Annotated in this window: 51 protein-coding genes (2 of these 51 running past the window's edge); 30 read left to right on the plus strand and 21 right to left on the minus strand. The window is 71.4% G+C overall.

Translation table 11 applies throughout. The features are described 5' to 3' along the window. Positions 1–1523, minus strand: the 5' portion of a protein-coding gene (locus tag ACIA8K_RS33075; RefSeq protein WP_396066439.1) for a hypothetical protein. The gene continues 682 nt to the left of window position 1, outside the view; only the first 1523 of its 2205 coding nucleotides appear in the window; it begins with the start codon at positions 1521–1523; the stop codon falls past the left edge of the window. Positions 1524–1564: 41 nt separating this feature from the next. Next, a complete protein-coding gene (locus tag ACIA8K_RS33080) occupies positions 1565–2242 on the minus strand; it encodes a thymidine kinase (RefSeq protein WP_396066441.1) in 678 nt (225 codons plus the stop codon). Between the two features lie 53 nt (positions 2243–2295). On the opposite strand from ACIA8K_RS33080, the gene ACIA8K_RS33085 reads away from it, so the two are divergent. Further along, a complete protein-coding gene (locus ACIA8K_RS33085; RefSeq protein WP_396066443.1) occupies positions 2296–2841 on the plus strand; it encodes an RNA polymerase sigma factor in 546 nt (181 codons plus the stop codon). Next, positions 2838–4268, plus strand: a complete 1431-nt coding sequence (locus ACIA8K_RS33090) for a hypothetical protein (protein ID WP_396066445.1) — start codon at positions 2838–2840, stop codon at positions 4266–4268. The genes ACIA8K_RS33085 and ACIA8K_RS33090 overlap by 4 nt, the downstream gene beginning before the upstream one ends. Positions 4269–4316: 48 nt before the next feature. Here the strand turns inward: ACIA8K_RS33090 and ACIA8K_RS33095 are convergent, their stop codons facing one another. Beyond that, entirely contained in the window at positions 4317–5666 is a 1350-nt protein-coding gene (locus ACIA8K_RS33095) for a GH1 family beta-glucosidase (RefSeq protein WP_396066447.1), read from the minus strand. A 167-nt stretch (positions 5667–5833) separates the two neighbouring features. Between ACIA8K_RS33095 and ACIA8K_RS33100 the strand changes: the two genes are divergently transcribed. The 4 genes from ACIA8K_RS33100 to ACIA8K_RS33115 all read left to right on the plus strand — a co-directional run bounded on the left by ACIA8K_RS33100 (position 5834) and on the right by ACIA8K_RS33115 (position 12041). Continuing rightward, the gene (locus tag ACIA8K_RS33100) at positions 5834–7072 is read left to right on the plus strand and encodes an ROK family transcriptional regulator (protein WP_396066449.1); all 1239 of its coding nucleotides are present in this window, start codon (positions 5834–5836) and stop codon (positions 7070–7072) included. Positions 7073–7249: 177 nt separating this feature from the next. Further along, positions 7250–7933 carry a hypothetical protein gene (locus ACIA8K_RS33105; protein ID WP_396066451.1) on the plus strand — a complete coding sequence of 228 codons (684 nt, stop codon included), beginning with the start codon at positions 7250–7252 and terminating at the stop codon, positions 7931–7933. Between the two features lie 10 nt (positions 7934–7943). Next, positions 7944–10121, plus strand: a complete 2178-nt coding sequence (locus ACIA8K_RS33110; RefSeq protein WP_396066453.1) for a DUF262 domain-containing protein — start codon at positions 7944–7946, stop codon at positions 10119–10121. A gap of 162 nt (positions 10122–10283) precedes the next feature. Beyond that, positions 10284–12041 (plus strand): ricin-type beta-trefoil lectin domain protein, encoded by a 1758-nt coding sequence (locus tag ACIA8K_RS33115; protein WP_396066455.1) that lies wholly within the window; start codon positions 10284–10286, stop codon positions 12039–12041. Positions 12042–12107: 66 nt separating this feature from the next. Here the strand turns inward: ACIA8K_RS33115 and ACIA8K_RS33120 are convergent, their stop codons facing one another. After that, a complete protein-coding gene (locus ACIA8K_RS33120) occupies positions 12108–12599 on the minus strand; it encodes a helix-turn-helix domain-containing protein (protein ID WP_396066457.1) in 492 nt (163 codons plus the stop codon). A 283-nt stretch (positions 12600–12882) separates the two neighbouring features. Here ACIA8K_RS33120 and ACIA8K_RS33125 point away from each other — a divergent pair, with 283 nt between their 5' ends. Then, positions 12883–13182 (plus strand): putative quinol monooxygenase, encoded by a 300-nt coding sequence (locus ACIA8K_RS33125; protein ID WP_396066459.1) that lies wholly within the window; start codon positions 12883–12885, stop codon positions 13180–13182. Between the two features lie 126 nt (positions 13183–13308). Here ACIA8K_RS33125 and ACIA8K_RS33130 read toward each other — a convergent pair whose 3' ends face one another. After that, the gene (locus ACIA8K_RS33130; protein WP_396066461.1) at positions 13309–13866 is read right to left on the minus strand and encodes a TetR/AcrR family transcriptional regulator; all 558 of its coding nucleotides are present in this window, start codon (positions 13864–13866) and stop codon (positions 13309–13311) included. Between the two features lie 86 nt (positions 13867–13952). Here ACIA8K_RS33130 and ACIA8K_RS33135 point away from each other — a divergent pair, with 86 nt between their 5' ends. Further along, the gene (locus tag ACIA8K_RS33135; RefSeq protein ID WP_396066463.1) at positions 13953–14957 is read left to right on the plus strand and encodes an aldo/keto reductase; all 1005 of its coding nucleotides are present in this window, start codon (positions 13953–13955) and stop codon (positions 14955–14957) included. Positions 14958–14982: 25 nt separating this feature from the next. Here ACIA8K_RS33135 and ACIA8K_RS33140 read toward each other — a convergent pair whose 3' ends face one another. Further along, positions 14983–16116, minus strand: a complete 1134-nt coding sequence (locus ACIA8K_RS33140) for an FAD-dependent monooxygenase (protein ID WP_396066465.1) — start codon at positions 16114–16116, stop codon at positions 14983–14985. A gap of 272 nt (positions 16117–16388) precedes the next feature. Between ACIA8K_RS33140 and ACIA8K_RS33145 the strand changes: the two genes are divergently transcribed. From ACIA8K_RS33145 to ACIA8K_RS33170, 6 genes are all read left to right on the plus strand, one after another. Continuing rightward, positions 16389–17387, plus strand: a complete 999-nt coding sequence (locus ACIA8K_RS33145) for a LacI family DNA-binding transcriptional regulator (protein ID WP_396066467.1) — start codon at positions 16389–16391, stop codon at positions 17385–17387. A gap of 96 nt (positions 17388–17483) precedes the next feature. After that, on the plus strand, positions 17484–19166 hold the full coding sequence (locus ACIA8K_RS33150; RefSeq protein WP_396066469.1) for an ABC transporter substrate-binding protein: 1683 nt from the start codon (positions 17484–17486) through the stop codon (positions 19164–19166). Between the two features lie 76 nt (positions 19167–19242). Next, the gene (locus tag ACIA8K_RS33155; RefSeq protein ID WP_396066471.1) at positions 19243–20292 is read left to right on the plus strand and encodes an ABC transporter ATP-binding protein; all 1050 of its coding nucleotides are present in this window, start codon (positions 19243–19245) and stop codon (positions 20290–20292) included. Beyond that, positions 20289–21269 (plus strand): ABC transporter permease, encoded by a 981-nt coding sequence (locus ACIA8K_RS33160; protein WP_396066473.1) that lies wholly within the window; start codon positions 20289–20291, stop codon positions 21267–21269. Before ACIA8K_RS33155 ends, ACIA8K_RS33160 begins: the two co-directional genes overlap by 4 nt. A 4-nt stretch (positions 21270–21273) precedes the next feature. Continuing rightward, positions 21274–22317 carry an ABC transporter permease gene (locus ACIA8K_RS33165; protein WP_396066475.1) on the plus strand — a complete coding sequence of 348 codons (1044 nt, stop codon included), beginning with the start codon at positions 21274–21276 and terminating at the stop codon, positions 22315–22317. Beyond that, positions 22314–23369 carry an ABC transporter ATP-binding protein gene (locus tag ACIA8K_RS33170; protein WP_396066477.1) on the plus strand — a complete coding sequence of 352 codons (1056 nt, stop codon included), beginning with the start codon at positions 22314–22316 and terminating at the stop codon, positions 23367–23369. Before ACIA8K_RS33165 ends, ACIA8K_RS33170 begins: the two co-directional genes overlap by 4 nt. Before the next feature lie 98 nt (positions 23370–23467). Here ACIA8K_RS33170 and ACIA8K_RS33175 read toward each other — a convergent pair whose 3' ends face one another. Further along, positions 23468–25228 (minus strand): phosphatidylglycerol lysyltransferase domain-containing protein, encoded by a 1761-nt coding sequence (locus ACIA8K_RS33175; protein WP_396066479.1) that lies wholly within the window; start codon positions 25226–25228, stop codon positions 23468–23470. Positions 25229–25351: 123 nt separating this feature from the next. Here ACIA8K_RS33175 and ACIA8K_RS33180 point away from each other — a divergent pair, with 123 nt between their 5' ends. Both ACIA8K_RS33180 and ACIA8K_RS33185 read left to right on the plus strand, forming a co-directional pair. Next, positions 25352–26314 carry a hypothetical protein gene (locus ACIA8K_RS33180; RefSeq protein WP_396066481.1) on the plus strand — a complete coding sequence of 321 codons (963 nt, stop codon included), beginning with the start codon at positions 25352–25354 and terminating at the stop codon, positions 26312–26314. After that, entirely contained in the window at positions 26289–27323 is a 1035-nt protein-coding gene (locus tag ACIA8K_RS33185; protein ID WP_396066483.1) for an alpha/beta hydrolase, read from the plus strand. The genes ACIA8K_RS33180 and ACIA8K_RS33185 overlap by 26 nt, the downstream gene beginning before the upstream one ends. A 5-nt stretch (positions 27324–27328) precedes the next feature. On the opposite strand, the gene ACIA8K_RS33190 is transcribed toward ACIA8K_RS33185, so the two are convergent. Next, positions 27329–28660, minus strand: coding sequence for an ATP-binding protein (locus tag ACIA8K_RS33190; RefSeq protein ID WP_396066485.1), 1332 nt, complete (start codon positions 28658–28660; stop codon positions 27329–27331). 53 nt (positions 28661–28713) lie between these two features. Here ACIA8K_RS33190 and ACIA8K_RS33195 point away from each other — a divergent pair, with 53 nt between their 5' ends. From ACIA8K_RS33195 to ACIA8K_RS33205, 3 genes are all read left to right on the plus strand, one after another. Next, positions 28714–29388: a response regulator transcription factor gene (locus ACIA8K_RS33195; RefSeq protein WP_396066487.1), complete on the plus strand. Its 675-nt coding sequence runs from the start codon at positions 28714–28716 to the stop codon at positions 29386–29388. Continuing rightward, positions 29385–30101 carry an SGNH/GDSL hydrolase family protein gene (locus tag ACIA8K_RS33200; RefSeq protein WP_396066489.1) on the plus strand — a complete coding sequence of 239 codons (717 nt, stop codon included), beginning with the start codon at positions 29385–29387 and terminating at the stop codon, positions 30099–30101. The genes ACIA8K_RS33195 and ACIA8K_RS33200 overlap by 4 nt, the downstream gene beginning before the upstream one ends. Positions 30102–30166: 65 nt before the next feature. Further along, complete coding sequence (locus ACIA8K_RS33205; protein WP_396066491.1) at positions 30167–32416, plus strand: penicillin acylase family protein; 2250 nt, start codon at positions 30167–30169, stop codon at positions 32414–32416. Between the two features lie 46 nt (positions 32417–32462). On the opposite strand, the gene ACIA8K_RS33210 is transcribed toward ACIA8K_RS33205, so the two are convergent. The 9 genes from ACIA8K_RS33210 to ACIA8K_RS33250 all read right to left on the minus strand — a co-directional run bounded on the left by ACIA8K_RS33210 (position 32463) and on the right by ACIA8K_RS33250 (position 41940). After that, positions 32463–32891, minus strand: coding sequence for an Ohr family peroxiredoxin (locus tag ACIA8K_RS33210; protein WP_396066493.1), 429 nt, complete (start codon positions 32889–32891; stop codon positions 32463–32465). Then, positions 32888–34222 (minus strand): glutamate-1-semialdehyde 2,1-aminomutase, encoded by a 1335-nt coding sequence (gene hemL / locus ACIA8K_RS33215; RefSeq protein WP_396066495.1) that lies wholly within the window; start codon positions 34220–34222, stop codon positions 32888–32890. Before hemL ends, ACIA8K_RS33210 begins: the two co-directional genes overlap by 4 nt. After that, complete coding sequence (locus ACIA8K_RS33220; protein ID WP_396066497.1) at positions 34219–36279, minus strand: acetate--CoA ligase family protein; 2061 nt, start codon at positions 36277–36279, stop codon at positions 34219–34221. The genes hemL and ACIA8K_RS33220 overlap by 4 nt, the downstream gene beginning before the upstream one ends. Further along, positions 36276–37553 (minus strand): glutamyl-tRNA reductase, encoded by a 1278-nt coding sequence (gene hemA / locus ACIA8K_RS33225; RefSeq protein WP_396066499.1) that lies wholly within the window; start codon positions 37551–37553, stop codon positions 36276–36278. The genes ACIA8K_RS33220 and hemA overlap by 4 nt, the downstream gene beginning before the upstream one ends. Before the next feature lie 18 nt (positions 37554–37571). Beyond that, positions 37572–38594 (minus strand): porphobilinogen synthase, encoded by a 1023-nt coding sequence (gene hemB, locus ACIA8K_RS33230; RefSeq protein ID WP_396066501.1) that lies wholly within the window; start codon positions 38592–38594, stop codon positions 37572–37574. Positions 38595–38599: 5 nt separating this feature from the next. Beyond that, positions 38600–39409 carry an aspartate/glutamate racemase family protein gene (locus ACIA8K_RS33235; RefSeq protein WP_396066503.1) on the minus strand — a complete coding sequence of 270 codons (810 nt, stop codon included), beginning with the start codon at positions 39407–39409 and terminating at the stop codon, positions 38600–38602. A 14-nt stretch (positions 39410–39423) separates the two neighbouring features. Next, positions 39424–40542 (minus strand): FAD-dependent oxidoreductase, encoded by a 1119-nt coding sequence (locus ACIA8K_RS33240; protein ID WP_396066505.1) that lies wholly within the window; start codon positions 40540–40542, stop codon positions 39424–39426. Next, a complete protein-coding gene (locus tag ACIA8K_RS33245) occupies positions 40539–41351 on the minus strand; it encodes a hypothetical protein (protein ID WP_396066507.1) in 813 nt (270 codons plus the stop codon). Before ACIA8K_RS33245 ends, ACIA8K_RS33240 begins: the two co-directional genes overlap by 4 nt. Positions 41352–41433: 82 nt before the next feature. Next, on the minus strand, positions 41434–41940 hold the full coding sequence (locus ACIA8K_RS33250; protein WP_396066509.1) for a LuxR C-terminal-related transcriptional regulator: 507 nt from the start codon (positions 41938–41940) through the stop codon (positions 41434–41436). Between the two features lie 320 nt (positions 41941–42260). Here ACIA8K_RS33250 and ACIA8K_RS33255 point away from each other — a divergent pair, with 320 nt between their 5' ends. The 6 genes from ACIA8K_RS33255 to ACIA8K_RS33280 all read left to right on the plus strand — a co-directional run bounded on the left by ACIA8K_RS33255 (position 42261) and on the right by ACIA8K_RS33280 (position 49243). Next, entirely contained in the window at positions 42261–43214 is a 954-nt protein-coding gene (locus ACIA8K_RS33255) for a LysR family transcriptional regulator (RefSeq protein WP_396066512.1), read from the plus strand. Positions 43215–43268: 54 nt separating this feature from the next. Beyond that, positions 43269–44243: a DMT family transporter gene (locus ACIA8K_RS33260; RefSeq protein ID WP_396066514.1), complete on the plus strand. Its 975-nt coding sequence runs from the start codon at positions 43269–43271 to the stop codon at positions 44241–44243. 153 nt (positions 44244–44396) lie between these two features. Next, a complete protein-coding gene (locus ACIA8K_RS33265) occupies positions 44397–45302 on the plus strand; it encodes a TIGR03619 family F420-dependent LLM class oxidoreductase (RefSeq protein WP_396066516.1) in 906 nt (301 codons plus the stop codon). A 62-nt stretch (positions 45303–45364) separates the two neighbouring features. Continuing rightward, entirely contained in the window at positions 45365–46687 is a 1323-nt protein-coding gene (locus ACIA8K_RS33270; protein ID WP_396066518.1) for an MFS transporter, read from the plus strand. A gap of 42 nt (positions 46688–46729) precedes the next feature. Next, positions 46730–47740, plus strand: coding sequence for a CaiB/BaiF CoA transferase family protein (locus ACIA8K_RS33275; protein ID WP_396066520.1), 1011 nt, complete (start codon positions 46730–46732; stop codon positions 47738–47740). A gap of 93 nt (positions 47741–47833) precedes the next feature. Then, positions 47834–49243 (plus strand): flavin monoamine oxidase family protein, encoded by a 1410-nt coding sequence (locus ACIA8K_RS33280; protein WP_396066582.1) that lies wholly within the window; start codon positions 47834–47836, stop codon positions 49241–49243. A 5-nt stretch (positions 49244–49248) separates the two neighbouring features. Here the strand turns inward: ACIA8K_RS33280 and ACIA8K_RS33285 are convergent, their stop codons facing one another. Beyond that, on the minus strand, positions 49249–49638 hold the full coding sequence (locus tag ACIA8K_RS33285; protein ID WP_396066522.1) for an OsmC family protein: 390 nt from the start codon (positions 49636–49638) through the stop codon (positions 49249–49251). Positions 49639–49702: 64 nt separating this feature from the next. Between ACIA8K_RS33285 and ACIA8K_RS33290 the strand changes: the two genes are divergently transcribed. Both ACIA8K_RS33290 and ACIA8K_RS33295 read left to right on the plus strand, forming a co-directional pair. Next, the gene (locus ACIA8K_RS33290) at positions 49703–50119 is read left to right on the plus strand and encodes an EVE domain-containing protein (protein ID WP_396066524.1); all 417 of its coding nucleotides are present in this window, start codon (positions 49703–49705) and stop codon (positions 50117–50119) included. 606 nt (positions 50120–50725) lie between these two features. Beyond that, entirely contained in the window at positions 50726–50851 is a 126-nt protein-coding gene (locus ACIA8K_RS33295; protein ID WP_396066526.1) for a hypothetical protein, read from the plus strand. Between the two features lie 338 nt (positions 50852–51189). Here ACIA8K_RS33295 and ACIA8K_RS33300 read toward each other — a convergent pair whose 3' ends face one another. Genes ACIA8K_RS33300 through ACIA8K_RS33310 form a run of 3 tightly spaced genes read right to left on the minus strand, consistent with a single transcriptional unit; the run spans position 51190 to position 53253 of the window. Further along, the gene (locus tag ACIA8K_RS33300; protein WP_396066528.1) at positions 51190–51627 is read right to left on the minus strand and encodes a RidA family protein; all 438 of its coding nucleotides are present in this window, start codon (positions 51625–51627) and stop codon (positions 51190–51192) included. A gap of 31 nt (positions 51628–51658) precedes the next feature. Further along, the gene (locus ACIA8K_RS33305; protein ID WP_396066530.1) at positions 51659–52057 is read right to left on the minus strand and encodes an ester cyclase; all 399 of its coding nucleotides are present in this window, start codon (positions 52055–52057) and stop codon (positions 51659–51661) included. A 17-nt stretch (positions 52058–52074) separates the two neighbouring features. Beyond that, the gene (locus ACIA8K_RS33310) at positions 52075–53253 is read right to left on the minus strand and encodes an ROK family protein (RefSeq protein WP_396066532.1); all 1179 of its coding nucleotides are present in this window, start codon (positions 53251–53253) and stop codon (positions 52075–52077) included. A gap of 273 nt (positions 53254–53526) precedes the next feature. Here ACIA8K_RS33310 and ACIA8K_RS33315 point away from each other — a divergent pair, with 273 nt between their 5' ends. The 3 genes in view from ACIA8K_RS33315 to ACIA8K_RS33325 are tightly spaced (at most 26 nt apart) and all read left to right on the plus strand, a layout consistent with a single transcriptional unit that may run on beyond the window. Beyond that, a complete protein-coding gene (locus tag ACIA8K_RS33315; RefSeq protein WP_396066534.1) occupies positions 53527–54618 on the plus strand; it encodes a sugar phosphate isomerase/epimerase family protein in 1092 nt (363 codons plus the stop codon). 26 nt (positions 54619–54644) lie between these two features. Further along, positions 54645–55826, plus strand: a complete 1182-nt coding sequence (locus ACIA8K_RS33320) for an ROK family protein (protein ID WP_396066536.1) — start codon at positions 54645–54647, stop codon at positions 55824–55826. Between the two features lie 18 nt (positions 55827–55844). Continuing rightward, positions 55845–56765: the 5' portion of a sugar ABC transporter ATP-binding protein gene (locus ACIA8K_RS33325; protein WP_396066538.1), read on the plus strand. Its footprint extends 741 nt past the window's final position; the window shows 921 of its 1662 coding nt (coding positions 1–921); the start codon lies at positions 55845–55847; its stop codon lies beyond the right edge, outside the window.

The following is a 56765-nucleotide window of genomic DNA, read 5'->3' on the forward strand; positions in this document are numbered from 1 at the left end:
CAGTCGACGCCTTGCTGGTCTGCGCCGGGACCCTGCGGCCCGGGCCCGGTCGCCTGCGACTCTGCCCCGGAACGACTCCTGACCGTTCCCACCCGGCCGACTCTGATGCCCAGCCGCGACGCTATGTCGTGTGACCGCTCCCGGTCGCCGGGCCGCTGCCGTGCCGCGAGCACCGCAGCCAGCCACGGAAGCGCGCCCAGCCGCTCCGCCTGTTGCGACGCCCGATCGAGATGCGCCAGGGCCTCCTCCGCCTGCCCGAGCCGCCGCGCGAGGCGTCCCAGCAGTTCGTCGACCGGCCCGGTGATCATGTTGGCGCCGCCCCAGACCACCAATCGCCCCTGATACGGCAGCAACGCCTCATACAGTCTCCGCACCGCCTCACGCCGTACCCCATTGCCCGTCGCCTCGGGTCTTGGGTTGTCGCTCGCCGCCCTCGGCGGTGCGCTGTTGCTCATCGCCGCGGGCCGAGGGGAGTCGACAGCCGTCGCCACGAAGGCGAGATCGGCCACCGCGCCGAGCCATCGGGGGCCGCTCCCGGCCAGTACCGCGGGCAGCAGCCGGTCCAGCTCCAGGAGTGCCTCGTCGTCGCGCCCGGCCTCGGCGAGCGCCCGGGCGGCAGTGGCCTCGAAGAAGTGGCCGGGCATTCGCAACGCCAGCTCCCGCAACGGGGCGACCTGCGCGTTCGCATCGCCGTGAAGCATCGCGAGCATCCCGGTCAGCATCGCCGACAGCCGCTCGGTGTCGGCCAGACCAGCCCGGCGCCCGGCGGCCGTCACCTCATCCGCGAGCGTACGGGCCAGCTCGAAACGGCCGCGGACCAGCGCGAACACGGCCTGCCGCGCCAGCACCATCACCGGGGCGCTCACCTCACCGGCCAACTCGGCGGTGCGGGCATAGGTGACAAGCGCCGCCTCGGCCGCGTCCAGGTCGCCCAGCTCGGCCAGCGCGGTGAACCGCCAGAACAGCCCGCGCAGCTCCAGGCTCGCGTCGCCCGCCCGCCGGGCCAGCTCGACGATCTCCGCCGCGGTCTCCCACCGGTCCAGGGCGGCGGCCGGATCCCAGAGCGCATGCAGCCGTCCGTCAAGCACCTCGGCCAGCACACCCGCCTCGTCCGCCGCCCGCGCCAGCTCGACGGACTCGGCCACGAGCGCGTGACGCCGGCCCACCGCGGACGGGTCACCGAGCAGCTCTCGGGCGAGCCGGATCAGCACCCGCGCCCGGACCGCGCCCGGCAGCGGCTGCGCGGCCACCGTCTCGAGCAGCCGGATGACCGCCACATCCGGCACCAGGAACTCGCCCCGCGCCGGCACCCGCAACGCCAGCCGCGCCACGGCGTCGACCGTCTCATCCTCAGCGGAACCGGCGGACGCTGCCCCGGTGGCCAGGTCGATCGCCGCCTCCGGCCACCCTCCGGTAGCCAGCCAGATCGCGTGTACCACTTCCGCAGGCAGCCCCACCAGCAGCCGCCCGAGCTCCACCTCGGTCAGCGGCACAAGCGAGCGGAGACGCACAACCGAAGACATCGGCCCAGCATAGAAAGCCCGCGGAGGAGCGGGTTCTGCGGTCAGTCAAGCGTTCCGGTGCGATGGTGGCGGCGGCAGAGGACCTGGTAGCGGACCTCGGCGCGGGAGGCGGTGTCGCCGATGACCACCTGTTCGCCGGTACGGGCGATCTGGCCGTCGACGATGCGGGCGTTGAGGTTGCCGCGGCGGCCGCACCAGCAGAGAACCTCGACCTGGAGGCGGTGGACCTCGTCGGCGAGTTCGAAGAGGCGCTGGGAGGCGGGGAAGAGCCGGGAGCGGAAGTCGCTGGCCAGGCCGAAGGCGAAGACGTCGACGCCGGCCCGGTCGACGAGGTCGGCGAGCTGCTCGATGTGGTCGAGGGTGTAGAAGCAGGCCTCGTCGCAGATCAGGTAGTCGACCTTGCCGTACGCGAGGTCCCACAGGTTCAGCTCGTCGGTGACCTCGATCGCGTCCTGGGCGAGGCCGATACGCGTGGTGACCTTCGGGCCGAGCGAGCGGTCGTTGCGGGTCAGGACCAGGCCGCGGCGTCCCTGGCGGCCGTGGTTGTGGTGCATCTGCAGCGCGAGCGTGGATTTTCCGCAGTCCATCGGCCCCCAGTAGAACGTCAGCCGGGCGCCGGGCCCGGTGCCGTCGAGCCCCGGCAGAGGGGAGTGGGTGGTCGAGAGCGCGGAGTCGTTCTTCACGGCCGGTGAGCATAGTCGGTAATACCTGGGCCCCATGGCGACACAGAGAGGGGTGAGACCGTGTCCGTTCAGCCGCCGGAGGATGTTGCATGGGACCACCCGACCCTGATCCGCGAAACGAGGCCTGGTTCAGCACCATTTATGCGGATTTCTACCCGCAAATCATGCGGTACGGGGTGCGCCGCCTACCCGACGCGGAAGCGGCCAGGGAACTCGCCCAGGACGTGTTCGTGATCACGTGGCGTCGTCGCGCCGACGTACCCGCGACGCCGTTGCCGTGGCTCTACGGCGTGGCCCGCCGGGTGCTCGCCAACCGCCGCCGCGCGGACCTGACTGCCGCGGTGCCCGTCGCACACGTACCGGAGCAGGCCTTTCAGAGCGAACCCGCTGCCGTGCTTGACCTTCGCGCCGCGCTCGCCACGCTCCCCGAACCCGACCAGGAGATTCTGCGCCTGATCGGCTGGGAGGAACTGAGCGTGTCCGAGGCGGCGACAGTGCTCGGCTGCACCCGTACCGCGGCCGGTGTCCGCCTGCACCGCGCCCGCCGCCGGCTCACCGCCGCGCTCGCCACCCCACAGAAGAAGACACCACGAGGGTACGCCGTAGCCGCCCCAGAATCGGGAGGAAGCCGATGAAGACGCCCGCTCAGCAGATCCGTGACCTGCTCGGTCCCGCCGACCCGGCACGCGGTCTGGACCCGGTGCCGCCGATGCCGGTCCACGCGCTGATCACGCGCGCGGAGAGCGCGCCCGAGGTGATCGTGCCGGTACGGGCCGGGTACCCGCCCGCGCCCCGGACCGTCGCGGGTCCTCGGCTGGCGCGCCGGTCCGTGCTTGTGGGGGCCGCCGCCGGAGTTGCCGCGGTCGCCACGGGCAGCGTGGTTGCCGCACGGACGCTCCTGCCGGGCGGCGGGACGGAGGTCTCCGGACTGCCGCTGACCGACCCGCGCTCGAGCGACGTGCTGGCGCCGCTGGCGTTCGAGTTCGGCGCGGACGGGGGGCCGGCGGCGGATCGGCTGCGTGAGCTGGCCGACCGGCTCACGCCGTCCGCGTCTGAGGGCGGGGCGGGCACGTACACGGCCGTTCACGGCCGAGCCTGGCGTCGCACGGTGATTGTCGCCTCGTCAGACCTCCCGCTGCCGGGAACGCCAGGTGCGACCTCCACCCCGCTCCCTCCCTCGCCGGGAACGCCAGGTGCGACCTCCACCCCGTTTCCGACGCCGCCGGGAACGCCAGGTGTGACGTCCACCCCGCTTCCCCCTTCGCCGGGAACGCCTGGGGTGACCTCCACCCCGCTTCCGCCGCGTACCGGATCGCCTGCGAACACAGTGCTGTCGCCGCATTCCGCATACCCGATCCAGGGCGATCTTCCGGTGGAGACCGGTCTGCCGCCCCGAACCCTCTTGCCGCTCCGGACCGCGCTTCCGACCCTGACCGAGCCCCGTCCGAGTGTCCCCGCCGTCAGGCCGGGGCTGGGACCGGATTCCGGCATCGCCCACCAGACCTGGTCGTGGTACTCGCCCGGCTCACTCGTCGCGACAGAGGCCGGGATCCGCGTCGAGTTCGTGACCGTCGAGGCCCGGGACGCGTGGTACGGGACCAGCCCCGAACCGCTCTCGCCGGACGGCATGCAGATCCGTTCCGTCCCGGAGGAAGGACGGTTGCACGGCCCGATCGGTCTCACCATCGACGAGATCGTCAGCGGCCTGGGCGCCGTGGACGCACCGGAGGCCGTGACCATCGCGGTCGCGCTCCGGCAGCGCGGCGCGGACCGGCAGGATCGGGCCCGTTTCCTGCGGGCGCTGGCCGGCGCGCAGCCGCAGTGGGTGTGGCGGGGTGCTGTCGTCGATCGGGCCGGTCGTGCCGGGGTCGCGATCAGCACGCCGGTCGCGGTCTCGGACGCGCTCTATCCGGGCTGGACGGGCGGGGAGATCGTGCTGGTCCTGGACCCTGTCACAGGCGAGCTGACCGGCGCCGAGCGGATCCGGACGGACGGCAGCCTCGACGAGTACCGCCTGTTCCTGGAGACCCGGCACGTGGCGGAGCCCGGCCAGACCTGGTGAGTGCGCGCGGGTTCCCCGGTGCGGGGGACCGGGGAACCCACGGCGCGGTCAGGCGAGCTCGGCCTTGTGGTTGCGGATGATCTCCGCGTACCGGTGGCCGCTGCTCTTGATCGTGCGCACCTGGGTGTCGTAGTCGACGTGGACCAGGCCGAAGCGCTTGTCGTAGCCGTACGCCCACTCGAAGTTGTCAAGCAGCGACCAGGCGAAGTACCCGGCCAGCGGCGCGCCCTGGGCGACCGCGGACGCGCACGCGGCCAGGTGGTCCTCCAGGTAGGCGGTGCGCTGCTTGTCCTCGAACGCGCCGTCCGCACCAGGCGTGTCCACCCAGGCCGACCCGTTCTCGGTCACGTAGATCTTCGGGACCTGGTACTCCTCGGTGACCCGCAGCAGCAGCTGGGAGAGGCCCTCCGCGTAGACCTCCCAGCCCATCGAGGTCTCCACCGCGCCCTCGACCGGCACCTGCCGCCCGTGCGGGGCCGGGGCCTCCGGCGCGTCCGCGATCAGCTGCCGGAAGTAGTAGTTGAGCCCGAAGAACTCGGTCGGCGCGGAGATCGCCTCCAGGTCGCCGTCCTGGACCGGCGGCGTGATGCCGTAGGTCTCGATCATGTCGGCCGGGTAGCCGCGGCCGAAGACCGGGTCGAGCCACCAGCGGTTGGTGTGCCCGTCCGCGCGGTGTGCCGCCGCGATGTCCGCCTCGGAGGAGCTGGCCGGCTCGATCGGGCTGAGGTTGAGCACGATGCCGACCTCGGCCGGCCGCGGGGAGTTGGCCCGCACGGCCGCCATCCCGAGTCCATGCGCGAGCAGCAGGTGGTGGCTGGCCGAGATGGCGCGGTCGAGCGACTTCTCGCCCGGCGCCATGTTGCCGTCCAGGTGCCCGATCCATGCGCTGCACAGCGGCTCGTTCATGGTCATCCAGTCGGTGACCCGGTCGCCGAGCCGGGCCGCGACCACTGCCGCGTAGTCCGCGAACGCGTAGGCGGTGTCCCGGGCCGGCCAGCCGCCGAGGTCCTGAAGCGCCTGCGGCAGGTCCCAGTGGTAGAGCGTGGCGAACGGCTTCACACCTGCCGCGAGCAGCTGGTCGACGAGCCGGTCGTAGAAGTCCAGGCCCGCCGCGTTGACCTGGCCCCGGCCGTCCGGCATGACGCGTGGCCAGGCGATCGAGAAGCGGTAGGCGTCCAGCCCGAGGCGCTTCATCAGCGCCACGTCCTCCGGCACGCGGTGGTAGTGGTCGGCGGCCACGTCGCCGGTGTCGCCGTTGTCGATCGCGCCGGGCACGCGGCAGAACGTGTCCCAGATCGAGGGCGCGCGGCCGTCATCGGTCACGGCTCCCTCGATCTGGTACGCCGAGGTGGCGGCCCCCCAGACGAAGGCCGGGGGAAGAGCGGCGAACTCGCGCACTGATGGTCCTCCGAGTTTGATCTTTCAACACTTAATTTACGACGTCATTAAACCAGGCGTCCGGTCAGACTCAAGGGGGCCGAAGGGTCGGGTTCGTGCTTTAGGCACCGCGCATGCGGCATGCTTGGCGCGGTAACCCCCGCTGGTGGAAGCGAGAGTGCACGACCATGGATCCGAAGCGGACGACGGTCCGGGACGTACGCCGCGCCAACCGTTCCGTGCTGCTGGGCCACCTGTACCGCAACGGCCCGATCTCCCGGCACGAGCTGGCCCAGGCGACCGCGCTCAGCCAGGCAAGCGTCAGCAACCTGATCGGCGAGATGGTCGCGGAGCGCCTGGTCGAGGAGGCCGGCTCGGTCGACTCCGACGGCGGCCGCCCGCGCATCCTGCTGCGCGTCGCGCCCGGCTTCGGCTACGTCGTCGGCGCGGACGTCGGCGAGACCCGCGTCCAGGTGGAGCTGTTCGACCTGGCCATGACGCCGCTCGCCAAGGCCGAGTACCCGATCCCGTCGATGCGCCCGGCGCCCGAGGGCGTACTCGCCCACCTGCGCGACGGCCTCGCCTCGGTGATCGACCGGTCCGGCGCCGACCCGGCCACGGTGCTCGGCTTCGGCGTCGCGGTCTCCGGCGTCGTCGACTCCGACGCGGTCGTGCACGCACAGACGCTCGGCTGGGAGGGCGTGCCGCTCGGCGCCATGCTCCGCGAGGTCACCGACATTCCAGTGCTCGTCGACAACGGCGCGAAGACGCTCGGCCAGGCCGAGATGTGGTTCGGCGCCGGCCGGGGCGCCCGGCACGCGGTCGTCGCCATGGTCGGCACCGGCGTCGGCGCCGCGGTCATCGCGGACGGCGCCTCCTACCGCGGCGCGCACTCAAGCGCCGGCGAGTGGGGCCACACCCCGATCGTGTACGGCGGCCGCCCCTGCCGCTGCGGCTCCCACGGATGCCTGGAGGCCTACGTCGGCGCGGAGAGCGTGCTCGACCGCTACCGCCAGGCCAACCGCGGCCGCCCCGCCCCCGGCGCCGACGAGGAGTCCGCGCTCGCCGCGGTCATCGCCGCCCACGGCACCAAGGCCGGCGCCCAGGTGCTCGCGGAGACCGCCGGCTACCTCGGCGCCGGCCTCGCCACGCTCGTCAACCTGTTCAACCCGGAGCGCGTCGTGCTCGGCGGCTGGGCCGGCCTCGCCCTCGGCCAGCAGCTGATGCCCCAGATCCGCGAGGCGGTCGCCGCCCACGCCCTCCACCGCCCCTTCGAACAGGCAACAATCGAACTGTGCCAACTCGGCCCGGACGCGGTCGCCATGGGCGCGGCCACCCTCCCGGTCGCCCGCCTGCTCGCGGACGGCGGCGCGGGACAGACACCCGTTCGGACCCTGCGTAGACCTGCCCGCCGAAACACTAGATAACGACCAAATCTCGATCACGGTACGGGTTATCCCGTGCCATTTCCCAGGGCTGCGACATTGCGGATGAGTGGATGATCGTGACGCTGTTTCGGCTGTCGTGCTGCCGACACGTTATCGCGTCGGAATCGCATCTATCATCGGGGACGCCCGGTCGGTTTGAGGTGTGGACGGTGGATCGTGGATTCGGCATTGCTGGTTAAGCAATTCGGAGAGGATGCCGGATCGGCGTTCTTGGAGATCATCAAGTCGGTGGGGCGTCCCATCGGGGCCATCGAGATCAAGAAAGAGCTCACTTCCGCCGGTGTGCGCAAAGCCGATCTCGACCGGAAGTGGAAGCAACTCCAGCCGCACATCAGACTGCATCCGAACATCGACCTGGACAAGAACAAGTACGAGTGGCGTCTGACGCCGGGTTCTTCCAAGCGATCCCTGGAGCGGTTGTCCGCCAACTCGCTGAAAAGCGTCCCCGCCTGGTTGACTCAGGCTCTCGTCGAGAGTGTGCAGGACAGCCTGGCGGCGGAGGAGACCAGTGGAGACCGGGCCCGATCCTCCTGGACTCACCAGCGTGAACTCGAAAAGGCAACGCTGGTGGCGGACCTCGCGGTCTCAGTCGAGGTGATGCGCGCCGACGGGGCGACCATCTCCGACGTGGCCGACTGGCTCGACGGGGAGGCGAGGCGCAAACGCCTCCGCGTCATCGCCGCGCCTGGCGACACAGTCTCCTTCAACCCTGAGCTGCACGAGACCGACGGGCATGCCCGTGTAGCCGCGGGTGCAGAGGTGAGGGTGGTCCGAACCGGGTACGTCTGGCACGGCGGCCTCGGCCCGGAGGTGCTGGCCAAAGCGCTCGTCGCCACCTGACGGCCGCCCGATGGCCAAGCGGCGTGACGTGAAGGGGATCGTAGACGCCTGCGGATACCCGATCGGTGAGGTCTTCCGCGGAAACTCCTACTCGCTGGACTACTACCAGCGTGACTATGTCTGGGAGGAAGAGCAGGTCGAGAGGCTACTGACCGATCTGGCTGAGAGATTCCTGCTCCAGTGGCGCGAGGAACACCTCCCGGGTGACGTCAACGCCTATGAGCCGTACTTTCTGGGGCCGTTCATCGTCTACCAGGTGAACGAGGATACTTTTCTCGCCGACGGCCAGCAGCGCGTCATCACCCTGCTGCTTCTCCTGATCTATCTCAGTCATCTCGTGGATGATCCCGACAGTCCATACGGGGACGGGGCGGATCTGCGCTCACTTGTCATCCACGGCGTATTTCCTCGCCGTCGATTCGCCGTGGACGTCGACGTATACGACGACTGTTTCGACGCCCTGGTGCGAGGGCGCGCCTTCAACACTGACGGGCAACCGCCGAATGTCCGCCGGGTGTATCAGGCATATCAGCACATCGAGGCGCACTTTCCGCTACGGCTACGAGGCGAGGCGCTTGGACCGTTCATCATCTGGCTGTTGCACCGGGTCTCCATGGTGGCGATCAACGCGGGTGATCGGAACCGGGCGCAGGAGATGTTCCAGACGATGAACGACCGCGGCGTGCGTCTGTCGCCGATGGACCACCTCAAGCACTATCTGCTCAGGGACGCGGAGGGCGACCCGCGAGACGTCGAAGCCCAGTGGCGCGAGATGGTCGCAAGCCTGGAGGCCGTTGAGCGGGGCGCGGCGTTCGGCTTCGTCCAGGCGGTGTTCCGGGCGCGCTACGCCGACCTTACGGACAAGAAGGGCCCGAGCCTCAACGACGCCACCCATGAGTGGGTACGCGAGCACCAGCGCGTCATCTGGCCCCAGCCGCACCGGGGCGACGGCGCGCGATTCATCAGCACGGTACTGCGCCCGCTGTCGGAGACCTATCTGACGTTGCTGCAGGCGCGAGGCAGAATCGTCCAGGGTCTGGAGGCGGTGCGGTTCAACGCTGCGAATGGGATCACCGAGCAGTTCGATCTGACCATCGCGGCGGTGAGACCGGCGGACTCCCCGGCGGCCAGAGTGCGCAAGGCTCGGCTCGTCGCGAACTTCATCGACCTGTTTGTGGTGACCAACGGGCTGAACAACGACCCTTGCGATCAGATGGCGGTGGGGGAGCAGGTGGGCGGGCTCCTGCTCGAGGCCCGTCACTGTCGTACGGAGGAGCAGCTCAAAGGCCTGCTCGGACGGGCGGCCGCGGGCTGGGTCGACCGGTTGGTAGGCATCAGGGATCTGCGCTTTCGGAACAACGGGCCGTTCGTGCACTATCTCCTGGCGCGTCTGACCGCGTGGCTGCAGACGGGCGCGGACGACGAGGACCCGACAGACCGGCTTCTGAAGCGACCGCTGAACGACCGGGGCTTCGAAATCGAGCATCTGTTCACCGCGACTGCGTCGAAGTACGCCCATCTCGTACCCGACGCGCGGAAGTACGGCTACCTACGCAGCCGCATCGGCGCGTTGGTCCTGCTCGACGGGCCGGACAACAGCAGTTATGGCGGGAAGCTCCTCTCGGAGAAGCTGCCGTTCTACCTGTCCGACATGTATCTGGCTGCCGTGCTGAATCCCGGTTTCCTGCAGAAGGGGCAGGGTAACGTCAAGCTGCGGACATTCATCGCCGAAGAGAAGCTGACGGATGCCTTCGTCGAGTACACCGGCAGCGAGGTTCTCGAGGATTTCGTGAGCGCGCGCGGCATCCAGTACCACCGCATGGCAGAGCGCATCTGGCGGCTCGACCGGCTCGGCCTCGACGTCAAGGGTTCCCCTGGCCCGCCCGTCCCGCAGAAGCGGCCGCGCGCTCACCATGGGGTTCACCTCGCGGATCTGATCTCCACCGGGCTTCTCGCGGCCGGCCAGCAGCTGGTCGGGTATCGCGGCGCCCGGTCCTACTTCGCGTCGGTACTTGCGGACGGCAGCCTTCGCACCACATCGGGGGCGGTGTTCCGCTCCCCGTCGGCCGCGATGATGGATGCGCTCGATTCGTCCTCGGGCAACGGCTGGTTGTTCTGGCACACCGATGAACCGTCTCAGCGGCTCGACGCGCTTAGGAAGCGTCATCACGGTTTAATCAAGCCTTGACGTAAGTCGTGATGGCGGACACAGTTTTCACATCCATCGATGTGAGGACGGGTCATGAACTCTCCACATGCACGCTTGCGTGCGATCGTTGCGTCGTGTCTGGTTGCTGCCGGGTTGGGGGCCGGGGTGGCGGCGGAGCCGGCGCGGGCCGCGGGTGAGACCGTGAACATCAGCCTGACCACCACGTCGGATGCGGGCGGGCGCACGGTGACCCGCGGCCTGCAGGCGCAGGCGCCGATCGCATTCGCGGCGTCCTCCGCGAATGCGAACCACACGATCACTGTCAACGAGGGCGCGCAGTACCAGGTGTTCGAGGGCGGCGGCGCGTCGATCACGGACACCACCGCCTATCTGCTGCGCGGCGGCGCGATAAGCGCGGCCACCAGGGACGATGTGATGCGCAGGCTTTTCAGCCCCACGGACGGGATCGGGCTGTCGTTCGGGCGGAATCCGATCGGCGCATCGGACCTGTCGCGGCCGGGGAACGTCTCGCTTGACGACACCTGCTGCGACCTCAACGACTTCGGCGCGAACGGCTACGACGCGAACGTGCGGCTGCTGACCGTACAAGCGAAGGGGTTGAACTCCGCTCTTCGGGTGAAGGGGGTGCCGTGGAGCGCGCCCGGCTGGATGAAGGACAACGGGCGGATGGATCAGATGGGCTATCTGAAGTGGGAGTACTACCCCCTTTACGCCCAATACCTCGTCAAGTACGTGCAGAGTTACCAGGCCGCGGGCGTGCCCGTCGACTACATCTCCGTGCAGAACGAGCCGAACTGCTGCCAGGCGGCCAATCCGACGGCGATGAACTACCCGGGCATGAGCTGGAACCCGTCCGGCCTTGTCGAGTTGACCAAGAACTTCGTCTACCCGGCGTTCCGCGCGGCAGGCCTGAACACGAAGATCCTGATCCACGACTGGAACTATGGCGACTACGCCAACTTCGGCGCCGCGATCCTGGCCGACGCGGGTGTGCGCAACGACCCGCTGTTCGGCGGCATCGCCTGGCACGGCTACTTCGGCGATCCGGCCGTGGGCACCCAGGTCCATGACGCGTTTCCGGGCGTCACGCAGTTCAGCACCGAGCACTCCGGCGGCACCTGGATCACCAACCAGCACAACGAGGACCTGGCCGACATCGTCAACTATGCGCGGAACTGGTCGTCGAGCGTGGTCAAGTGGAGCCTCGCGCTGAACCAGAACATGGGCCCGCACAACGGCGGCTGTGGCACCTGCACCGGCCTGATCACGGTTCAGGAGGGCGGTGCACGCGCCGGCCAGGTCGACTACACAATCGAGTACTACACGACAGGTCACCTGACCAAGTTCGTCAAGCCCGGCGCCCGCCGCATCGACTCCGCCGCCAACGGCACCGTCCAGAACGTCGCCTGGCGCAACCCCGACGGATCAAAAGCCCTGATCGCCCACAACGGGGGTACGTCTGCGCAGTCCGTCAAGGTGGTCTGGGGCGGGCAGTCGTCCACCTACACGCTCCCGGCGCGGACCACTGCCACGTTCACCTGGTCCGGCACGACCACCGCGACGAACCGGATCACCGGGCTCGGCGGCCGCTGCCTCGACGTGGTCGACAGCAACACCGCCGACGGTACGCCGATCCAGATGTGGACCTGTTTCGGCGCTGCGAACCAGCAGTGGCAGCGCGCCGCGGACGGCTCGATCCGCGCGCTCGGCAAGTGCCTGGACGTCACCGGCGGCGCGACCGCGAACGGCACCCGCGTCCAGCTCTACACCTGCAACGGCAGCGCGGCCCAACGCTGGACGTACACGGCCGCGAACGACCTGGTGAACGCGGGCTCCGGCACCTGCCTGGACGTGGTCGACAACGCGGCGGTGGACGGCGCGCGCCTGCAGATCTGGGCCTGCGGCGGCACGGCCAACCAGAAGTGGCTTCTTGGCTGACGGTTCACAGGCATCGGCGGTGTGGCGACACGGGTTTCCCGCTCGGCCGTGCCGGGAGGCTGCTGGTCAGACTCCGCGGAGGGTGGTGGTGGTCTGCCCGGTGCGTTCACGGAGCAGCAGCCGCAGCGTGTTGGGCTGTTCGTAGCCGACGCGGCGGGCGATCGTGTCGATGGACAGTTCCGTGGTGCGTAACAGGTGGGTCGCGCGTTCGACCCGCAGGTCCTGGACGAACCGGATCGGGGAGGTGCCGATCGTGCGCTGCACGCTACGTTGCAGCGTGCGATCCCTGACCCCGATGGCCTTGGCGGCGGCCGGGATGCTGATCGGCGCGGCCAGGTGTTCACGGGCCCACCGTTCGAACGCCGCCACGACGGGGTCACTCTGCGCCAGAGCGCTCGGAATGATGTAGGCGGACTGCGCGGGGCGGTCATCGATCACCAGGTAGCGGGCTACGAGATCCGCCACCATGGGGCTGCGGTGTCGCACAACGGACAGCGCCAGGTCGACGTGGCCGAAGGCCGCACCGGCTGTGGTGATCAGCCGCGAGGTGATCAGCATTCGGTTCTGATCGACGCGTACGTTCGGGTAGGCGGTGCGCAGGGTCGGGGCCAGCCACCAGCTGGTTGTCGCGTCGTGACCGTCGAGGATGCCCGTCTCGGCAACCAGCAGCGTTCCGGTGCATGCGGTGGCGATCGCTGCGCCGCGTGCGTGCTGCGCAACACCTTCATGGCGAAAACGCTATCAGGATTGGCGTTTTCGCCACTGCTGCGCCCGATCGGGCCGACCTACATTTCTTGCCATGCCGGATTGGCCGGCTGGCTGTGCAAGAGGAGTGGTGGCCATGAAGATCGGTCTGCTGGCGCGTATCGAGGCCAAGCCGGAGTACGCGGACGAGGTCGAGGCACTGCTGCGCGGCGCCGCGGCACTTGCCGAACAGGAGCAGGGCACGGTGGCGTGGTTCGCATTCCGTCAGGATGCGACGGCGTTCGGCGTGTTCGACACCTTCGACGACGAGGACGGCCGGCAGCGCCACCTGGGCGGCGAGATCGCCGCAGCGCTGCTGGGCGCGGCGGAGACCATGCTGGCCACGCCCCCCGTCATCACCCCGGTCGACGTGCTGGGTAGCAAGCTTCCCCGATAGTGGGGTGCAGGGTGAGGAGGCACCGCGCCGTCCGTGCCGGGCGCGGCTCCGTGCTGATGTGCTTCCTCACCCGGCCGCTGCGGCGATGAGTGTCACGCTCGACCGGATACGTCTCCGACGCGTCCGTCAGGGGCTTGCACGCAGGCCGTCGATGAACACCCCGACCATCCGCCGCCCGTGCTCCGGCCCTCGCCCGGGCACCGGCTGGGACAACTGCGTGATCGCGTGCAGCACGTCCTCCGCGTCGATGTCCTCGCGTACCCCTGCGGCGATGAGCAGTTCCGACAGGATCGGCCTGAGCCGCCCGGTGAAATAGCCCGGCAGTCCCGCGAATGCCGGATCGCCGGAGTGCAGTGCGGAGGCCAGCCCCCGTTTGGTCGCCAGCAGTTCGGCGAACCGGTGAATCCACAGGTCCAGCGCCTCCGGCGGCTCGTGTGCCTCCCGCAGTGGGCCCGCCGCGTCCGCGACCGCGTCGATGCCGCTTTCCACCACGGCCTTGACCAGGTCTGCACGCTGCGGGAAGTGCCGGTAGAGCGTGCCGACCCCGACGCCGGCCAGGTCGGTGATCTCCTTCGCCGGCGCGTCCACGCCCGAGGTGTCGAAGACCGCCCGCGCGGCATCGAGCAGTGCGTCGACGTTGCGGCGCGCGTCGGCCCGCCGCGGTCTCGTCGTGTCCCGGCTCACCGGCACGCCTCCCTTGCGTAAGCGGAAAGGCTTTCCGTATGGTTTGCGGAAAGGCTTTCCATTTAGCCTACGTGAGGGGCAGCGCCATGCATTACCGCACCCTGGGCCGCACCGGCATCCAGGTCAGCCGCTACGGGCTCGGCACACTGATGATGGCCGGCGCCATGGGCAACACGCACGCGGAGTCGGCCGCGCTCATCCACCGCGCGCTCGACGCCGGCATCAACCTGATCGACACGGCTGACGCCTACGGCGACTCGGAGGAGGTCGTCGGCGCGGCGTTGCAGGGCCGCCGCGACGACGTCGTGCTCGCCACCAAGTTCGGCAGACCGGTCGGTGAGCACCTCGGCCACCGCGGTGCCTCCCGCCGGTGGATCGTCGCCGCGGTGGAGGGCTCGCTGCGCCGCCTGCGGACCGACCACATCGACCTATACCAGCTGCACCGCCCCGACCCGGACACCGACCTCGAGGAGACGCTCGGCGCGCTCACCGATCTGATCAGCAGCGGCAAGGTCCGGGCGATCGGTGCGTCCGGCACCCCGGTCTCCGACATCGTCCAGGCACAGTGGACCGCCGAGCGCCGGGGCCTCGCCCGATTCCACACCGAGCAGCCGGTCTACTCCCTGCTCAACCGGGGCATCGAACGGGAGCTGCTGCCGGTCACCCAGCGGTTCGGGATGGGCACGCTGGTCTGGGGTCCGCTCGGCCAGGGCCTGCTGACCGGCCGGGTCGGCACGGGCGGGGAGAGCGACCTGAAGCGGTCCGGGATGGTGCGGCACCTCAGCGATCCGCAACGGGTCGGCGTGGCCGCGAAGCTCGCCGCGCTCGCGGACGAGGCCGGCCTGCCGATGACGCACCTGGCCATGGCGTTCGCCACCGCTCACCCGGGCGTCAGCAGTGCGCTGATCGGCGTGCGCACCACCCGGCACCTCGACGACCTGCTGGCCGGCGTGGACGTCACGCTCACCCCGGACATCCTGGACCGGGTCGACGAGATCGTGCCGCCCGGCACCGACATCGGCGTGCTCGACCAGACCTACCGGCCACCGGCGCTGGAACAGCCGGCTCTGCGCCGCCGCTCCGCGGCCTGACCTGCCGGGCGCCGCACCCTCGGGCTTATCCGCTGAGGCCGACCGCCGGGCCGGGGGAGCGGAGGAGCAGCTTCGCCGCCTGGTTGACGACCAGGCGGCGTACCCCGTGGTTGAAGGGGTTGGAGGGCACGAAGCCCTGGCCCTTGACGTGCGCGATGAGCTGGTGGGTGCGGATGGTCGGCCGCATCTGGCGCTCCCACTCGCGCAGTGCGGCCGGGACGTCGGCGGGGTGGGCGGTCAGCGCGTCGCCGAGCGCGGCCGCGCCCATCATGCCGGTGCTCGCGCCCATGCCCGAGTAGAGCGTGAGGCACCAGGCGGCGTCGCCGAGCAGCAGCACCCGGCCGCGGTACCAGCGTCGCATACGCACCTGCTGCACGGAGTCGAACAGGCACTCCGGCGCGCGGCGCAGCCCGTCGAGCGCGTAGGGGACCGGCCCGCGCATCCCGTCGTAGCGGGCGGCCACCGCGGCGCGGGGGTTCTTCCGCAGCTCGGCGGCGACGTTCGGCACCCGGTAGGCGAAGAGCGCGGTCGGCGGCCGGTCCCGGTACGGGAAGACCCACAGCGCGCGGCCCGGCTCGACAAGCGCGATCTGGTCCGAGGCGGAGAACCCGGGCACCGGCTCGGTGAGCGAGAACGTGCAGATCACCGAGTTGGTCGGGCGGAGGAACCGCTCGTCCGGCCCGAACGCGAGCCGGCGCACTGTGGAACGCAGCCCGTCCGCGCCGATGACCAGGTCGAACGACTCGGTGCCGCCGTCGGAGAACGAGACGTGCGCGCCGGCGAGATCCTGCCGGATCGCGATCGGGCTGACGCCGAACCGGACATCGGCGTCGAGACCGTCCCAGAGCGCCGCCTCCACGTCGCCGCGCAGCGTGCCCTCGGGGTGGCCGGGCTGGTCGAGGAAGCCGATGCTGCGCTCCCGGCCGCCGTCCGCGTCGACCGCCCAGGTGCGGTGGTCGGCGGGGGTGCGCAGGTGGAGCCGGTCGAGGACGCCGAGCCGGGCGGCGGCGCGCTTGCCCGGCGGGAAGAGGCCCACGAAGTATCCGCCGGTGCGGCGCTGGGCTGCGCGCTCCACGATCACGGGCTTCCAGCCGGCGCCGGACAGGGCGATCGCCGCGGCCATGCCGGCAACGCCGAGACCCACCACGAGTGCTCTCACGATTGTCAGTCTTCAAGACCGGACCGCCAGATCCAAATCATAACGTTTCGATCGCGGGCGGCAGGCGCTCCGGGCGATCGGTGGCGGATCGTCCCGATTCCGAGAGAGCGTTCTCTCAGACTTTGTACACGCCTTGAAATTAGGTGTGGTTCGTTACCTCGGCGTTATTGACGTGGTCCAGCTCACTGGAGTTGACTCCCCCACGGAACCGCTTCCGCAACCGGTTCCGAACGGGCCGGAAATCGTGAAGACACAGATGGGAGGGGAGTGGATTGACGATCACCATCGCGGATGTCGCGGCCATGGCGGGCGTCAGCAAGACCACCGTCTCCCGCGTGCTGAACGGCAAGGACGACCTCGACGCACAGACCGCGGACCGGGTCCGGCGGGTGATCGCCAAGCTGGGTTACGTGCCCAGTGCACGGGCGGTCGGCCTGGCCCGGGGCCGGACCAGGATCGTCGGCATGCTCGTACCCTCGTTGACCTGGCCCTGGATGGGTGAGGTGCTGCAGGGCGCGGTCGACGCGATGGAGGCCGCGGGCTACGGCCTGCTGCTGTTCACGGTCAACCGGGGCGAGGACTCGATGCGCCAGTTCGCGCAGCAGGTCTCCGCCCGCGCGTTCGACGGCCTGCTTGTCGTCGAGCCGGACGGGCAGACCGCCTACATCGCGGAGCTGTACGCGGGCGGGCTGCCGGTCGTGCTCATCGACGACCGGGCCGCACGCCGCCCCATGTTCCCGTCCATCGGCACCACGAACCGGCTGGGCGCCCGCTCGGCCGGCGAGCACCTGATCGCGCTCGGCCGGTACCGGCCGCTCGTGATCACCGGAAAGCACGAGTTCGGCTGCACGCACGAGCGGGTGGCCGGATTCGCCGACGCCTACGCGGACGCCGGGATCACCATCGACCCCGCGCTCGTCTTCGAGGGCGACTTCAGTTACGCGTGCGGCCGAGAGGCCGTGCTGGCCCGCGCCGGGCAGGACTTCGACGCGGTCTTCGCACACAACGACCTGTCCGCCACCGGCGCGATGCAGGCCGTCCTCGAGTCCGGCCGGAGCGTACCGGGGGATGTGGCGGTGGTCGGTTTCGACGATCTGCCCCTTGCCGCGAACGCGCAACCGCCACTGAGCTCCGTGCGCCAGCCGCTGCGGGAGATGGGCGACGCCGCCGCCCGTTTGCTGCTGGCGCACTTCGCGGGCGAGCCGCTGCCCGCGAACCCCGTCACGATTCCGACCACCTTCGTCACCCGCGAGTCCACCACCGGCAGATAAACGACCACTGTAAGCCGCGGCGGTACGTACGCCGTGGCGCGATTCCGCACGCCCAGGCACCGGGCATCAGTTAGAGAAGACAGGGAGCCGTACCACATGAGTCTCACCAGAAGGTCCGTAGCGATCGGGCTGGCCGGCGTGCTTGCGGCCGGCGCGCTGGCCGCGTGCGGCGAGAGCCCGAACGCGAACCGCAACAACGCGGACGCGGCCACAGTGCTCAACGTCGGCATGCCGAACGGTCCGCAGACCGAGAACCACAACCCGTTCCTGGAGTCGTCCTCCGCGTCGATCCTCGGCTACCGCTGGCAGATCTACGAGCCGCTCGCGCTTGCGAACGTGATCCGCCCGGCCGACAAGCCGAAGCCGTGGCTGGCCCAGGACTTCGGCTGGAGCACGGACCTCAAGACGCTCACCGTGACCGCCCGCGAAGGTGCGAAGTGGTCGGACGGCCAGGCGTTCACGGCCGAGGACATCGCCTACACCTTCGACCTGCTGGGCAAGACGCCGGCGATCAACCGGTTCGCGCTGCCGATCGTCTCCGCGACCGCTAACGGCAACAAGGCCGTGATCGTGTTCGACAAGCCGCAGTTCGTCAACGAGGCGCGCATCCTGCGGGACATCGCGATCGTCCCGAAGCACCTGTGGTCGCAGATCGCGGACCCGGCCACGGACATCATCAAGAACCCGGTCGGCACCGGGCCGTACACGCTCAAGACGTTCACGCCGCAGACCACCACGCTGTCGGTGCGCACCGAGGGTTACTGGCAGCCGCTGCCGCAGGTCAAGGAGCTGCGTTTCACGTCGTACAACGACAACAACGCGCAGACCACGGCGCTTGCCAACGGTGAGTCGGAGTGGAGCTTCGTCTTCATCCCGAACTACCAGACGGTCTACATCGACAAGGACCCGAAGAACAACAAGATCTTCCCGGCCCCGGTGATCGGCATCCACGGCCTGTACATCAACACCACAGTGGCGCCGTTCAACGACGCGACGCTGCGCCGGGCGATGGGCATGGTGATCAACCGGAACGACATCTTCGAGCAGGCCTCGGCCGGCTACTTCCACCCGGAGATCACGTCCGTCACCGGCATCCCGACGCCGGCCGGCGAGTCGTACATCGCGCCTGAGTACCAGGGCAAGACGCACAAGGTCGACGTGGAGGGCGCGAAGGCGCTGCTCACCGGCGCGGGCTACAGCTACGACGGCACCACGCTGAAGGACAAGACGGGCAAGCCGGTCACGATCAAGCTGACCGACCCGGCGCCGTGGTCCGACTACATCACCAGCCTGGAGATCGTGAAGGACAACCTGTCCCAGATCGGCATCACGGCCACGCTTGACAAGGCCACCCAGGACGCCTGGCAGAAGTCGGTCGAGGAGGGCACGTTCGAGGCCACGTTCCGCTGGACAAACGGCGGCGCGACCCCGTACGACATGTACCAGACCGTGATGGACGGCAAGCTGCTCAAGCCGGTCGGCCAGGCCTCGCAGGCCGGCAACTTCGGCCGGTTCGACAACCCGGGGGCCACCGCGGCGCTCGAGGCGTACGCGAACGCCCTGGACGACGCGTCCCGCGCCGCGGCCATGAACACGCTGCAGAAGATCTTCGTCGAGCAGGCGCCGATGCTCCCGGTCGGCGCGGACAACGCCGGCGGCGCCTACAACGTGAAGAACTGGATCGGCTGGCCGTCCGCCGAGGACCCCTACGGCCCGGCCCAGCCCACGCAGCCGAACGCGGTCGACGTCATCCTGCACCTGAAGCCGGCCAACTCCTAGTTGCTGAACCTGCTGTCCTCCCTGGGCGAGCCACCGCCGCCCAGGGGGGACAGCACCACCTTGTGAGGAGCCCGGCATGACGCCGAGTGACGATAATGCGGCGACGGCGGTGCTGTCGGCCGAAGGCCTGACCAAACACTTCCCGGTACGACGAGGCTTCGCTGACCTGCTCGCCCGCAGGTCCCGTGCGGTGCACGCGGTGGACGACGTGACGCTCACGCTGCGCCGGGGCCGGGTGACCGCGCTCGTCGGCGAGTCCGGGTCCGGCAAGTCGACAGTTGCCCGCCTGCTCTCCCAGCTCTACCCGCGCACCGGCGGCGACATCCGGCTGCACGGCCAGGTCAGCACGGTCAAGGGCGGACGGGCGTTCCGCGCGTACGCCCGGAAGGTCCAGATGATCTTCCAGGACCCGTTCGCGTCGCTGAACCCGGTGCACACGATCCGCTACCACCTGACCCGGGCGCTGAAGATCCACGGCAACGCCGGGCCGGACCTGGAGGCGAGCCTGCACGCGCTGCTCACCCGGGTCAGCCTCACGCCGCCGGAACGGTACCTGGACAAGTTCCCGCACGAGCTGTCCGGCGGCCAGCGGCAGCGCGTGGCGATCGCCCGCGCGCTCGGCGCCGACCCCGAGGTGCTGCTCGCGGACGAGCCGGTGTCAATGCTCGACGTGTCGATCCGGCTGGGCGTGCTCAACCTGCTGCGCGACCTGAAGGAGCGCCTGCACCTGGCGATCCTCTACATCACGCACGACATCGCGTCGGCCCGCTACTTCGCGGACGAGACGATGGTGATGTACGCCGGCCGGATGGTGGAGGGCGGCGACAGTGAGACCGTCACGCAGCGGCCGGCCCACCCGTACACCCGGCTGCTCATCGATTCCGCTCCTGACCCGGACACGATCCAGGGCTCCGCGCACGCCGCGGCCGCGCACACGCCTGAGGACCGGGCCGGGGGCGAGCCGCCGAGCCTGATCGCGCCGCCGACCGGCTGCCGGTTCCACCCGCGCTGCCCGGCCGTGATGCCGCGCTGCTCCGTCGAACTGCCGCCGCGTCTGCCGGTGGGCGACGCGGACGGCCACTGGGCCGCGTGCTGGCTGTACGACCCCTCGGAGGCCACGAAGTGAAACACATTCTCCGCCGCGTCGCGTTCTACCTGTTCACAGCCTGGGCCGCGATCACGCTCAACTTCTTCATCCCGCGCCTGATCCCCGGCGACCCGGTCCGCTCGATGATCTCCCGCTACCAGGGGCAGCTCAACACGGACGCGATCCAGTCGCTCTACATCCTGTTCGGCCTGGACGAGAAGAAGTCGCTCTGGCAGCAGTACGTGGACTACTGGGGCCAGCTGCTGCACGGCGACCTCGGCCTGTCGTTCACGTTCTTCCCGGCGCCGGTGTCGCAGGTGATCGGCGACAGCATCGGCTGGACCGTGACGCTTGTCGGCATCACCACTGTGGTCAGCTTCATCATCGGCACGCTGCTCGGCGTGCTGGCCGGCTGGCGGCGCGGTTCCTGGGTCGACGGCCTGCTGCCGGCCACCACGTTCCTCTCCTCGATCCCGTACTTCTGGCTCGGCCTGATCGCGATCACGCTGCTGGCCGGGCCGGGCAGCTTCTTCCCGTCGTCCGGCGGCTACGAGCCCGGCCTGATCCCGGCCTGGGACCAGTGGTTCATCGGCAGCGCGGTGCAGCACAGCATCCTGCCCGCGTTCACAATCCTGATCTCGTCGGTCTCCGGCTGGATCCTGTCGATGCGCAACATGATGGTCACCGTCGCGGCCGAGGACTACATCACCGTCGCGCACGCGAAGGGCCTGCCGGAACGCCGGGTGGCGCTCGCCTACGCGGCCCGCAACGCGCTGCTGCCGAACGTGTCGGGCTTCGCGCTGTCGCTCGGCTTCATCGTCGGCGGCACGCTGCTGGTCGAGATCGTCTTCTCGTACCCAGGCCTCGGTTTCCAGCTCTTCCAGGCGGTCGGCGCGAAGGACTATCCGCTGATGCAGGGCGTGTTCCTGGTCATCACGCTGTCAGTGCTTGCCGCGAACCTGATCGCCGACCTGGCCTACCTCGCCCTCGACCCGCGTACCCGAAGGGAGGGCTGATCCCATGAGCACCCCAGCCGTCGTCGCGGTCGCCCCCGCCAAGCGCCAGAACTTCCGGTTCATCGCCAACGGCAAGGCCGCCACCGGCGTCGCAATCGTCGCGTTCTTCGTGCTCCTGGCGATCATCGGCCCGTGGATCGCGCCCTACGACGCGTCCGCGCGCTCGTCCGACCTGCTCCAGCCGCCGTCCGGCGCGCACTGGTTCGGCACCACCCACCTCGGGCAGGACGTGTTCAGCCAGATCCTGGTCGGCACGCGCGGCGTGGTCTTCGTCGGCTTCCTGGCCGGTGTGATCGCCACCGTCCTGTCGGTGATCGTCGGCGTTACGGCCGGCTACCTCGGCGGCACCGCTGACGACTCGCTCTCCGCGCTGTCCAACGTGTTCCTGGTCATCCCGGCGCTGCCGCTGATCATCATCATCACGTCGCTGCTGGAACGCAGCACCGACCTGATGATCGCGCTTGTCATCGGCCTCACCTCGTGGGCCTGGAACGCCCGGGTGCTGCGCGCCCAGACGCTCTCGCTGCGCCGCCGGGACTACGTGGAGGCCGCGCGCGCCACCGGCGAGTCCACCTGGCGGGTCATCTTCTTCGAGATCATGCCGAACCTCACCGCGATCATCGCGTCCGGCTTCGTCGGCACCGTCATCTTCGCGGTCATGTCCGAGATCACGCTCGCGTTCATCGGCATCACCACGGTCTCCGAGTGGAACTGGGGCACCATCCTGTTCTGGGCGCAGGGCCAGCAGGCGCTCGCGTCCGGCGCCTGGTGGTGGTTCGTCCCGGCCGGCCTGGCCATCGCGATCCTCGGTACCGCGCTGTCGCTGGTCAACTTCGGCATCGACGAGTTCGTCAGCCCGCGCCTGCGTTCCGCGGGAAAAACGAAGATCAAAACCGCTTCCGGCCACACGGTACGGATGAGAGTCGGCTTCACGCCCGTGCTCAAGACGACGCCGCTCGGTGCACGGCCGGTGTCCCCGCACGCGCCGGCCGTACCGCTGAATGCCGTTGATCTTGGTGTTGATCGTGAGCAGAAGGAACTGGCATGACTGATGTAGAAGCCGCGCCGGTGCTCCTGCCGACGCCGCGCCGCCGGGAGCCGGTCCTGGAGATCCGCAACCTGAACGTGGACTACGGCCTCGGTGAGAACGCGGTACACGCGGTCCGCGAGGTCCACCTCACGCTGCACCGCGGCGAGGTGCTCGGGCTCGCGGGGGAGAGCGGCAGCGGCAAGTCCACGCTCGCCTACGGCGCCACCCGCCTGCTCCCGCCGCCCGGGGTGATCGCGGGCGGGCAGGTCGTCTACCACCCGCGCGACGGCGAGCCGTACGACGTGCTGGCGCTCTCACCACGCGAACTGCGCGCGTTCCGCTGGGCGGAGACGTCGATCGTGTTCCAGGGCGCGATGAACTCGCTCAACCCGGTCCACAAGATCTCGCAGCAGCTCACCGACGTGATCCGCGCGCACACGCCGGGCCTGTCCCGGGCCGCGCTGACCGCCCGCGCGCGCGAGCTGCTGTCCCTGGTCGGGATCGCGGCGGACCGGCTGGACGCCTACCCGCACCAGCTCTCCGGCGGCATGCGGCAACGCGTCATGATCGGGATGGCGCTGGCGCTGGAACCGCAGGTCGTCATCATGGACGAGCCGACCACCGCGCTCGACGTGGTCATGCAGCGACAGATCCTCCGGCAGCTCGTCGGACTGCGCGAACGGCTCGGCTTCTCCGTCCTGTTCATCACGCACGACCTGTCGCTGCTCGTCGAGTTCGCCGACCGGATCGCCATCATGTACGGCGGGCGGATCGTCGAAGAGGCGCCGTCCGCCGCGCTCTACCGCGACTCGCTCCACCCATACAGCCACGGGCTGCTCAACTCGTTCCCCGCGCTGCGTGGTGAGAAGCGGGAGCTCACCGGCATCCCCGGCTCGCCGCCGGACCTGCGTGCGATGCCGCGCGGCTGTTCCTTCCACCCGCGCTGCCCCAAAGCATTCGAGCCGTGTGGCACGCACCTGCCGCCCCTCGGCCCGCCCCCCGAGGCGCCGGACGCGGCCACCCGTACCGTCGCCTGCTGGCTGCACCCCACCACCGCGCCGGTCGGGTGACGTTGCCGGGTCCGCGCGCTCCCGCACGGTGCGCGGGCCCGGCAACCTTCCACCTCATTTAGCCTCTACGTCTATATCATCCATCGACAAGTGTCAGATCATCGATCGACGAGTGTCCGCGAGATTTCCGGCCGGGGCGCCTCGGCCGGAGCGCGCCGGGGATAAGGCAGGAACGACTCCGCGGACAACGCCGCGATCGCGATCCGGGGCAGGTCCCGGGCGGTCGGGAAGCACAGGTAGCGAGGCTGCCAGTCCGGCTGGTACTTCGCGTTCGCCCGGTACAGCGACTCGATCTGCCAGCGCCGGGACGCCAGCCGCAGCAGCCGGTGCCAGCCGCGCAGCACCGGCCCGGCGCCCAACTCGTCCGCCCGCGCGAAGACCGACCGCAGCACCGCGAAGTTGAGGGAGACGCGGCGGACGCCGAGCGCGGGTGCGGCCTCGACCGCGCACACCACCATCTGCTCGGTCAGGCCGTTGCCCGCCTCCCGGTCGCCGCGCATCAGATCAAGCGAGAGCCCGTCCGCGCCCCACGGCACGAACTGGAGCACGCCACGGATCCGGCCGGTCGCGTCCCGGCTGATCACCAGCAGGCAGTCGCCGTCGCCCGGCTCGCCGATCCGGGACAGCGCCATCGAGAAGCCGCGCTCGACCCCGCCGTCCCGCAGCCGGTCGCTGGCCAGGACCACGCCGGCCAGCACGTCGGCCGGCAGGTCCCGCTGACGGTCCACTGTGCACGTGAACCCGGCGCGCTGCATGCGGTTGACGGCCTGCCGGACACCGCGCATCGGCCGCCCCTGCAGCGAGAACGTGGACACGTCCAGGATCGCCTCGTCGCCCAGCTCCACCACGTCCAGCCCGTGCTTGCGAAACGCCCGGCCCGCCGAGTTGCCGCAGCCAAGCACGGCCGGCGTCCAGCCGTAGGCCGCACAGTCCGCAAGCCAGGCGCCGATCGCGTCCGGCCACGCGGACTCCGGGCCGATCGGGTCGCCCGAGGCAAGGCTCACGCCGTTGATCACGCGGTAGGCGATGACTGCCGACCCGTTCGGCGCCCAGAGCAGCGACTTGTCGTGCCGCAGCGCGAAGTAGCTCAACGAGTCCTTCGCACCGTGCCGGGCCAGCAGATCGTGAAGCATCGACTCGTCCGCGGCGGTCCGCGCCGGGCGCCGTGACCCGGGCCGCAGCAGCAGCACGACGGTGGCGGCGAGCGCGAGCAGGCCGAACGCGCCTGTCGTGTAGTCCACAAGGAGCGCCGCCATCGGTGAGACGAACCGCACCGGGCCGGTCACGCCGATCAGGCCGAGCGCGGAGTGCGCGGCCCAGTCGCCCGGCCCGGTGCCCGGCGCGAGCCGATGCAGCCGGGTGGCCATCTCCAGGAACCCGACCGCGAACCCGGTCGTCAGGAAGCCGGCGCCGACGGCCAGTGCCCGCACCCGGCTGGTCCGCCCGGACGGCGCGCGGAACTCGTGCCGTGCCGCGATCAGCAGCGCGAACAACGCCACGGACACCACGGCCGGACCGGGGCCCGGCGGACGGCCGAGCTGCAGCAGGAAGCCGAGCCCGACCACAGTCGTCGCGAGCTGCCAGGCCCGGTACTTGCCCCGGCGCAGCCCGGCACCCAGATAGATCAGCAGCGCGCCGCCGACAAGCAGTGAGACGCGCGCGGTAAGCAGCCCCGCGGTCGGCAGGAACTCAAGCACAAGCGACCGGCCGTGCCGCCGTGGCGCGAACGCCGCCCACATGTCGAACAGACCGGCAAGCTGCACCGCCCGGGCGACCAGCGCGCGCCGCCGCGGCGGCCTCTTCTGCCAGGACGTGTGAGTCTGCCAGGACGTGCGGGTGTCAGTGTCGGGCTGACTCATCGTCGCTTCCGTTCCGGTCGTAGTTCGGCGATCGCACCACGAGACGTTAGGGAGCCGACGATGAGAGGACGATGAAAAGCGCTCTCATCGAGATCTCATCGTCCGGCTGCCACAGTTCCCAGCATGTCGCTCACCGGCAAGCCGCTGATCCTGCTCGCGGCGTCGATCACGCTCCTCGCGCTCGGGGCGACAGTGCTGCTGTGGCGCCGGGGCGGGCGGTGGCGTCTGCTGATCCGGCCGCTCGGCGTGCTGCTCACCGAGGCGCTGCTGATCCTGACCTGCGGCCTGTACGCGAACCGCCACGAGCAGTTCTATCCGACGTGGGGGGCGCTGCTTGCGGCCGGAGACAACGGGCCTGTCGCGCATCCGACGCCGGCCGGCGCGCTCGACGGCGGGCTGGCAGATGATCCACCGCCCGGGGGGACGTTCGCCTGGCGGCCGGCCGGCTGGGAGAAGTGGGGACTCGCGGGCGCGCCGGCCGTGACCATGCCGGCGGACTACGGCGCGCACCCGGATCGGGTCTATCCGGTCGTGGTGATCGTCGTGGACAGCGGAGATGCGCCCGGCCACGACGGGACGGACCTGAGCCTTGGCGCCGGCGAGGCCGCACCGGAGACGGCCGGCCGGGACGCGGTGCTGATCACCGTGCCGGTGGCGCCGTCCACCCCGCCGGAGGTGCTCGCCACCGGGCTGCCCGCCGCGGCCGGGCACGACCTCCGGGTCACCACGCAGCGGTGGGCCCTGGTCGTGCCAGCCCGTCTGGCCACCGCCGTGGCGGTCCCGGTGATCGGCGCGGCAGCTCCGCGGTACCCGTCTGTCGCGATCATCGGCGTGCGGCCGAAGGACGGGAGCACGCCGGGTGGCAGCACGCCGACGGGTGGCAGCACGATGCCGGGTGGCCTTGCGTTGCCCGAGGGGGTCGCTGTGCGGTGGGAGGGCACGCGGGCCGCGGCGATCGACTGGGCGGTCAAACAGACACCGCCGCCGCTGGTGCCCGTCGCCGCGGCCGGTACTGCCGCCGGCACCACCTCCGGACCGGCCGATCGAGGAGGGGAGCGGCATGGCGCCGAACAGTCTCGCCGCTGAGCTGGTCGCGCTCGGTGTGGCGCTCACCGCCGCGGTCACGCTCGGTGCGGTCTGGGACTCGGCCACGGGCAGGCGGCGCTTCGCGTACCGTGGAATGATTTTGATCTTGTGTGTTGCGGGTGCGGCGGGTACCGGTCTGATCTGGCTGAACCGGCAGGTGGACGCCGTTCCGAGCTGGGCCTCGCTGACCGTGTCCGGCACGCCGGCGGCAGCCGACCCGGCCGCGGTGCCGCAGCGGCGGCGGGAGAACGGCGGGCACATCGAGACGTTCACCGTGGCGGGGCCGGCGAGCGGGCTGACGCTGACCATGTATGCCTACCTGCCGGCTGTCTACCAGCCGGGCGACGGGCGTCGCTACCCGGTGATCGAGGCGTTGCACGGCTATCCGGCGTCGCCGCTGCAGTGGCTGAACGGGCTCGACGCGATCACGCTGCTCGACGAGGAGATCGAGGCGGGGCGGATGGCGCCGACAATCGTGCTGTTCCCTTACCAGACGCCGAAGCCGTCGCTTGACACCGAGTGCACGAACATGGCCGGCGGCCCGCAGACCGAGACGTTCCTGACCGCCGATGTGCCTGCGTTCGCCCGGGCCACGCTGCCGGTGCGGGACGATCCGGGTTCCTGGGGCCTGATCGGCTACTCAGCGGGCGGATTCTGCGCGTCGAGCCTGCTGTTGCGCCATCCCGGGCAGTACACGGCCGCGGCCAGCCTGTCCGGGTACGCCGATCCGGGGATCGCGGTCGGCGACGGCAGCGAGCACACCACCTACGACCTGACCTGGCGGTTGCGGAACCTGCCGGTCCCGGCCGTCTCGCTCTACCTGGCGTGCGCGAAGACGGACCGGACCGCGATGCGCGCGGCGACTGACCTGAGCGGCCTGGCGAAGGCGCCGATGACTGTGACGACCGCGTTCGTGGAGACCGGCGGGCACAACGCGCAGACCTGGTCCGCGTCGGCCCGGCCCGCGTTCGGCTGGCTGTCCGCGCGCCTCGCCCGGCCAGTGCCGTGACCGGGTCAGGCGGGCAGGTGGACGGTGAGCACGGCGCCGCCGAGCGGCGGGCCGTTGCGCACCTCGACCCGCCCGTCGTGGGCGGACACGATCGCGCGGACGATCGACAGGCCCAGGCCGGAGCCGCCGGCGCCACGGGCGGCATCGCCCCTGACGAAACGCTCGAACACGCTGCCGAGCACGTCGCCGGGGACGCCCGGCCCGTCGTCGGCGCACTCCAGGCGTACCCCCGCGTGCTCGTGCTCGATCAGGAACAACAGCCGGGTCGCGCCGGCGGCGGCGCTGTTCGCGGCCGCGTTGGCAAGGATCTGGCGCAGCCGGTCCGCGTCGGCAGGCACCACCACCGGCTCGCCGCGGGCCTCGATGTCCAGGCCGAGCGTGGGGCCGAGCAGCCGCGCCTCCTCGGACGCCAGGTCCAGCAGGTCGACCGGGCGGCGGTCCGCGACGACCTCACCGGACCGGTGCCGGGCCAGCAGCAGCATGTGCTCGGTCAGCCGGATCAGCCGGTCGGTCTGCTCCCGCGCGGCGAGCAGCGACTGCTCGACCTCGTCGCGGTCGTCGAGCGCGCCGAGCGCCAGCTCGATCTCACCGCGCAGCACGGTCAGCGGCGTGCGCAGTTCGTGGCTTGCGTCGTCGACGAACGTCCGCTCCCGGGCGAACGCGGTCTGCAGGCGGTCAAGCATCCGGTTCAGCGTGCGGCCCAGCGTGGCCAGCTCGTCGTCGCCCGGCACCGGCCGCAGCCGTCTGTCGCTGTCGAGCGAGGAGATCGCGGCGGCCTCCTGGCTGAGCACCTCCACCGGGCGCAGCGCGGCGCGTACCAGCAGCCAGCCGGCGCCGACCAGGCCGGCGATCAGGACCGGCGCGGAGGCCAGCAGCACCATCCACTGCCGGTCCGTCGCACCCTCGATGATCTCCGCGTCGGTCGCCACGGCAAGCACGTTCCCGGAGCCGTCGCCGACCGGCACGGCCAGGATCGACACCGGCACCACGGTCCGGCCCGCGCCGATCGGCAGCTCGATGTCGAGCATCGTGTCGTCGGTGAGCGCGGCGGCAAGCGCGGGCGTGAGCAGCCGGTGCCGGGCCAGCGCGGGCGAGCCGGTGATCAGGCTGCCGTCCTCGGCGTAGAGCTGGGCGAGCGAGTCGTGCCGGATCGGTCCGGTGTCGCCCTCCTCGAGCGCGGTCAGCAGGTGGTCACGGCGGTCGTAGAGGTCCGCGCCGACCGCGTTGCCGAGCTGGTCGTCGAGGACCAGGCCGAGCAGGAACAGGCACAGCAGCAGCGCCCCGGCCGTGCCGGCCGAGAAGATCAGCACCAGGCGGGTACGCAGTGATCGTGGCACCGGTGCTCGCCTCCTCAGGGTCACACGTGGTGATCGAACCTTATCCTGGGACCATGAGGCTGCTTGTCGTCGAGGATGATCCGGCGATGGCGAGCATGCTCACCCGCGGGCTGCGCCGGGCCGGTTACGCGGTCGACACGGCCGCCACCGGCACCGACGCGATCTGGAAGATCACCGAGAACGACTACGACGTGGTGGTGCTGGACGCCATGATCCCGGCGCCGGACGGCTTCCAGGTGTGCAGGCGCATCCGGGACGACGGGCTCTGGGTGCCGGTGCTGATGCTCACCGCGCGGCACAGCGTCACGGACCGGGTCGAGGGCCTCGACGCGGGCGCGGACGACTACCTGACGAAGCCGTTCGCGTTCGAGGAGCTGCTGGCCCGGCTGCGCGCGCTCACCCGCCGCGAGCCGGCCGAGCGCCCGGCCGAGCTGCGCGTCGGTGACCTCGTGCTCGACCCGGCCACCCGCGCGGTCCGCCGCGGCGACATCCCGATCGAGCTGTCCGCGAAGGAGTTCATGCTGCTGCACGAGCTGATGCGGCGGCCGAGCCAGACGCTGAGCCGCAGCCACCTCATCGACCACGTGTGGGACTTCGCGTACGACGGCGGCTCCAACGTGGTCGACGTGTACATCCGCTACCTGCGGGACAAGGTCGACCGGCCGTTCGACAGGCAGACGATCGTGACGGTGCGGGGCGTCGGCTACCGCCTGGACGACACTGCGTGAGCCGTCGCCTGTGTGCTCTGGTGGCAGTCGTGCTGCTGGTGGCCGGCTGTGCGCCGCCGGTCGGAGCGTCGACCGCTGCCGCGCCCGCACCCCTCGTCGTCGCATTAGGTGACTCCGTCCCCGCGGGCACCGCCTGTGACTGCGTGCCGTTCCCCGACCTGTACGCCGCCCGGCTGTACGCCGGTGCCGGCGCGATCGATCTGGCCGCTGACGGCTACACCTCCGCGGACGTGCTCGCGCAGATCCGGTCCGGTGAGGCCGAGGACTGCCTCCGCCACGCCACCACGGTCCTGATCATGGTCGGGGCGAACGACGCCGCCGACGGATTCCCCGGCGCCGGCGCCTCCGGTTACGCCGAGATCTCCGGCCGGACAGAGGAGAACGTGACAGCGGCGGTCCGGGAGATCCACGCGGTCGCCGGCGCCGCGCTGCCGGTCATGGTGCTCGGCTACTGGAACGTCGTCCAGGACGGCGACGCCGCCGAGTTCGCCCCCGGCGAGGATGTGGAGGCCGCGATCGCCACCGACGACACCAACCGCGCGCTGGCGGCCGCTGCCGAGGCGGGCGGCGCGTCCTTCGTGCCCACCTACCCGCTGTTCAAGGGCGTGGACGGCCGGTCCGACCCGACCGGGCTGCTCGCGGCGGACGGCGACCACCCGAACGCCGCCGGGCACGCGGTCATCGCCGCCGCCATCCCTAAGGCTTTTCCCTGATCGCAGGCGGTCGCCCGGTGTTCATAATGGACGGCGGCCGATGGTCGGCCGGGGATGAGGGTTCCATGTTCGGACGGACGGGACGATCGATTGTGGCGCTGGCCGCCGTGACCGCGCTGATGGCGAGCGCGGCGCCGGCGGTGGCGGGCGGTGCCGGGGCGACGCTGCGGCGCACCGAGTTCGGGGTGCCGCACGTGCGCGCGGGCTCCTACCACGGCGCGGGCGTCGGGGCCGGCTATGCGTTCGCCGAGGACAATCTGTGCCTGCTGGCGATCGAGATCGTCGGGCTGGACGGCGAGTCGTCCCGGTACTTCGGGCCGGGCTCCGGAAACCTCGAGTCTGACCTGTACCACCGCTGGCTGCTCGGCAACCGGGTGGTGGAGCGGCAGCTCACCGCGCCGGGCGGGCCGTCCCGCAACGCGCGCGACCTGGCCCGGGGCTACGCCGAGGGCTACAACCGCTACCTGCGCGAGACCGGCGTCGGCAACCTGCCCGAGTCCGCCTGCAAGGGCGCCGCGTGGGTACGCCCGATCACCGAGCTGGACATCTGGCGCCGGGTGCAGCAGATCGCGGAGATGGCCGGTAGCGAGGAGCTGACCGAGCTGATCGCGGCCGCGCAGCCGCCGGGCGTCGCCGCGAAGGCCTCCCGCAGCACGCCGTCCGCGATGCCGTCACGCAACGGCGACGGGCTGGGCAGCAACGCGGTCGGACTCGGCGCGGACGCCACCACCGGCCGCACCGGCATGCTGCTCGGCAACCCGCACTTCCCGTGGAACGGCCCGAACCGCTTCCACCAGGTGCAGCTGACCATCCCGGGCGAACTCGACGTCACAGGTGCCACGCTGCCCGGCATGCCGGCCGTCGCGATCGGCCACAACGACCGGGTCGCCTGGTCGCACACCGTCTCCACCGCCACCACAGTCACGCTGCACCGGCTCGCGCTCACCCCCGGCGACCCGCGGTCGTACGTGGTGGACGGGCAGGTCAAGGCGCTGAGGAGCGACCCGGTCACGGTGACCGTGCGGCAGGACGACGGCACGCTTACCACCGTGTCGCAGCCGGTCTGGAGCACGCCGGACGGGCCGATCGTGTCCGTCCCCGGGCTGCTCCCCTGGGACACCGCGCAGGCGTTCCAGCTGCGCAGCGCGAACGCGGGCAATCTGCGTACCGTCGATCAGTGGCTCGGCATGGGCAAGGCCCGCAGCGTGCGCGAGCTGCGCGACGTCCAGGCGCGGCTGCTTGCCTCACCGTGGGTGAACACGACCGCGGCCGACGCGACCGGGACCGCCTACTACGGCGACCTGCAGGTCGTCCCGCACGTCACCGACGAGCTGATCGCCCGCTGCGGCCTGGCCGACGTGGACGGCATCCAGGTGCTCGACGGCTCCCGTGCCGCCTGCGGCTGGGGGACCGACGCGGACGCGCCGGTGCCCGGCCTGCTCGGCGCGGGCCGGCTGCCGGCGCTGTTCCGCCGTGACTACGTCAGCAACATGAACGACAGCCCGTGGCTTGCGAACCCGGCCGCGCCGCTGACCGGCTACCCGTCGATCGTGGGGTCCACCGGCACCGAGCGGTCGCCGCGCACGCGGCTCGGCCTGCAGATGATCGGCGACGGTGTCGCGGACGGCGGCTTCACGCTCGCCGACCTCCAGGCGATGCTGCTCAACAACCGCAATCTGACCGCGGAACAGGGTGTGCAGTCGGTACTGGCACTCTGCCGGGCGAACCCGGCGCTTACCGCCTCCGACGGCAGCGCCGTCGACGTGTCCGAGGCCTGTGCCACGCTCGGCGGCTGGGACACGCGCGGTGACCTGGAGGCCCGCGGCGCGGTCGTCTGGCGCGCGTTCATCCTGCGGCTGCGTACCAGCCCGTGGCGTACGCCGTTCGACCCGGCGGACCCGGTCCACACCCCGCGCGACTTCGACGCGACGCTGCCCGGCGTGGCCACCGCGTTCGCGGACGGCGTCAAGGCACTCGGTCCGACGGTGGGCGCACGGTTGACGGATGTCCAGCAGTACGAGGGCATCGGCGTGCACGGCTGCGACGGCCGCGAGGGCTGCTTCAACGTCATCACCGCCAACCTGACCCCGCCTTCCGGCGTGCAGCACGGCACCAGCTTCGTGCTGGCCGTCGAGTTCACCCGGCACGGGCCGAAGGGGCGCACGCTGCTCACCTACGGCCAGTCGGCGAACCCGACCTCCCCGCACCACACCGACCAGACGAGGCTGTACGCGGCCAAGCAGTGGGTGACTGACCGCTTCACCGAGTCGGAGATCGCCGCCGACCCGGCTCTGACCATCCGCCACCTGCGCTGACGGCGCGCGTGCCGGGCCCATGATGATCAGGCCCGGCACGTGCCGCTCAGGCCGGCTGGTGGTCGACAGCGCGGATCTGGACGGTGATGTTGTCCTGGACGGCGCGGGAGTAGGGGCAGCGGCGGTGGGCCTGGGCGGTGAGCATGGCTGCCACATCGGCGTTCAGGCCGGGCAGGACGGCGGTCAGGTCGACGGCGAGGTGGTAACCGTCGTCGCCGCGGATCAGCGAGACCGACGCGTGGACGGCGCTGCCGGGGACCGCGACGCCGGCCTCGCGGGCGCTCAGCCGCAGCGCGCTGTGGAAGCAGGCGGCGTATCCGGCGGCGAAGAGCTGTTCCGGGTTGGTGCCGAGCCCGCTTCCGCCGGTTTCCGCGGGCGGGGCCAGCGTGACGTCGAGGTGGCCGTCGGTGCTGCGAGCGGTGCCGGAGCGGCCGTCACCGGCGGACCTGACCTCTGCGGTGTAGACGACTGTCATGCGTCGGTTCCTTCCTGGGCGGTGGCGGCCGCGGCGGCCCGCGCGGCGAACGGAAGTGCGGCCGCGAGGTGGGAGAAGGCCTGGTCGTCGTGGGCGGCGGAGACGAACCAGGACTCGAACGGGGACGGTGGCAGGTAGACGCCACTGTCGAGCAGCGCGTGGAAGAACGGGCGGTAGCGGAACGTCTCGGTCGCCTTCGCGGACGCGTAGTCGGTCACCTGCCGGTCGGTGAAGAAGACCGAGAAGAGCGTGCCGGCCCGCTGCACCCGGTGCGCCACGCCCTGCGCGGACAGCGCGTCCGAGACCAGCCCGGCCACCGTATCCGCGGCCCGGCCCAGGTGGGTGTAGACGTCAGGCGTGCAGGCGCGCAGCGTGGCCAGGCCCGCCGCGGTCGCGACCGGGTTCCCGGAGAGTGTGCCGGCCTGGTAGACCGGGCCCTCCGGGGCGAGCTGCGCCATCACGTCGGCACGTCCGCCGAACGCGGCGGCCGGGAAGCCGCCACCCATCACCTTGCCGAAGGTGAGCAGGTCCGGGCGCCAGCCCTCGCGTGCGCCGTCCAGCTCCCAGTGCCCGGCCCGGGCCGCCCGGAAGCCGGTCATCACCTCGTCGGAGATCAGCAGCGCGCCGTGCCGGGTGCAGAGCGAGGCCAGTCCGGCGTTGAATCCGGGCGCCGGCGGCACCACGCCCATGTTGCCGGGCGCGGCTTCGGTGATCACGGCGGCGATCTCGCCGCCCGCGGCCGCGAACGCCGCCTCCACCGCGGCCAGGTCGTTGTACGGCAGCACGATCGTGTCCTCGGCGGCGGCGCCGGTCACGCCGGGGCTGTCCGGCAGGCCGAGCGTGGCCACGCCGGAGCCGGCCTGGGCCAGCAGCGCGTCCACGTGCCCGTGGTAGCAGCCGGCGAACTTGATCACCTTGCGGCGGCCGGTGAACCCGCGCGCCAGTCGGACCGCGGACATGGTCGCCTCGGTGCCGGACGAGACCAGCCGGACGCGCTCCACCGGCGCGATCCGGCGGGTGATCTCCTCGGCGAGCAGCACCTCGCCCTCGGTCGGCGTGCCGAACGAGGTGCCGCGCGCGGCGGCCTCACGCACCGCCTCGGCGACCGCGGGGTGGCCGTGCCCGAGAATCATCGGGCCCCAGGAGCAGATCAGGTCCAGGTACCGGCGCCCGTCCGCGTCGGTGAGCCAGGCGCCGGACGCCGACGACATGAACAGTGGCGTGCCGCCGACCGCGCCGAACGCGCGGACCGGCGAGTTGACGCCGCCCGGCACGACCGCCCGGGCCCGGTCGAAGAGTTCCTGCGAGCGCGTCAGAACGGCGCTTGTCATGCGCGGTCTCCCTTGGTGAGTGTGTAGGCCGCGTCAAGCACGAGCGCGCCGTCGGCCAGGACCCGGACCGGGTTGAGGTCGAGTTCGAAGCCGGCCGGCCAGTCGGCGGTCAGCGCGGACAGCGCCTCCAGCACCCGTACCAGCGCGGGGGTGTCGGCGGCCGGGCGGCCGCGCACGCCGTCGAGCAGGCGCGCGCCGCGCAGCTCGGCGATCATCGACTCCGCGTCCCCGGCGCGCAGCGGCAGCAGCCGGCAGGCCACGTCGTCAAGCGCCTCCGCGAAGATGCCACCGGCGCCGACAGTGAGCACATTGCCAAGCGGCGTGGACCGGACGCCGACGATCATCTCGACGCCGTCCGGGGCCTGCGCCTCGACAAGCACGGTGCCGCCGAGCGCGGCCAGCCGGGCGAAGACCTCGGCGGCCCGGTCCGCGGTCACGCCGACCGCGACGCCACCGGCCTCGGTCTTATGCAACAGGCCCGGCACCACGGCCTTGAGCACCGCGACACCGCCGCGCGCCGTCACTGCCGCGACCGCGTCGGACGCGGTGGTCACCGATGTGCCGTCCGGCACCGGCAGACCGGCTCCGGCCAGCAGCCGCTTGAGCGCCGGTTCGGTGGCGTCGGCGGCCGGCACCGCGTGCACCGCGCCGTCCGGCGCCGGGACCGCGGGTACGGCCGCACCGGCGCCGGACACGGCCGTGGCCAGCGCGGCCGCGGCCCGGACCGCCCGGGCGGGGGACGGGAACTCCGGCAGCCCCGCGGCACGCAGCCGGGCGGGCGCGTCCGGGGCGAGGAAGTCCGCGCCGGTGCGGGCGACCAGGACCGGCTTGCCGTAGGCGTCGGCGACCCGGCCGAACGCGGTCACCGCCTTGTCGACGTCCGGGCCGGCCATCACGCAGAAGGCCCCGATGATCAGGTCGACCGTGTCGTCCCGGGCCACCGCGTCAAGCGACCGGTCCAGCAGCGTCGGGTCGCTGAGCACGGTCGCGGTGATGTCGATCGGGTTGTCCGCCGACCCGAACGCGGGCACGATCCCGTCCAGCTCACGGCGGGTCTCCTCGGAGAGCGGCGCCAGCGTGAGGCCCTGCTCCGCGATCGCGTCCGCGGCCAGGATGCCGGAGCCGCCGGACGTGGTCACCACCGCGATCCGCCCTCCGCGCGGGCGGTGCGGGCCGCTGAACGCGCGGCCGATGTCGAGCAGGTCGTCCACGTCGTCGGCGCGGGTGATGCCGTACTGGCGCAGCGCGCCGTCCAGCACCCGGTCGTCGGTGGCGAGCGCGCCGGTGTGCGAGGCCGCGGCCCGGCTCCCGGCGGCGCTGCGCCCGGACTTGAGCAGCGCGACCGGCTTGCCGCTGGCGGCCAGCTCGCGCAGCGCGGTCACGTCCGGCACGGTCTCCAGGTAGGCGAGCAGGCCGGTGCACTCCGGCTCCTCGGCCAGCGCGCGGAGCACCTCGATCGCGGTGACGTCGGCGTCGTTGCCGGTGCTCACCACCCAGCCGGGCCGCAGCCCGCGCTCAAGCGCCAGGCTTGCCACGCCGAAGCCGAGCGCGCCGCTCTGGCTGACCACGGCCAGGCCACCCGGCTCGAAGGGCACCGATTCGGCCATGAACAGCGGGCTGAACGTGGCAAGCACCCGATGCCGGAAGCCGACCGCGCCGATGCAGTTCGGGCCGACCAGGCGCAGCCCGCCGGCCCGGGCGCGGGCCACCACCTCGGCCTGCAGCGCCGCGCCCTCCGCACCGGTCTCGGCGAATCCGGACGAGGCGATGATCGCGACCGGCACGCCGGCGGCCACGCAGTCGTCGACCGCGGCCGGCACCCGGTCCGCGGCGACCATGATCAGTGCGAGGTCGACCGGGCCGGGCGCCTCGCGGACGCTCGGGTAGGCGGGCAGACCCAGGATCTGCGACGAGCGTGGGTTGACCGGCAGGATCCGGCCCTGATAGCCGTACCGGATGAGGTAGTCGACCGGTTTGCGGCCGAGCGCGCCCGGCCGTTCGGTGGCGCCGATGACCGCGACCGAGGACGCGGACCAGAGGGCGGACAGGTTGTTCACACCAGTACCTCGTTCTCGTCGTGGGGTGCGAAGAGCTCGCCGAGCACACCCAGGTAGACGTCGCCCTGCGGCCGGCCGACCAGCTGCCGGGCGCGTACCGTCGGCTGGTGCAGCAGTTTGTCGACGACGCGCTGCATCGAACGGGCGATCTCGTCGTGCGCGTGCGCGTCCAGGTCCGGCACCCGGCGGGTGAGCCGGGTCAGCTCCGCCGTCAGCGCCGTGCTCGCGGCCGTGCGCATCGCGGCCAGCACCGGCCCGACCCGGGCGGTCCGCTGGCTGATCATGAACTCCTCGACCGCGGCGCTGACCAGCGACTCGGCCGCTTCCACGCTTGCGGCCGACCCGGCGGCCGCCTCGGTCTCCGGCGACGCGTCGGTGAGCACGCGCAGGTCCACGAAGTCCACCCCCGGCAGGTCGCCGACGGCCGCGTCCACGTTGCGCGGCAGCGCCAGGTCCAGCACGAACAGCGGCCGGTCGCCGCGCGAGGCCAGCGCGTCCGCGACAGTGGCCGCGCTCAGCACGACGTCGGTGCCGCCGGCGCAGCTGACCACCACGTCCGCGTCCGGCAGCAGTGACGGGATCTCGTCCAGGGTGGTGCCGCGGCCACCCGCGGTGTCCGCCAGGTGCTGGGCGCGCTCCCGGCTGCGGTTGGCCACGTCGAAGCGCCGCACGCCGGCCCGGCGCAGCGCGGCCGCGACCACCGCCGCCATCGAGCCCGCGCCGATGATCAGCGCATGCCGGCCGGCAAGCGAGCCGATGTGCTCCTCGAACCGGGCGATGCCGACCGTGGCCAGGTCCCGGCCGGCCTTGTTCAGCCCGGTACGGGTGCGGACCGCCTTGCCGGTACGCAGCGCGGACTGGACCAGCTGGTGCAGCACCTGGCCGGAGGTGCCGACGGCCTGCGCCCGCTCCAGCGCGTCCTTGACCTGGCCGAGGATCTGATCCTCGCCGATCACCACCGAGTCCAGGCCGGAGGTGACGGTGAACAGGTGCTCGACCGCGCGCTCGGCGGTGTGCACGTACATGTGCGGGCGGAGGTCCTCGAGGGCCTGACCGGTCTGCGCGGCCAGCAGACCGGGCAGGCGGCCGGGATCGGCGGACTCGGCGTAGAGCTCGACCCGGCCGCAGGTGGACAGCAGCATCGCGCCGTGCGGAACCGACTGCAGCAGCGCCACCGCCCGGTCCTCCGGCAGGCTTATTCGTTCCAGCAGGTCGACGGGGGCGCTGGCGTGGCTCAGCCCGACGACGACGAGATTGAGGTTCTGTTCTGACATGTCAGTTCACATCCAGTGCTAACGGGAGAGCTTGGTGGCGAACTCGGTGGCCCAGTAGCTGATCAGGACGGTCGCGCCGGCCCGGTAGAGGCAGGTGAGGCTCTCCAGGACCGCGTTGTCCCGGTCGATCCAGCCCCGGGCCGCGGCGGCCTCGATCATCGAGTACTCGCCGGAGACCTGGTACGCGGAGACCGGCACGTCCACCGAGTCCGCGAGCAGCCGCACGATGTCCAGGTAGTGCGAGGCGGGCTTGACCATCACCAGGTCCGCGCCCTCGGAGAGGTCCAGCGCCACCTCGCGCAGCGACTCGCGGGTGTTCGCCGGGTACTGCTGGTAGGACTTCCGGTCGCCGGTCAGCGACGACTCGACCGCGTCCCGGAACGGGCCGTAGAAGCTGGACGCGTACTTCGCCGAGTAGCCGAGGATCGCCACCGACCCGTGCCCGGCGCGGTCCAGCGCCTCGCGGATGTGCCGCACCTGGCCGTCCTGCATGCCGCTCGGCGCGACGATGTGCGCGCCGGCCTCGGCCTGGACCACCGCCACTTCGGCGAACCGGGCGAGGCTGGCGTCGTTGTCCACGTCGCCGTCCGGCCCGAGCACGCCGACGTGCCCGTGCGTGGTGTACTCGTCCAGGTTGATGTCGCTGATTACCACGGTTTCGTCGCCGACCTCGGCCACCACGTCGCGCAGCGCGATCTGGGCGATGCCGTCCGGGTCGGAGGCGCCGGTGCCGAGCGCGTCCTTCGTCTCCGGGATGCCGAAGACCATCAGCCCGCCGACGCCGGCCGCCACCGCTTCGGCCGCCGCCTTGCGAAGGCTGTCCCGGGTGTGCTGGTAGACGCCCGGCATCGAGACGATCGGCCGTGGCTCGGTCAGCCCTTCCCGGACGAACAGCGGCTGCACCAGGTTGCTCGGCCGTACTGTGGTCTCCGCGGCCAGCCGGCGCAGCGCGGGCGTGCGCCGCAGCCGCCGAGGCCGGTGCAGCGGGTGCCCGCTGTCGCCGCCGTTGGTGTACGTCGTGGGGATGCGGGAGTAGGTCATGACGGTCAGGCCCTTCCGATGAGGTTGCCCTGGAACACGCGCTCGACGTGCTCGGTGACGTGGGGTTCGGGACGGCGGAACCAGTAGCCGGCCCCGGTCCGGGCGAAGATCCCGGACGTGTTCGCCTGCACCAGCAGCTCGGCGGCCTTCACGGCCAGGCCGGCCGGGTCGATGACCGGCACGCCGTGCAGCTCGTGCACGCCGAGGTGCCAGAAGATCTCGTTCGGGATGCCCTCGGCCGGGATCAGCAACTGCGCGCCGGCGTCCACCGCGCGCTGGGCGGCCCGGCCGAACGTCTCCAGGAACAGCGCGAAATCGCCGTTCAGCGCCGCGTGCACGGCCTGCGCGCCGTCGTCGGCGATCTCGTACGAGGAGAGCAGATGCCGAAGACCCTGCCGGGTGATGTTGTCGGTGATCGGCTCGCGCAGCTTCGGCATGAAGCCCAGCACGCCGAACCGGTGATTCTGCATCGCGGCAAGGAACGTGGCGGTCTCGGTATAGCCGAGCGCCGGGATGGTGGCCAGCGTCCGCGCCTCCCGCAGCCCGGGGTCCTGCCCGGCCGCGATGATCCACGCGTCGTAGCCCTCGCGCTCGGCGGTCAGCGCGGTCTCGCCGAAGTAGCCGTTGAACCGCAGCGCCAGGCTGCCGAAGCCGACCAGGTCGAACGGGGTGTCATCGCCGTACGTGCCCTCGGGCAGCGTGTGGATGTCCACTGTGGTGCCGGGCGCGACGAGCGCGGCGAGGTGGTCGTCGTACCACTTGTCAAGCAGGGGAAGCCGTCCGGCGACGGTGTGTTTCTGGAACCAGAGTCGCATGATGTGCTCTTCCTTCACGCGGTGAGCAGGGACGATCGGGCCAGATAGGCGCGGGAGAGCCCGGAATCCGAGGCGGTGCGGATCACCTCCTCCACGGCGGCGCGTGTCTCCGGGCCGCTGCCGTCCGCGCCGCGCGCTCGCGCTTCGCTGAGCGGGAGGACCGTGTCGACAAGCGCGGCGCGACGGCTCGCGGCCCAGGCGTCGGCGCGCACGTCCGGCGCGCCACCGAGCAGATCGGCAAGCACGCCGGCGAGGGTCACCGCGTCGTGCAGCCCGGCGTTCATGTTCAGGCCGCCCGCGGTGGAGGTCAGATGCGCGGCGTCCCCGGCGAGGAACACGTCACCGTGCCGATAGCCGTCCACCACCCGGCGAGCGACGCGGTATGTGTGCGCGTCCTCGATCCCGACGTCCCGGCCGGGCAGCGCCCGCCGGACCAGGTCGCGCACCGCCTGCGGCCGGATGGCCTGGTCAGGATCGGTGCCCGCCGGGATCCGGAAGATCAGCCGCCAGTGGTCCCGAAGGCCCAGCACGCTGAACGACAGCCGGCTGTCCCGCACGTAGGCGAGCGCCGCCAGCCCCGGCACGACCTCGTCGAGCGGCGTCCGCGTGATCACCCGCAGCGCGTAGTGCGGGTAGTCCGCGCCCGGGAAGCCGATCCCGAGTGCGGCCCGCACCGTGCTGTGCGCGCCGTCCGCCGCCACCAGGTAGCGGGCACCGAACTCAGCCCTGGCGGCGGCCACGTCCCGCACCGGACGATCGAAGATCAATCGCGCATGGGGTACGGCGGACAGCTCCCGGGCCAGCAGCCGGGTCAGCACTGTCTGCTCCGCGTGCAGCCGGAACGGATGCCCGGTCAGCCCGGCCAGCAGCGCGAAGTCCATCTCGGCAAGCACCCGCCCGGACAGGTCCCGCCACTGCACCCGGTCGACCGCCCGTCCGGCCGCGATCAGCTCCGGTGTCACGCCGAGCGGAGTCAGCAGGTCAAGTGTGCCGGGGTGGAAGGTGGACGCCCGCGACGCCTGGGACAGCGCCGCCCCGCGCTCCAGCACGGTGACCGGCACACCGCGCCTGGCCAGCGCGAGTGCGCAGGTCAGGCCGACCGGTCCGGCGCCGGCGATCAGCACGTCGGTCATCGCGGCAGCCGGCTCAGCGGCCCGGCCGGCGCGGTCCGCCCGGTCGGCGCGGTCCGCCCGGTGGCTCGCAGCGCCCACCACGAGCCGGCGATGTTCGAGGTCAGCACCGTGCGGGAGGTGTTCTCGCGCAGCCTTTCGACGGCGTCCAGCGTGAACATGCCGGTGCCGGTGAGGAAGAAGACGCCGTCCCGGGCCGGTTGTGCCGCGTCCACCTGCGCGATCAGCTCGTCGGTGGTCACGTCGTACGGCGAGAAGGCCTGCCCGGCCCGGATCGGGATCACCCGGTCGACGGTCAGGCCGGCCGCCCGCCAGTAGCTCACGGACAGCTCGGTCAGCCACGGCTCGTACGGCGAGACCAGCGTGATCGTCCGCGCGCCGATCGCTCCCAGCAGGTCCAGCGTGGCCACGGTCGCGGACGCGACCGGGTAGCCGAACTCCCGGCCGAGGCGCGCGCACAGCTCGCGGTCCTCGTCCGGGCCGAACAGGTAGTGGGAGCCGCTGCACGCGATGACCGCCGCGTCCAGGCGCAGGGTGCCGAACGCGCCGAGCATCTCCGGAATAATCTTGTTATACGTTTCGAGACGTTCCCGGAGCGTCTTTCCGGGCAAGACGGGAAATCGCGAAGAATAGACGTGTGCGAGATTCCGAAGCAGTGTTCCGAACTCCGGTTCCACGGCGGCGTTAGCGGGTGGCAGCACCACCGCGGTCCGCGGCGTCCTATTGTCGGTCACGGTTTTCCTTCCCTCGTCGATCGCTTTTCGAGCGTAGATTCGCGACGAGGGGCAGGCACTACGGAAATCCGCAGTCACCGCAATCGCGGAGAATGCGAACGGGAAATGAAGCGGACGTGAAAAGAACCCGGCATATCACCGGGCTCTTCGCACGAAACGGTCAGACGGCGAGGGCCACCACGGAGAGTGCCCGGGCCAGCTGGGCCCGCCGGGAGATGCCGAGCTTGCGGTACATGCTCGTCAGGTGAAGCTCGACGGCACGCGAGGAGACCTGGAACTGCCGCGCGATCTCCTGGTTGGTCTTGCCGTCCAGGACCAGGCGCGCGATCCGGTGCTCATGCGGTGTCAGGTCCGGTTCTCGCGGATGGGCCGCGGGTTCCGGTGGTTCGAGCAGGCGTTCGCCCATCTGCACGTTCCACCGGCGCACGCGCACGCTGGTGATCACCCTGCCGATCGCGTAGGGATCCGCGTGCAGGATCGACCACAGTGCCTCCTCGTCGGCGGCGCGGCACATCAGCAGGCCGCCGTTCCCATCGGGCCACAGGCCGCCGCCGACCAGGACGCCGCGGTCGGCCAGTCCCTGCCAGTAATCACGATGTGCCGGACGCCATTGCCGTCGCAGGCTCTCGTCGGCGTAGAAAGACATCTCCACCGCATACCATTGCATCCTCGCCTCCCAGCGGGGCCGGCGCATCGAGTGTGCAAATGCGCCGAGCTTTCGGTGCGCGCACGGGAGCCGCACGAACATTGTCAGAAATCCGACGGATGTCCAGCAATCGGCAATTCGGGACCCCCGTGCCTGCCCTTATCGCCGACCTTGACGACGCTGCATTGCTGGCCGGAAAACGTCCGTTTCCGGACACGGCGCTGCCGTCACGAATATGCACTGTATTGGTGACGGTGAGTGCAGACAAGCTGTGTGGCGGGCATCACATGTCAGTGGTTTTAACGGAAAATGAACGCGTTCGGGTGGCCTATCCTGGGGTTATGCATGACCTCGACGTCCGCCGGCTGCGGGTGCTGCGCGAGCTGAGCCGGCGCGGCACGGTCACCGCCGTCGCCGCCGCGCTGCACCTCACGCCGTCCGCCGTGTCTCAGCAGCTCGCAGCGCTCAGCCGGGAGGCCGGCGCGCCCCTGATCGAGTCCGCCGGCCGCCGCGTGCGGCTGACCAACGCGGCGCAGATCCTCCTCCGGCACGCCGACGAGATCTTCGCCCGGCTGGAGCTGGCCCAGGCCGACATCGCGGCCGCCACCGGCGCGCCGGCCGGCCGGGTCGTGCTCGGCGGGTTCGCCGCCACCATCTCCGGGCTGGCGCTGCCCGCGCTGGCCACGCTCCGCGACACCGCGCCGCACCTGCACCTGCGGCTGCTCGAGGTCGAGCACCCCGAGGCGCTCGACCTGCTTGTCCGCGGCGAGCTGGACGTGGTGCTGATGGTCGAGTCCCGGCAGGGCCCGGCCGCCACCGACCGCCGCTTCCACCGCGAGCCGCTGCTCACCGACGTGTTCGACATCGCGCTGCCGGCCGGCCATCCGGTCGCCGCGGCGCCGGAGGTGACCCTCGCCGAGCTCGCCGAGGAGCCGTGGATCCTGCCGCGCGCCGGCGCCTGCCTGGACGTCTCGATGGCCACCTGCGCCGCCGCCGGCTTCACCCCGCACGTCGTGCACAGCATCGGCGACTGGGAGGGGGTGACGGCCGCGGTCGCGCTCGGGCTCGGCGTCGCGCTCGTCTCCCGGCTCGCCAGCGTCGCGGCCCGGCCTGGCGTGACAATCCGCAAGCTGGAGACCGACCGGCCGTCCCGGCACATCACCGCGGTGCTCCGGCGCGGCAGCCAGGAGGCGCCGCACCTCGCGGCAGTGCTCGGCGCGCTCCGGCATCATGCAGATCTGCTGAACGGTCCGGAGCACAATGTCTCGATGGACCTGCACGGTCACCCCGCGTGAGCATGAGTCGGCGGGCCGCGACGGCCCGCGACTTCGCTTCGTGAGGAGACGACCGTGTCCAAATCGAGCCTGCTCAGGCTTGGTCTGCTGGGCCTGATCTGGGGGTCGGTGTTTCTCTGGATCAAAATCACCGGGTACGGCTTCTCGCCGGTCCAGATGGTCTTCGCCCGGCTCGCCCTCGGCGCGCTGGTGCTGCTTGCCGTCGTCTGGTCCCGCGGCCAGCGGCTGCCCACCGGCGCCACGCTCTGGGGTCACCTGCTCGTCGCGGCGTTCCTCGGCAACGCGCTGCCCTGGACGCTCTTCGCCTGGGGCGAGCAGTCCGCATCGTCAAGCGTGGCCGGCGTGATCAACTCGACCACGCCGGTGTGGACGGTGGTGGTCGCGCTGCTCTGGCGCCAGGAACGGCGACTCGGCGGATGGCGCGCGCTCGGGCTCGCGCTCGGCATGGCCGGCACCGTGCTGATCGCCGCGCCCTGGCACGCCGGGAACACCAACAGCACCGCCGGAATCATCGCGTTCACAGTCGGCACGGTCAGCCTCGGCGCCAGCTTCGCCTACATGGGACGCTTCCTGGCCGGGCGCGGCCTGCCGCCGCTGGTGCTGGCCGCGTCGCAGCTGACGGCCGGGACGCTGCTCATGGTGCCGGCGCTGCCGTTCGGCGGGCTGCGCGCGATCGACCTGCGGCTTGACGCGGTGCTCGGCCTGCTGGTGCTCGGCGTGGTCTGCACCGGCCTCGCCTACGTGCTCAACTTCCAGCTCATCGTGCGTGAGGGCGGCACTGTCGCGTCCACAGTCACTTACCTGTTCCCGCCGGTGTCGGTGCTGCTCGGCGCGATCGTGCTTGGCGAGCCGCTCGGCTGGCCGGTGCTTGCCGGTGCCGGACTGGTGCTGGCCGCGATCTACTTCGTCCGCCGCAAGCCGGTCGCTCCGGCCTCTGCTGCGGTTCCGGCGCCCGGCGGCGCGGGTGCGGCCTCCGGCGCCTCCGCGGCCTCCGGCGCTGCCGCCGCTGCCGCAGACGCGCGCGGCTGACCGTCCCAGGGCGCGCCGCCTCCCCGAGCGGCGCGCCCGATCATCGCCGGGCGCCGCTCGCATGGCGCCCGGCCCGGGGCGTGTCCGGTGGATCCCGAACGGCTACCGGACACGCCCCACGCATCCGTCCTCGCCGCGCCCAGGAGCCCTCGCATGAGATTCGGTATCAACGTTCCCAACTTCGGCCCGTCCGCAGACCCGGCCCGGCTGCACGACTGGTGCGTGCGGCTGGAGGAGACCGGCTTCCACTCGATCATGATGTCGGACCACGTGGCGGTCACCCCGGACGTCGCGCGCCTGTTCCCCGCGCCGTTCTACGACCCGCTCACCACGCTCGCCTGGCTCGCCGGCATCACCCGCACCGCGCAGCTCGGCACCACAGCGCTGATCCTGCCGTACCGGCACCCGCTGCAGACCGCGCGCGTGACCGCCACCCTCGACCAGCTCAGCGGCGGCCGGCTCATCCTCGGGGTGGCCGCCGGCTGGGCGCCCCAGGAGTTCGCCGCGCTCGGCCTCGACTACGCCCGCCGGGGGGAGTTGATGGACGAGCACCTCGAGGCGCTGACCCGGCTCTGGACGCAGGAGCTCACGTCGTACCGTGGCCGGTTCGTGAATTTCGAGAACGTCCGGACCGCGCCGCGCCCGGTGCGCCGCCGCCCACCACTGTGGATCGGCGGGCACAGTCAGGCCGCGATGCGCCGCGCGGTCCAGCACGGCACCGCCTGGCACCCCACCTCGCTCACCATGCCGGACCTGGTCGCCGGCGTGTCCCGGCTGGCCGCGCTTGCCGATCGGCTCGGCCGGCCCACGCCCGAGACCGCCCCCCGGATCAAGCTACGTCTCACCGACGCGCCGCTCGGCGACCACCAGCGGCTGGCGGGCGAGGGGACTCCGGATCAGATTCACAGCGATCTGGTACGCCTGCGCGAGCTCGGCATCGGCCACGTGGTGCTGGACACCGCGTATCCCGGCGTGCCGTTCGACGAGCCCCGGCACTGGAAGGCGGTCCGCACGCTCACCGAGCAGCTGGCCGACCTGCCCCGCCAGGCGCTCCGGTAGTCCGGTGGGCGCCTTCCCCGCCCCGATCCCCGGGCGCGCTCCCGTGCGTCGGCGGTGATCCGGTGCGTGCCGCCGCAGTCCTCGCCCTGGGCACGTTCGCGCTCGGCGCCGACGCCTACCTGACCGCCGGTCTGCTGCTGCCGATCGCGTCCGACTTCGGCGCGTCCCCGGCCGCGGCCGGGCAGCTCGTCACCGCGTTCACGCTGGCCTACGCGCTTGCCGCGCCGCCGCTTGCCGTGCTGCTACCGGGTGGCTCCCGCCGGGTGCTCGGCGTCGCGCTTGTCGCGTTCGTGATCGCGAACGCGGCCGGCGCGCTCGCCACGTCGCTTCCATTCCTGTTCGCCACCCGCATCCTGGCCGGCGCCGCGGCCGGTGTCTTCTCGCCGCTGGCCGCCACGACCGCCGCCGCCCTGTCCCCGCCGGCCCACCGTGGCCGGGCGCTGTCCCTGGTGCTGGCCGGCCTGAGCGGCGGCTCGGTCGCGGGCGTCCCGGCCGGCCTGCTGCTCGCCCGGCACGGCGACTGGACGACCGCGTTCTGGCTGGTCACCGCGCTGGGTCTGGCCGCCCTCGCCGCGCTGGTGGTGGCGCTTCCCGCTACGAACGGCGGGCGACCGTCCGATGCCGTCGGCGGAGGGTGTGCGCTCGCTGCCACGGACCCCAGTCGCCGGCACGGCACCGTCGGCGGTGACCGCGCGCGCCCGGCCACCCGCGTCCGGAGCCCGGCCGTGTCGCTCGGCGAGCGGGCGGCAGCGCTGCGGGATCGGCGGGTCGCAGTGGTCGTCGCGGTGACGGTGCTGCAGACGATCGCGAGCCTCGGCGCCTACACCTACCTGGCACCGGCCCTGGCGACCGCCGGAATCAGCGACCCGGCGCCGCACCTGTGCGCGTGGGGTGCCGGCGGCCTCCTCGGCAGCCTCGCCGCCGGCCCTCTCCTCGACCGCGGTCTGCGCCCGCGGCGGCTTGCGATAGTGCTGCTTGCGGTGCTGGCCGGCGCGCTGACGATGTTCGGCCTGGCGGTCGCGGCCCGGTCGGCGAGCACCGGTCCGGCGCTGCCGTTCGCGGGCGCCGGGACGGCCGTCACGGTCATCGCGTGCCTGGCCTGGGGCGCGGCCGGGTGGGCGTTCGTGGTCCCGCAACAGCACCGGCTGCTGCAGGACCACCACGGCGCGGGGGCCGCCGCCGTCGGCGCGAACAGCTCCGCCACCTACCTGGGCGGCGCGATCGGCGCGGCCCTCGGCGGCGCCGCACTCGGGGCCGGCCTGCCACCGGCGGCGATCCCGCTGCTGGGCGCCCTCGCCGCCGTGCTCGGCGTGGCCGTCGCGACGCGGACCGGCCGTGAACAGGCTTCGGCTTCCCGTAGTGAGGAGCGGCGCCGCGCTGCATAGCGTGATGACCGGCAATCCGCACCGCGAACCGAGGAGACCATGATGACCGGACCGCTGCGCGGGCTGCGCGTCGTCGAGATCGCCGGAACGGCGGCCGGCGCGTTCGCGGCCACGCTGCTCGCGGACCTCGGCGCGGACGTGACTCGCGTCGACCGGCCGGCCGCCGCGCCGCCCGCGCCGGGTGACCCGCTGGGCCGCGGCCGTCGCCCGGTCACCGCCGACCTCAAGGATCCGGCCGGCGCTGCCGCGGTGCTGTCGCTGGTCACGGACGCGGACGTGCTGATCGAGGGCTTCCGGCCCGGCGTGGCGGAGCGGCTCGGCATCGGGCCGGCCGAGGCGCACGCGCGCAATCCTCGCCTGGTCTACGGCCGGGTCACCGGCTGGGGGCAGGACGGGCCGTGGGCGCAGCGGCCCGGGCACGACATCACGTTCCTGGCGCTCACCGGCGCGCTGCTCGGCCCGGACGCGGACGTACCTGTCGCGCCCCCGCCGTACTACCTGTCGAGCTTCGCCGGCGGTGGCATGACGCTCGCGCTCGGCGTGCTCGCCGCGCTCCAGCACCGCGCCACGACCGGTCGCGGGCAGGTGGTCGACGCGGCCATGGTGGAGGGCGCGGCGCTGCTCACCGGCCTGGTGCAGCGCTGGCGGGAGGCGCCGGGCGTGCACACAGTGACCGCCGCGCCGTTCTACGCCACCTACGCGTGCGCCGACGGCCGGCACGTCGCGGTCGGCGCGATCGAGGAGAAGTTCTACCGCACCCTGGTCGCCACGCTCGACCTGGACGACCTGCCCTCCCGGGATGACGAGCGGAACTGGCCGGAGGTGAGCCGGCGCTTCGCCGACGCGTTCCGCACCCGTGACCGCGACGACTGGGCGAAGATCTTCGCCGAGACCGACGCGTGCGTGGTCCCGGTGCTGACCCTCGACGAGGCAGCCACTCACCCGCAGGCCGTGGCCCGCAGTTCCTACCTGACCGTCGGCGGCGTCACCCAGCCCGGCCCCGCGCCCCGCTTCCGCGACACACCTGAGCCGGCCGGTGATCTGTCCGCCTAGCCCAGCCGTAGCAGCCCGGCGGCGGTGGGGGAGAAGCCGCAGCCGCGGTAGAAAGACTCCAGGTGCGGCTCCTCGTCCGGCACCGTTTCACGGATCAACAGCACCCGGCGGGGGTACGGCCGCGGCCGCGACGACAATGATCTCGTGAATGGTGAGGTGGAGGAGACCGACGTCGTGGTGATCGGCGCGGGCGTGTCCGGGCTGGTCACCGCCGTGCGGCTGCGCGAGGCCGGTCAGCGGGTGGTGGTGCTGGAGGCGCGGGACCGGGTCGGCGGGCGGCTGCTGACCGAGACCGTCGGCGGCGTGCGGCTGGAGATCGGCGGGCAGTGGGTGTCGCCGGACCAGACCGCGGTCCTGGCGCTGATCGACGAGCTGGGCCTGCCCACGTTCGCCCGGTACCGCGCCGGCGAGTCCGTCTACATCGGACGTGACGGGGTCCGGCGCACGTTCGCCGGTGAGGCGTTCCCGGTGCCCGCGACGACCGCGGCCGAGGTCGACCGGCTGACCGCGGAGCTGGACGCGCTGGCCGCGGCCATGGACCCGCTGGCGCCGTGGGACCACCCGGACGCGGACGCGCTGGACCGGATCTCGTTCGCGGCCTGGCTCGAGGCGCGGACCGACGACCTCGAGGCCCGGGACAACGTGGGCCTCTACATCGGGCCGGCGATGCTCACCAAGCCGGCGCACGCGTTCTCCGCGCTGACCGCGGTGCTGATGGCGGCCAGCGCGGGCGCGTTCAGCCACCTCGTCGACGCGGATTTCATCCTGGACCGGCGGGTGGTGGGCGGACTGCAGAAGGTGCCGCTGCGCCTGGCCGACCGGCTGCCCGGCGCGATCCGCCTCAACAGTCCGGTCACCGAGGTCGCCTGGGACGAGGACGGCGCGACGACAAAAGCCGATAAAGTCTATAAATCACGGCAAGTCGTGGTGGCGGTTCCGCCTACGCTCGTCGACCGGATCCGGTTCGCGCCCGCGCTGCCGCCGGTGCACCGCCAGATGCGCCAGCACCAGTCGTTCGGCATGGTGATCAAGTTGCACGTCACCTACGACCGCCCGTTCTGGCGTGAGCAGGGTTTGTCCGGGACCGCGTTCAGCCCGTACCGGGTCGTGCACGAGGCCTACGACAACTGCAACGAGGACGACCCCCGCGGCATCCTGGTCGGCTTCGTCTCCGACACGCGCGCGGACCGGCTGCTCACCCTCACCCCCGAGGCCCGCCAAGCCGAGGTGCTGGATGCGCTGGCCGGCTACTACGGCGCGGAGGCGCAGCACCCGATCGCCTACTACGAGAGCCCGTGGGCAGCAGACGAGTGGACCGGCGGCGCGTTCGGCACCAGCTTCGACATCGGCGGCCTGACCCGCTACAACAGCCTGCTCCGCGAGGACGTCGGCCCGCTCGCGTTCATCAGCTCCGACATCGCCGGCCTCGGCTTCCTCCACGTCGACGGCGCGGTCCGGATGGGCGAGTCCACCGCCGCCCGGCTGCTCGGCCGGGCCCGGTAAGCCGTTCAGCCCAGGCCGGTGACCAGGCGGACCGGCGTACCGCCGCGGAGCGAGTTCGGGATCTCGGCGATCGCGTCGACGTGCGCGACAAGCGCCCGCAACTCCGCGTCGCCGGCGTCCCCATCGACCTCGACCGCATAGCTGATCCCGGAGGAGACCGCCGGCGCCCCCGCGAACCCGCCGTCCACCGTCACCGCGACCCGGGTCAGCGTGATGCCGCGCAACGCCGCCTCGCGGAACAGGTCGTTCGACACGCACGCGCCCACCGCGAGGTGCAGCAGCTGCCCGCCGTTCAACCCGGCCTCGCCGGTGCCGACGACCAGCGTGTGCGGGCCTGCCACGCCGTTCGCGATCGTCGTGCCGTCCACCGTGCGCGTCTCCACCCGGAAGCTCATACGCCGCACTTTAACGCCGGATACCTGACCGGAGGTGTCATCTTTCCGGGCGACGATCGGCGGCATGACGGACATCCTCCGACCGGCGCGGGCCTGGCTCGGCGTCGTGCAGGCCGCACACGTGCGCCGCGCGGTCACGCTCGGCATTGCGCAGCTCAACCACGGCAGGCGTACCAACCTCGCCCGCCTGCACCGTGGCGACGGGTTGATCTACTACTCGGCGCGGGACGATCTCGGCGGCCGCCCGCTGCGCGCGTTCACCGCACTCGGGATCGTCACTGACGACGCGCCCTACCAGGACGAATCCGGCCCGTGGCGCCGCCGCGTGGACTACGCCGCGACCACGCCGGCCCTCCTCGCCGAGATCGGCACCGCACTACTGGTGACCTCCACCGACGACTGGCGTCGCGGCCTGCGCTTCGGCTTGATCCCCCTCCCGCCAGCCGACTTCACCACCCTGCACACCGCCATGACGACCTGACCCCACGTTTCCCCTTTCCGCGGATGCCGTTGATCGCGCATGCGCCGACTCCCGAGGGCGGTGGTCCCGGCCTGCCCGCGCCCGCAGACACCGGTCCAAGGTCACCTAAACCGAGCCCGATACCCGCGCGGCGGACCCGACATCGCCGACCTGCACAAAGGCGCTACCGGCGAGGGGAAGAACGGCCGGGTTTCACCAAGTCGCAGCTCGGGATGATGATCAGAGGCGCCCGGGCGTCACTGAGGTTGCGTGAGCAAGGTGCGAGTCGGGCACTCCGTGCCCGAAATTTCGCTATATAGACACCTAGAAACGTGTACCCAATTCTGGTAGTTCAGCGCGTCCGGCCGGTGCAGACACGGCCTGGGTCACCGGGCGAGGGTCGCGCTGCGGCGAGGGCGCTTGTCGGTGGAATAACCGGCGCGCAGCGCCCGGCATGGTCACCCGCGCGCGGGTAGGTCCAAAAACCGGGAACCGGCGACCAATGGGCGGGAGTCAAGATCCTTGCGGTCCTGGTGGCCCTAATTCTGCGCTCGAAAGGGCCGCCAGGACCGCAAGGATCTTGATCCGCCGGGAGAGACCTGCTGCGGGCAGGGACCGTGTCCTGACATGTCGGATGTGGCATTCCTGCTGCGGGTCACCGAGGGAATGCTGCAGGTCTCGGGGTTCGATTGCGAGGCGTTTAGCCAGGTGATCGTCGAGGTCAAGATCGTTGTTGCGCTCACGGCTCTTTAGCGGACGTCGAAACAGCCGTGAGCGCAACAACGATCTTGGTTCCCGGTGCGGGGTCGGGTCGTAGTTCTTGCGGGACGGGCCGCTGGCTTCGCGCGGGTGGGGTTGTGATCCGCTTCGCGCGGGTCGGGTTGTGGTCGGCTTCGCGCGGGTGGGCATATGGTCGGCTTCGCGCGGGTGGACATGTGGTCGGCTTCGCGCGGGTGGACGTGTGGTCGGCTTCGCGCGGGTGGGCATGTCGTCGGCTTGGCGCGGGTCGGGTGTGGGTGGCGCCGGCGCGTCGCGGTTGACGCGGTACGAAGCGCACATGCCGAAGAACAGCCAGGCCGCAAAGACCGGCGTTACGGGGAAACGGCTGGTGGTGCGGGGTTCTGGACGGCGGTGAGGTCGAGTTCGACGACCTGGCCGGGGAAGCCGAGTACGGCGACGCCGAGCAGGGTGCTGGCGCTTGTGAAGGCGGGCGCGAGCGGGGACGAGGTGAAGAGGCTCCAGGCGAGGGACAGCAGCGCGCGGTCGTCGGTGGCGATGTAGATGACGGAACGGACCACGTCCGCCGGGGTGACGTTGCCGGCGGACAGGGCGGTCAGGCTGTTGTCGATGACCTGGGTGACCTGGGCGGTGAGGGTGGCGGCGTCGGCGATGTCGGTGGGGGACACGACGGTGCCGGACCGGTCGAGGGGGCATTGTCCGGCCAGGTGCACGGTGGCGGCGGCGATCGTGACGTGGTGGTAGCCGGGTGGGGTGTGCAGCGTGTCGGGATTGATGCGGGTGATCCTCATGGGGACCAGCGTGGCGTACCCGGCAAGGGGTTTAGGAGATCTGCCGCATCAGCGTGGGGATGTCGGGGTGGACCCACTCTTCAGCGATCAGTTCGCCCTCGATGCGGTAGAGCTCAAGGCTTGTGAACTCGATCGGGCGGTGGGTGGCCCCGATGCCCTGGAACGGGCCGCCGTGGGTGCCGCGGAACCGTACGCGCACCGCGACCTTGTCGTCCTGTTCGATCGCGTCCTCGATGGTGATGCTGAGGTCGGGGAAGGCGGCGAGCATGTTCCGGACGCCGATGGCCCAGGCGTCGCGGCCGTGCAGCGGGGCGGGTGCGCCGGGGATGTTGGCGATGAAGTCCGGGGTGAGCAGGGCGGCGGCCGCGTCGACGCCGTCCCGGGTGAGGGTCTCGAAGGCCCTGGCCAGCAGGGTGGCATGGTGGTCCATCGATACAGTGTGCGGCATCAGCTGAAGACCCGGTCGCTGATCATGCGGGTGGCGCCGAGGTAGGCGGCGTCCTCGCCGAGTTCGGACAGGACGATGGGCATGTCGCCGGTGGCGAGTGGGAGTGAGGAGCGGTAGACGACGCCGCGGATCTCGGCGAGGAGCGCGTGGCCCATGCCGGACAGGCCGCCGCCGATGACGATCATGCCGGGGTTGAAGAAGCTGACCAGGCCGGCGAGGACCTGGCCGACGCGGCGGCCCCCGTCGCGGACAAGTGTGGTGGCGAAGTGGTCGCCGGCGGCCATCGCGTCGGCGACGTCGCGGGCGCTGATCGTGCCGGTCGCGGCGAGCCGGAGCGCGAGGAAGTCGGAGCGGCCGGAGGTGGCCGCGTCGGTGGCGTCGCGGGCGAGCGCGGCGCCGCCGAAGTACGCCTCGAGGCAGCCGGTGTTGCCGCACACGCACTGTGGTGGCGGGCGGTCGGGGGAGAGGATGGCGGTGTGGCCGATGTCGCCGGCGCAGCCGTTCGCGCCGCGGTAGACGCCGCCGCGCATCACGATGCCGGCGCCGATGCCCGCGCCGATCTTGACGAAGAGGAAGTCGTCGAAGGGTTTAGCGATGCCGGCGTGCTTCTCGCCGAGCGCCATCAGGTTCACGTCGTTGTCGACCAGGACCGGGCAGCCGAGCTCGTCCGTGAGCTGGTCGCGGACCGGGTGCCGGTCCCAGCCGGGCAGGAACGGCGGCGCTATCGGCACCCCGTCGGCGAACCGGACGGGGCCGGGGATGCCGACGCCGGCGCCGCACAGGAAGCCGCCGCCCTCGGCGCGGACCTTGACGGCAAGCTCAACCGCGCGGCCGAGCACTGAGGCGGGGCCGCGGCGCAGGTCGACCTGTTCGGTGAAGCGGGCGACCGGGCGCAGTTCACCGTCGGTGAGCGTGACCTCGAGCGAGGTGGCGCCGAGCGCGATGCTGAGGAACCGCATGCCGGCTGCGATGCGCACGATTGACGACCGCCGGCCGCCCCGGGAGGCGGCAGGCTCGCCGCCCTCAAGGAGTCCGCGGTCCGCGAGGCGGGTGACCTCGACCGCGGCTTTGGAGCGGGAGAGGCCGACTGCGTCGCCGAGCTCGGCGCGGGACCGCTCGCCGTCGTCGCGGAGCAGCCGGAGGATGCGCGCCTGGTGCGTGTTCTCCGGACCGTCCACCTGTCACCACACTTTCGATCGGGCGAGGACAAAGATACCGCGAAGTCAACTGAAAGTTGTGTCGGTGAGGGTCTTTCTTTTCCTGTGACGGCACGCTAACTTTCCGGGCAGGACGTAACACGGACGACACATGGGAGCGCCGGATCAGCCTCGGCGCCCGCACCACCACAGTCGGCGTTCGGCGGCGCTCGACCCACCTCCTCCAGTTAGCTCGAAACAAAACCGACCTCGGCTCGGGCGATGTCCCCTGCCGTCTTCGAGAGGTGACGAAGCATGGACGAGTCCCGTCAGAGCCTCACCCGACGCAAGATCCTCGGCGCTTCCGCGGCGGCGGCCGCCGCTATCGGCGCGGCCGGCATCCCCGTTCTGGCCACCGGTTCACCCGCCCTGGCGCACGGTGGCAACGACGGGCGGCTGCGTGCCGAGCCGCTGATTCCCAGGAAGAACCGCGGCATCATCCTCTACAGCGTCCGCGACCGGATCACCGCCGCGCCGGACGACAGCGGTGTGCCGTACGGGTTCGAGCGCGTGCTCGCCCGGCTGGCCGAGCTGGGCTACAAGGAGATCGAGTTCGCCGGGTACACGCAGCACGAGTCGATTCTGGGGCGGCAGATCACCCCGGCCGAGATCCGCACGATCCTGGACAACAACGGCCTGGTCGCGAACGGCACGCACACGCAGATCAACGCGGCCACCTTCACCCAGCAGCTGGACATCGCGCAGACGCTCGGCATGAAGAACATCGGCACCGGCGCCGACCCGACGAACAGCTCCTACACCAAGGACTGGGATGCGGCGGCCGACCTGTGGAACGAGCTGGGCCGCCAGGCCACCCGCCGCGGGTTGCGCCTCTACACGCACAACCACGACTCGGCGTACGGGTTCCTGCTGGACGCCGGCCCGAAGGACGCGAACGGCAACCCGACCCGCTCCTCCGGCATCCGCAAGCTTGAGTACTTCTTCGGCAAGACCGACCCGCGCCACGTCTTCTTCGAGATGGACATCTTCTGGTCCTACGTGGCCCGCTTCAAGCACCACACCTTCACCGATCCGCGCGGCAACGCCAAGCAGGACCTGTTCGACCCGATCCTCACGGTCGCGGAGCGCACCAAGCGGTTCCCGCTCTTCCACGCGAAGGACGGCGACAAGAACCCGAACACCGCCAACGGGTACGACATGGTCCCGCTCGGCCTCGGCAACATCAACTTCCAGCAGTTCTTCCAGACGATCGGGGAGCCTGACTTCCACCACGCCAACTGGGAGCATGACGGTGCGCCCGGCGGCCCCGGCAACCCCGGCCAGTCCCTGGCGTTCGCGGACATCAGCTACCGGAACATGTCCGAGCTGACGATCTACAAGCGCTGAGCATGACGAAGAGGGTGGAGTAGACAGTGCGACCCGACGAGGCTCTGCATCTGCGGCTGCTACGGCTGCTGCGTGACCACGGTGCGATCTCCCGTGCCGAGCTCGCGGACCGGCTGCAGATCCCGCGCCCGAGGCTGCTGACGGAGCTGGACCGGCTCACCGCGGCCGGTTTCGTGAGCGAGGCCGGCATGGCCGCGTCCCGGGGCGGCCGTCGCTCCACCCTCGTCGAGCTCAACCCGCGCCTGCGGTTCGCGGCCGTCGATCTGGGCGCCAGCTCGGTCGACATCGAGGTGGTCAACGGGCGGCTGGAGCCGGTCGCGGCGTACGCGGAGGGGGCCGACATCCGCTCCGGCCCGAAGGCGACGCTGCACCGGGTCAACGAGCTGCTGGCCAAGGCGAAGGCGGACGGCGCGTACGAGCGGCTGGACGCGATCGGCATCGGCGTGCCCGGCCCGGTCAGCTACCGCGACGGCGTGCCGGTCTCCCCGCCGATCATGCCGGGCTGGGACCGCTACCCGGTGCGTGAGCTGCTGGCCCGCGAGCACGGCTGCCCGGCCGTGGTGGACAACGACGTGAACATCATGGCGCTCGGGGAACGGCACGGCGGCGTCGCGCACAGCATCGACGACTTCCTGTTCGTCAAGATCGGCACCGGGATCGGCTGCGGCATCTTCCTCTCCGGCCACGTCTACCGGGGTACGGACGGCTGCGCCGGCGACATCGGGCACATCATGGCGGAGCCGCACGGCCCGGTCTGCTCCTGCGGCAACTCCGGCTGCCTGGAGGCGCTGTTCAGCGGCGCCGCGCTGGCCCGGGACGCGACCGCGGCCGGGCGCTCCGGCGCGTCTCCCGCGCTTGCCGAGCGGCTGGCCGCACAGGGACAGCTGTCCGCCAAGGACGTGGCGATCGCCGCGACCGAGGGCGACATCACAAGCATCGGCCTGATCCGCGACGGCGGCCGGCGGGTCGGCGGCGTGCTTGCCGGCCTGGTCAGCTTCGCGAACCCTTCCATGATCGTGATCGGCGGCGGGCTGGCCCAGCTCGGGCACGTCCTGCTCGCCGAGATCCGCAGCGTGGTGTACCGCCGTTCGCTGCCGCTGGCCACCGGGAACCTTCCGGTGGTCCTGTCCGAGCTGGCCTCGCGCGCCGGAGTTACCGGCGCCGCGGTCCTGGCCAGCGATGTCGCGTTCGACGAGCAGGCGGGGTAGAGGGCGATGAGCGAACGTGTGAGTGAATCCGGGACGTCCAGCGGGACGACGTCGACGATCTTGAAGCTCACCGACGTGGTCAAGACCTTTCCGGGTGTGCGTGCGCTCGACGGCGTGCAGCTGGAGGTGCGGGCGGGCGAGGTGCACTGCCTGCTCGGCCAGAACGGCGCCGGCAAGTCCACCCTGATCAAGGTGCTGGCCGGCGCGCACCGCCCGGACAGCGGCAACATCGAGTGGCTGGGCAAGCCTGTCGAGTTCGCGAACCCGCAGGCCGCGATGCGCGCCGGGATCGCCACCATCTACCAGGAGCTGGACCTGGTCGACGGGCTCTCGGTGGCGGAGAACGCGTTCCTCGGCCACGAGCCGCGCCGCCTCGGCTTCATCCGGCGCGGTGAGACCGCACGGCGTACCCGCGAGATATTGGGTCGTCTCGGCCATGCCGAGATCCCCGCGCGGCGGCCGGTGCACCGCCTTCCGTCGGCCGGCAAGCAGATCGTCAGCATGGCGCGGGCGCTGAGCCACGACGCCCGGCTGATCATCATGGACGAGCCGAGCGCGGTGCTGGCGCACGACGAGGTCGGCAACCTGTTCCGGATCATCCGCGAGTTGACCGCTGCGGGCATCGCGGTCGTCTACATCTCGCACCGGATGGAGGAGATCCGCGAGATCGGCGACCGGGTGACGGTGCTCAAGGACGGCCGCACCACCGCCGCCGGCCTGCCCGCCCGCGACACCCCCACGCGCGACCTGGTGACCCGGATGACCGGCCGCACCATCGAGTACGTCTTCCCCGACCGGGCCACGGCAGCACCGGACACGAAGGAGTTGCTTGAGGTCAGGGGCCTGACCCGGCACGGCGAGTTCGCGGACGTGTCGCTGAGCGTGCGCCCCGGCGAGATCGTCGGCATCGCCGGCCTGGTCGGCTCCGGCCGCTCCGAG

It is taken from the genome of Catenuloplanes sp. NPDC051500, from assembly GCF_044454585.1.
In the GTDB taxonomy this organism is placed as follows: domain Bacteria; phylum Actinomycetota; class Actinomycetes; order Mycobacteriales; family Micromonosporaceae; genus Catenuloplanes.

What these genes read in the sequence shown, in the direction of transcription:
- ACIA8K_RS33265 (WP_396066516.1), top strand. Translation starts at nt 44,397, where the DNA reads ATGAGATTCGGTATCAACGTTCCCAACTTCGGCCCGTCCGCAGACCCG.
- ACIA8K_RS33085 (WP_396066443.1), top strand. Translation starts at nt 2,296, where the DNA reads ATGGGACCACCCGACCCTGATCCGCGAAACGAGGCCTGGTTCAGCACC.
- ACIA8K_RS33315 (WP_396066534.1), top strand. Translation starts at nt 53,527, where the DNA reads ATGGACGAGTCCCGTCAGAGCCTCACCCGACGCAAGATCCTCGGCGCT.
- ACIA8K_RS33170 (WP_396066477.1), top strand. Translation starts at nt 22,314, where the DNA reads ATGACTGATGTAGAAGCCGCGCCGGTGCTCCTGCCGACGCCGCGCCGC.
- hemA (WP_396066499.1), bottom strand. Translation starts at nt 37,553, where the DNA reads ATGTCAGAACAGAACCTCAATCTCGTCGTCGTCGGGCTGAGCCACGCC.
- ACIA8K_RS33290 (WP_396066524.1), top strand. Translation starts at nt 49,703, where the DNA reads ATGACGGACATCCTCCGACCGGCGCGGGCCTGGCTCGGCGTCGTGCAG.
- ACIA8K_RS33180 (WP_396066481.1), top strand. Translation starts at nt 25,352, where the DNA reads ATGTCGCTCACCGGCAAGCCGCTGATCCTGCTCGCGGCGTCGATCACG.
- ACIA8K_RS33285 (WP_396066522.1), bottom strand. Translation starts at nt 49,638, where the DNA reads ATGAGCTTCCGGGTGGAGACGCGCACGGTGGACGGCACGACGATCGCG.
- ACIA8K_RS33080 (WP_396066441.1), bottom strand. Translation starts at nt 2,242, where the DNA reads ATGGGGCCCAGGTATTACCGACTATGCTCACCGGCCGTGAAGAACGAC.
- ACIA8K_RS33090 (WP_396066445.1), top strand. Translation starts at nt 2,838, where the DNA reads ATGAAGACGCCCGCTCAGCAGATCCGTGACCTGCTCGGTCCCGCCGAC.
- ACIA8K_RS33100 (WP_396066449.1), top strand. Translation starts at nt 5,834, where the DNA reads ATGGATCCGAAGCGGACGACGGTCCGGGACGTACGCCGCGCCAACCGT.
- ACIA8K_RS33210 (WP_396066493.1), bottom strand. Translation starts at nt 32,891, where the DNA reads ATGACAGTCGTCTACACCGCAGAGGTCAGGTCCGCCGGTGACGGCCGC.
- ACIA8K_RS33155 (WP_396066471.1), top strand. Translation starts at nt 19,243, where the DNA reads ATGACGCCGAGTGACGATAATGCGGCGACGGCGGTGCTGTCGGCCGAA.
- ACIA8K_RS33305 (WP_396066530.1), bottom strand. Translation starts at nt 52,057, where the DNA reads ATGGACCACCATGCCACCCTGCTGGCCAGGGCCTTCGAGACCCTCACC.
- ACIA8K_RS33150 (WP_396066469.1), top strand. Translation starts at nt 17,484, where the DNA reads ATGAGTCTCACCAGAAGGTCCGTAGCGATCGGGCTGGCCGGCGTGCTT.
- ACIA8K_RS33120 (WP_396066457.1), bottom strand. Translation starts at nt 12,599, where the DNA reads ATGCTGATCACCTCGCGGCTGATCACCACAGCCGGTGCGGCCTTCGGC.
- ACIA8K_RS33275 (WP_396066520.1), top strand. Translation starts at nt 46,730, where the DNA reads ATGACCGGACCGCTGCGCGGGCTGCGCGTCGTCGAGATCGCCGGAACG.
- hemL (WP_396066495.1), bottom strand. Translation starts at nt 34,222, where the DNA reads ATGACAAGCGCCGTTCTGACGCGCTCGCAGGAACTCTTCGACCGGGCC.
- ACIA8K_RS33165 (WP_396066475.1), top strand. Translation starts at nt 21,274, where the DNA reads ATGAGCACCCCAGCCGTCGTCGCGGTCGCCCCCGCCAAGCGCCAGAAC.
- ACIA8K_RS33300 (WP_396066528.1), bottom strand. Translation starts at nt 51,627, where the DNA reads ATGAGGATCACCCGCATCAATCCCGACACGCTGCACACCCCACCCGGC.
- hemB (WP_396066501.1), bottom strand. Translation starts at nt 38,594, where the DNA reads ATGACCTACTCCCGCATCCCCACGACGTACACCAACGGCGGCGACAGC.
- ACIA8K_RS33295 (WP_396066526.1), top strand. Translation starts at nt 50,726, where the DNA reads ATGTCGGATGTGGCATTCCTGCTGCGGGTCACCGAGGGAATGCTGCAG.
- ACIA8K_RS33250 (WP_396066509.1), bottom strand. Translation starts at nt 41,940, where the DNA reads ATGCAATGGTATGCGGTGGAGATGTCTTTCTACGCCGACGAGAGCCTG.
- ACIA8K_RS33125 (WP_396066459.1), top strand. Translation starts at nt 12,883, where the DNA reads ATGAAGATCGGTCTGCTGGCGCGTATCGAGGCCAAGCCGGAGTACGCG.
- ACIA8K_RS33195 (WP_396066487.1), top strand. Translation starts at nt 28,714, where the DNA reads ATGAGGCTGCTTGTCGTCGAGGATGATCCGGCGATGGCGAGCATGCTC.
- ACIA8K_RS33235 (WP_396066503.1), bottom strand. Translation starts at nt 39,409, where the DNA reads ATGCGACTCTGGTTCCAGAAACACACCGTCGCCGGACGGCTTCCCCTG.
- ACIA8K_RS33135 (WP_396066463.1), top strand. Translation starts at nt 13,953, where the DNA reads ATGCATTACCGCACCCTGGGCCGCACCGGCATCCAGGTCAGCCGCTAC.
- ACIA8K_RS33255 (WP_396066512.1), top strand. Translation starts at nt 42,261, where the DNA reads ATGCATGACCTCGACGTCCGCCGGCTGCGGGTGCTGCGCGAGCTGAGC.
- ACIA8K_RS33240 (WP_396066505.1), bottom strand. Translation starts at nt 40,542, where the DNA reads ATGACCGACGTGCTGATCGCCGGCGCCGGACCGGTCGGCCTGACCTGC.
- ACIA8K_RS33205 (WP_396066491.1), top strand. Translation starts at nt 30,167, where the DNA reads ATGTTCGGACGGACGGGACGATCGATTGTGGCGCTGGCCGCCGTGACC.
- ACIA8K_RS33185 (WP_396066483.1), top strand. Translation starts at nt 26,289, where the DNA reads ATGGCGCCGAACAGTCTCGCCGCTGAGCTGGTCGCGCTCGGTGTGGCG.
- ACIA8K_RS33175 (WP_396066479.1), bottom strand. Translation starts at nt 25,228, where the DNA reads ATGAGTCAGCCCGACACTGACACCCGCACGTCCTGGCAGACTCACACG.
- ACIA8K_RS33110 (WP_396066453.1), top strand. Translation starts at nt 7,944, where the DNA reads ATGGCCAAGCGGCGTGACGTGAAGGGGATCGTAGACGCCTGCGGATAC.